This window comes from Sphingobium sp. AS12 (genome assembly GCF_019097845.1).
In the GTDB taxonomy this organism is placed as follows: Bacteria; Pseudomonadota; Alphaproteobacteria; order Sphingomonadales; family Sphingomonadaceae; genus Sphingobium.
Window position 1 is genome coordinate 55684 of sequence record NZ_JAHRGM010000093.1, and the last position, 57671, is coordinate 113354.

Genomic DNA, 57671 nt, shown 5'->3' on the forward strand with positions numbered 1-57671 from the left:
TCGGACGCGCGCTTGGCGGAACCCGACCGTTCATCGCTCCAGCGAAGAACCGGGCCAGTTTTTTTAAGGCCATGACAGCAATCGGCCGGACAGCCCGATGGGGCTGTCCGGCCGATCCCCAAGCCCTGAACCGGCCTGCCGTGGTTCAGCGCGACCCGAACAGGAAGCGCACGTTGATGCCAAATTCACGCGGCGGGGTGACTGTGGCACCGGTATAGGTGCTGGTATAGGTCGCAGCGGCCGTCGTAGTGGCACCGGTGATCATCTGATAGCCGGTGAAGAGCGGGGTCGTGCGCGTCAGCACCTTGGTGGTGTCAAACAGGTTCTTGGCGAACAGGGCGATTTCCCAGCCCCCGTCGGGCGACCGGATACCGGCATAGAGGTTGGCAAGGGCATAGGCGCCGACATCGTCGAAATTATTGCCCGGATCGCCCAGCGACTTGCCATTATAGTTGACCAGTCCACGCACGAACCCATCGACCTTGCCCGACAGGGCAGTGTGATATTCGCTCTGCAAGGTCGCGGTGAAGGGCGGCATGAAGGACGAACGCTGCGACACGGCGCAGGTCGACAGGTTGTTTGCGCCGACGGCCGCCTGCAACTCCGCCAACGATGGAGCGGAACCAACCGCATCGGGGATGCCATCGGCATTCAGATCATTGCACGGGATGTTGCCGCCCTTGATCTTGCCCAGCGAATAGCTGGCGGTCAGGCCGACGTTGAAGCCACGGGCGACATCGACGTTGAGTTCGCTTTCGATGCCGTTCACTTCCACCGGTACAGCGCCGACGAAGTTGAAGGAGCTGACCTGCTGCGCCGTGCCGGTCACTGCGCCGGCAGCGTTGCGGATGGCAACGGTGTTCACATAGTAGACGCCGTTATTGGGCACGCGATACGGGAAATTCTTGAACGTCTGGTGATAGGCGGTCACGTTGAAACGCGCGCGGCCACCCATCAACGTGCTCTTGAAACCAATTTCGTAGGATTTCGATGTTTCCGGCGGCAGGTTGAGGAAGCTATTTTCCAGCGCCGATTTTGCGATATTGAAATCGCCGACAACGTTGATGCCAGGCCGCAGCGAGCTGCCAGTCGCGGCATAGACCAGGAAATCGGGGGAGAAATTATGCTTCACCGATGCGTTGTAAATCAGCTTCTTGAGATCCTGGGCATCGGCGGCGATCGTGTTGCCATTGACCCCCAGGAAATTGCGCGAGCTATATTTGATCTGGCGCAGACCACCGGACACTTCCGTGCTTTCCCCGACATGCGCGGTCAGATTGCCGAAAATGGACTGCTCGTGCGCCCGGCCCGTGCGCGATACATTGGTGGTGACGACCGCAGCGATGGCAGGCGCGGCACCTGGTCTTACGAGACCCACGATCGTCGGCGATGTCAGGGCCGTGGGCGGGTTGAGCTTGCTGTCGAAGAAGCCGACAACATAGTCAAAAATGCCTGCAACACGTTCCTCGTTCTGAAGGCGGATTTCATGCGACGTGCCCTTTGCCACGCTGCTGGTCGTCTGGTTGACGTCACGACCGATGAAGAAATTGCCATCATCGACATTGTCGGTCGAATAGAATTGCTGCTTGCTATACTGACCCTGATAGATCAGCCGCTGGCCCCACTGCGCCAGTTCCGCGCGCCAGTTATAGATGTCGAACCGCTGGTTGATGATCCGCGGCTGTTCCTGGATCGACAAGCGATCCTTGGCCGTGATCAGCACCGGGCTGGCAGCGGCGGCAGGATTGGCTTCGCTGAAGGAAATCGCCTGATCATAGGTCCGCGCGTCGCGGTCCATATATTGATAGGTGCCTTCCAGCTTGATCCAGTCGGCCGGTTCGATCAGCCCAACGACGCGGTAGCTCTTGGTCCGCGAATGGGGGTCTGGCGCGCCGGCGGTGCGCACCAATGGGCGGACGCGATCGGCTTCATTTTCGTCCCACACGCCCGACACGCGGATACCCGCAATGCCTTCGATGATGGGCACGTTGAGCGCGCCCTTGAAGTTGAGCGTGCCGATGTCGTTGCCGGTCCAGTCGGCATAGCCGCCGAACTGGTTGAGATCGGGCTTGCGCGTGGTGATGGTGATCGAGCCGGAGGGCGATGCGCGACCACGCAACGTGCCCTGTGGGCCGCGCTGCACTTCGATCTGGCCGATGTCGTACATCTGCTGGAGGATGACACCCGGCGAAATAGGCGCATCGTTGAAATAGAATTCGACCGTGCCGTTGTTGCCGCTGGCATTGGCATCGAAATTGACGCCGCGCAGCCGCGCATTGCCACCGATGCCATTGGCGTTGGTGGTCAGTTCCAGACCCGGCGCGAGCGATTTGACTTCAGCGAATTCGCGGAAATTGAGGTTGGCGATCGACTGAGCGGTCACCGCGTTGATGACGGCCGGGACGTCCTGCACATCTTCTTCGCGGCGGCGGGCCTGCACGATGATCGTGGGCGCATCGAACGAGGAGTCCTGCGGCGCTTCCTGCGCCATTACCTGCATCGGCAGGGTCGAGGCCGCCATGCTGGCACCCATCAGATAATAGGCTGTCATGCGCTTCATAGAAATGTCCTCCCCAAATAAGCGCCGCGTCGAATCATGATGTCCGGCTGGGCGCGATCGTCGTTGTGCTTTTGTGAGCGTGGTTATGCCCGATAAAGCCCGTTTGCGGAGTCGCTAATGAACAGGGGTGTCTATATATCGCCGTCGCGATTCCACCGCGATTTGCGATCCTTAGGCTATCGCCTGATCAGGCGGGCCGAAACGGAATATGACCAGCTTGTTGCCGTCGAGGTCGCGGAAGTAGGCTCCGTAGAAGCCGTTGGGATCATCGCCGCGGATGCCGGGCTTTCCCTCGCACTGGCCGCCAAGCGCAATCGCTTTGGCGTGGACGGCGTCCACCACGGCCCGGCTGACTGCCGGGATGCCGACCTGATTGCCATTGCCGGGCGATGCTTCGCCAGCAAAGGGCTTGCCGATCAGCAACATGCCGCCATCGCCGGATTTATAGGCAACGACGTCGGGCCGGTCGAAGGCGCGGACCGCGCCCAGCAGGGCGGCGATTGCGTCGTAGAAGCTCTTGGCGCGATCAAGATCGCTTGTGCCGAAGCGGGCCATGCCGATCATGCGGTGCGTCCTCCCATTGCGGCCCAGCGATCCGGGACCATCCATACATATTCGATATAGTGGCCAAGCCATTCGCGGGTATCGAGATAGAGAAACTCCAGCATCCCCGCTGTGCCGCCTTTCAGCACGACGGGAAAAGGCTGCTGGTCGATTCGCGCCATGAAAGCGTCCCAGTCGTCCACCAGATGGCAGACATGGTGGAATTTCAGACTGTCATCGGCGGGCAGAGCATTGCGATAGAGCGACAGGACGTCGCCTTCTATCGGCTGGATCAGTTCAAACTGCATGTCGCCGACCCAGACGAAGGCGAGTTTCTGGACACCTATGCCTTCGCCCTGCGGGGTCCACAGATTGACCGAGACTTGCGTTTCCAGAAGGGTGCGGACGTCGGCGCGCGCCCTGAACTGTGCCACGGCCTTGTCGACATTGCGGGTCACATAGGCGTTTTGATAATGGCGTCCGACGATCATCGTCCTGCCCTCTCCTGATCGATGATTGTGATTATCCCGACAGCGAGTTGGACAATGTTGCGCTGTTTTTCCAAGACAGGTTTATGTCGTTATCCAGACATAGTGACTTCATCAGGCCATAGGCGACAAGCGACGTTGGCGGAACTGGCGCGGGGTGGAGCCGGTGGCGCGGCGGAAGGCGAAGGCAAAGCTGGAGGGGGATGCGAAGCCCAGCGCAAAAGCGATTTCCTTGATGCTTTCGCTGGTCCCCAGATGGCGTTTGGCCATGTCGATGCGGGTCTGGGCGATATGGTCGCCGATCGAATGGCCGCGCGAGGCGCGAAAGCCGCGGGTCAACTGGCGCGGAGACATGTTGCACAGGGTCGCCAGCTCCTCCAGCGCGGGGGGCGGGCCGGGCTGGTGCAGCCGTTCGTCGATGCGGCGCAAGCGCCATGAGGCGAGGCCGCCGCTGATCGGCCCTTCGGCAATCGCCTGGCAATAGCGCGCCACTTCGATCGCCAGTTGCTGGGCGATGAGTTCGGCCAGGATCGCGCCGCCAGCGCCGGGATGGCGCACTTCTTCGGCCAAACGGAACAGGCAGGCGCGCATATGCGGATGGGCGATGTCGAGGCCAGCCGCCAGCCGCCGGTCGGTCCATTCGATGCCGCCATCGTCGAGCCAGCGGTCAATCGCGGCGGCGGGGATTTCGCACACGATCGATGCCTGCCGCCCGCCCGATTCGCTGCGGACATGGATCGCTTCGCCCGGCGGGACGAGGAAGATTTCGCCCAGCGGTTCATAGCGATGCGGTCCCCAGCGTTCGCGATAGCAGCCGCGCGCCATTTCCGGACGGGGTGTGAGGCACAGGTCGAGCCAATAATGGTCGGCGCGGCGGAACAGCCGGTCGGTCGGCTGTTCCAGGCGCAGCCGCATGATCCGCACCTGCGCGGAAGGGACGATCAGTTCCGCCTCGAACATGGATTGGGCATAAGTTTCAGCTGGTGGCATCACCTCTCCCGCCCCGTGTTTGGTCTTGGCCCTATCGGTGGATTATGACCCGATAGCTATAGTCAGGTCAATTGCGGGTCACGCCGCGCTGATCGACAATCGCCCCAGCAGAATGACCGCCAGCGGGCGGCGATATTTCATAGGAGAGCGACAAGTGGCGGGTCTTTTCGACTGTTCGGACAAGGTGACGCTGGTGACCGGCGGCAATGGCGGCATCGGCCTGGGCTTTGCGCGCGGCGTGGCGAAGATGGGCGGCAAGATCGCCATCTGGGCGCGCAATGCGGAAAAGAATGAGGCGGCGAAAGCGGATCTGCTGGCAGCGGGCGCGGGCCGGGTCGAAACCTATCAGGTCGATGTGGCGTCGGAAGAGGCGATCATTGCGGGCTATGCGCAATTGCTGGCCGATTTCGGGCGGGTCGATTGCGTGTTCGCCAATTCGGGCCGCGCGTCGCGCAGCCGGTCGGTGCTGACGCTCGATTCGGCGGAGTGGCATGACCTGATGGCGGTGAACCTGCATGGCGCCTTCTTCACCCTGCGCGAAGGGGCCAGGGCAATGGTCGCGCGCGCTGAGGCTGGCGAGCCGGGCGGGAGCTTGGTCTATTGCGGCAGCCTGTCGATGTTCCACGGCATGCCGGGCATCAACAATTATGCAGCGTCCAAGGGCGGCATGGGTGCAGCTGTGCGTGGCATGGCGGCGGAACTGGGCAAATATGCAATCCGCGCCAACAGCATCGCGCCCGGATACGTCAAAACCGGCATTGGCGGTGACGGCCAGATGAGCGAGGAAATGAAGGCGCGCATGGCGGCGGTGGACGCGCATTTTTCCGCCAAGACACCAATCCATCGGCCCGGCGCCATCGAGGATTTTGAGGGGATCGGCGCCTATCTCAGCTCCGATGCGTCGCGCTTCCATAGCGGCGATACGATCGTGATCGACGGTGGCAGCCTGATCTATCCCCCTTACGCCTTCTGATCGGAGCCGCCCCCATGCGCCTGCTCACCATCCATAACGTCAATGACGTGCGACTGGACCCCTATGAACGGCCCGAAGCAGGGCCGAAGGATGTGGTCGTGAAAATGAAGGCCTGCGGCATTTGCGGCAGTGACCTCAGCTACATCAAGAATGGCGGCATCCCGACGCCGGGCAAGCGGACCGCGCTGGGCCATGAAGGCGCGGGCGAGCTGATGTTCGTGGGTGACGAGGTGGCCGGCGTTTCGGTGGGGCAAAGCGTCATCATCAACCCGATGATGACGCCCAGCTATATCGGCAGCGGCGGGCCGGAGGGGGCTTTTACCGAGGAATTGCTGGTCCGCGACGCGCGGCTGGGCGACAGTCTGCTGCCCATTCCCGACGGCATCCCCTATGATGTCGCGGCGATGTGCGAACCGCTGTCGGTCGCGATGCACGGGGTCAACCGGGCGCAGGCCAAGGCGGGCGACAAGATCGTGATCTTCGGTTGCGGGCCGATCGGACTGGGCATGATCCTTTGGGCGGTGGATCGCGGCTGCGACGTGATCGCGCTCGACCTGGCCGAGGAGCGGCTGGAACGGGCGCGGGCATTGGGCGCACAGACGGTCGATCCGGCGAGCGAGGATTCGATCGCGCGGATCAAGGCGATCCACGGCACGGTCATGGTGTTCGGACGGGAAAAGTCACTGACCGACGCCTATATCGACGCGGCGGGTGCGCCGTCGATCCTGCATGATGTGGTGACGCTGGCCAAGACCCATGCGCGCCATGTCATTACCGCCGCCTATCTGAAACCCATCGAACTGCCCGCCGGGCCGATGCTGACCACCGAAATGACGATCACCACGGCGGTCGGTTATCCCACTGAAATGCCCGACGTGATCGCCGCAATGCCGCGTTTGCGCGACAAGATTGCGGCACTGATCAGCCACAGATTGCCGTTCGACCGGGTGATCGAGGGCTTGGACATCGCCGCGAGGCCGCAATCGGCCAAGGTCATGATCGAATTTGTGGACGGCGCGGCATGACCGACAAGCCGCAGACGCCTTTAGGCGCTTTGGTGATGGCGGGTCAGGGCCAGACGGATGCCGAACGCATCGGCGACGGCATCTTCATGGTGAAGGATATTTCCAATGCCTATCTGGTGACGACGGGCGATGGCGACCTGATGATCAACACCGGCTTTCTGGGCAATGGCGCCCGCAACAAGGGACTGTTTGCGCCGCATCGTAGCGGGCTGCTGCGGCGGATCGTCGTGACCCAGGCCCATGCCGACCATTATGGCGCGCTACCCGACCAGAAGGAGGCGGACACGCAGGTCATTGTCGGGGCGGGCTTTGGCGAGACGGTGGAGTATTTCGAGCGGCTTGGCGAATTTCTCGGTCGCCGGTCGGGCAAGCTATGGGCGTCGATGACCCGGCGCGACGGGCCGCCACCCAAGCCGCCGCTGATCGTGCCGGACGTGGAGATCGCCACCAGCCTTGCCTTCACGCAAGGGGATCGCGCGTTCGAGGTGGTCAAGACGCCGGGCGGCGAGAGCCTGGATTCGGTGTTCGTGTGGATGCCGGATGAAAAGATCGTCTTTACCGGCAATCTGTTTGGCCCCGTCTGGCGGGCGATGCCCAATCTGGTGACGATGCGCGGCGACAAGCCCCGGCTGGTGCGCGCCTGGCTGCGATCGGTCGAGCAGGTCCGGGCATTGGGCGCGGAACTGGTGATTACCGGCCATGGCGACCCAATCCGGGGGGCGGAGATGATCCGCGCGGACCTCGACACGATGCACGCGGCAGTCAGCTATCTGGAGCGCGAGACGATCGCAGGGATGAATGCGGGCCGGAGCGTGCAGGATCTGATGCGTGAAATCGCGCTGCCAGCCGACCTCAGGATCGGCGAATTTCATGGCAAGACCAGCTGGGTCGTGCGCGCCATCTGGGAGGAAAATGGCGGCTGGTTCCATTATGCCGATGGCACGACCGCGCTGTATGGCGTGCCGCGTTCGGCGGTGAATGGCGATCTGGTCGAACTGGCGGGCGGCGCGGGCGCGATCGTGGGCCGCGCCGATGTGCATGCGGCGGCAGGGCGACCGTTGGAGGCGCTGCATCTGATTGACATCGCGCTGGGCGTTGTGCCCGATCATGAGGCGGGATTGAGCGTGCGTAAATCGGCGCTGGAGCAATTGCTGGCCGCGAGCGGCAGCACGAACCTGTCGGAAACCATGTGGCTGAAGGCGGAGATCGCCGAGACGGACAAGCGCCTCGCCAGCCATGCACAAGAGGGAGAAGGATGATGACCACCACCACCGCAGGGCTGGACGCCGATGCGCTGATCGCCGCCGCGCGCGAACAGACGGGCCTCACCAATCTGGGCGATGACGCGATATTGGAGGGGCTGCATGTCCTGATCGACGCGATCAACCGGGAAGCAAAGCTGACGGCGGCTGCGCAAGGTCGCTGGGCGCAGCAGATTACCGCCACGCTGGCGAACCGCTTGCAGGTCGAACATTATCTGGCCAGCCATCCCGCGCTGCTGGACGCGCCGGTCGAAAAACCGCTGTTCGTATTCGGCCTGCCGCGCACCGGCACGACGCTGACGATCAACCTGCTGAACGCCGATCCCGCGCGGCGTTGCTTCCTGCGCTGGGAAGCGTTCAACAGCGTGCCGCCAGCCGCCAAGGGGGCACTGAGCAGCGATCCGCGCTATGTCGCGGAGCAGGCGCGGCTCGACATGATGCTCAAATATGCGCCGCATATTTCGGCTATGCACCATGAGGATGCCGACAGTCCGACCGAGTGCCAATTCTCCATGGCACCGTCCTTCTGCGCACAATATTATGACTCGGTTCTGCATATTCCGAGCTATCAGAAGTGGTTGTTTTCGACCAGCTACCTGCCCGCTTTCCGCTATCAGAAGCGGCTTTTCCAGTTGTTGCAGGAGAATGAGGGCGGGCAGTGGACGCTTAAAAATCCGTGGCATCCTTTGTTCCTGAATGACCTGACCACCATCTATCCCGATGCGCAGTTGGTGATGACCCATCGCGATCCGGCCGATGTCGTCGCGTCGGCGTGCAGCCTGGTCTATCAGGTGCGCAAGATGTTCAGCGACGATGTCGATCCGGTCGAGGTGGGCAAGTCACAACTGCGCACCTTCGACCTGATGATCGAGCGGATGATGGCCTATCGGGAGAAGCATGGCGCGGATTCGATCCACGACATCCCATATGACGCGCAGCTGCGCGATCCGATCGGCGAGATGAAGCGGCTCTATGCGCGGTTCGACACGGAACTGACGGTGGAAGCCGAGACCGCGATGCAGGCTATGCTGGACGCCAATCCGCAGGGCAAGCATGGCAAGCACAGCTATGACCTGGCCGATTACGGGCTGGATCGTGCGGGTGTTCACACGCATTTCAGGGATTATACGGAGCGGTTCGGGATTGCGTGCAGGGCTTGAATGTTCCTCCCCTGTAAGGGGAGGGCTGTCGCATATGGAACCCTGCCCTTGTCCATTGTCATCCTGAACTTGTTTCAGGATCCATTTCTCGTCACGAGCGGCGGCTTTTGGGGGACGATGGATGCTGAAATAAATTCAGCATGACGAAGTAAAATGAGGTGCCGTTCATATATGACAGCCCACCCCTTGCAGGGGAGGATGATTTTACCCCGCCCGCGCCATGGCGAAACAATAGCGCAGATGGTCCATATGCCCGTCCGGCACCGGCGGGAAATGGAGCGCGTCTTCGGTGGCGCGGATGCTGTCGAGATTTTCCGCGACCTGCTCGATGGTCCAGTCGGGGCGGAACATGCCCTTCGTTTCCATGGTATAAGCACGCGCGACGCGACCGGCCATGGCGATCAGCATTTCGCCTGAAATCGCGCAATCTTCATGCGCCAGATAGCCGACCGTGGGCGCGACCAGATCCGGGTCCATCGGCGGATAGGCGCTGGTGTCCAGGCCATCGGCCATGCGGGTGACTGCGCCGGGCAGGATGATGTTGCTCTTGATACCATGCGCCGCCCCCTCGATCGCGGCAACGTTGGACAGGCCGGTCATCGCGGCCTTGGCCATCGAATAATTGACCACGCCGGCATTGCCATAAAGGCCGTTGATCGAGCCGGTCAGGACAATGCGGCCATAATTGGCGGCGGTCATGTGCGGGAAGGCGGCACGCACGACATGGAAAGCACCGCGCATATGGACATCCAGCACCGTCTCGAAATCGGCATAGCTTAAGTCATTGAGCGAACCGCGACGGACGATCCCGGCATTGTGGATGAGGATGTCGATCCGACCATAATGGTGAATGGCAGCGTCGATGATCGCCTGCCCCCCCTCTGGCGTCGCCACGCTGTCGGTCGAGGCGACGGCCTCTCCCCCGGCGGCGCGAATCTCGTCCACCAGTGCCTGGGCGGGCGCGGCATCGGTCCCCTCCCCCTGCATCGACACGCCCGGATCGTTGACGATGATCTTTGCGCCCCGCGCTGCCAGCAGCAGCGCATAGGCGCGGCCAAGCCCCCGGCCAGCGCCGGTGATCGCGGCCACCCGGCCATCAAAGCGCATCTTGTCCATCCTGCGATCCTCTCTTTCACTTGCGCCCGATCCTAACGGCACCGGCCCAACGCAAAAGGGCCGCCGCCGCATATCGCTGCGGCGACGACCCCCTCTCCTACCCCTTCAAGAGATCAGGCTGGCTTGCTGGGCAATTCGGCGATCGAGGTGCCGAAGGCCGAGACTTCACCGCGATGGGTGGTCGCCTGCTGCTGGATCTCGACGAACTTCTTGCCGTTTTCCTCAAACTTGCGGATGACGCTGCCGTCGATGTAGATCGCGTCGCCATCGGGATTGTGGCGGCGGATCTGGCACTTGCTGCGCGTCAGGAAGCCATCGTCACCGATCCAGTTGGTGATGTGGTGGGTCAGCCAGCTGCACCGTTCTGGACCATAGTCATAAGCCCCCGGCGCGCCGACTTCGAGTGCGAAGGCTTCGTCCCAGTGCACGCGCTCAGGGCAATCCGGCACGTTGAAGCGGTTGCGGATGCCGAGGCCCGGATGCGCCTGCTGCATCTGGTTGGCAAGCTTGTTGGCGCGGATGTAGAGGCCACCCCACCCTTGCGCATAGCAGATGAAGCCAGTGACCGTCATCGGTCCCTTCATCATGCGCGGCAGTTCGTCACCAACCTTCACATCTTCCCAATAGCGAGGAACCGAGCCGCGGATTTCTTCTTGGTTGTACAGGCGGGTGAATTCGGCCAGTTCTTCTTCGGTGTACTGCTCCACGCGGCCACGCGCTTCGGTATATTTGGTGCCGCGTTCGCGGGCTTCGTCACGGTCGGTGCGGAATACCCAGCTGTCGCCCTCGGCCACCTTGTCGCCCGACTGGTTGAAAAAGTCGACATGGTAGATCTGCTGGAACGAACGGCCGGCAAACTTGGTCTGATGCTCTACCAGATCCTTGAGATAGGCTTCGGTGCGGATCGTGTCGTTGCGCAGCACCGGCTTGTGCCAGGTCCAGTCGGCACCCGCCCACATGGCGTGAACGCCCGACAGGCCGCCGCAATAGCCCGAAATGATGCGGCTGGTGGTGAAGAGGAAGCTGGGGAGCGCGACGACCGAGCCATATTTGGTCTTTTCGGCATAGGCCGGGTCGCACCACAGCGGGTTATCGTCGCCAATGCCATGGGCATAATGGCGGATCGCGTCGCGGGTCGCTTCATAATTCCACGGCTCGATCGTATTCTCGATCTTGACGCCAATGCGCTTGCGCAGATCGTCGAGACCTTCCTCGGTAATCTTGGGGAATTTATTGGTGGGGGCTTCCGCCAAAGTTGCCATATCTCTTCTCCTAGGGTTCAGATTTGGGGTCCTCCCCTGCAAGGGGAGGGGGACCAGCGAAGCTGGTGGAGGGGTGTCCACCTATCGAGAGGGTGACACCCCTCCGTCTGGCCTGCGGCCAGCCACCTCCCCCGCCGGGGGAGGATTTTGAGACGGATTTTTCATCACGCTGCCTCGACCAACTTGGCAGCCTCAATATCTCTCAGGATTTTGCGGTGGACCTTGCCCGCCGGGGTCTTGGGCAGTTCGGTGACGAATTCCACGACGCGAGGAAATTCATGCTGGGCGAGTTTTTCGCGGGTGAAGGTCTGGAGTTCCTTCACCAGCGCGTCGCTGCCATCGACATTGGCGATGACGAACGCCTTGACCACCTGGCCCCGCTGCGGATCGGGCACGCCGATGACGGCGCATTCGAGCACGGCGGGATGCTTGAGCAGGGTGTTTTCGATCTCGACCGCGCTCATCGTCCAGCCAGCCGAGATGATGACATCGTCGGCGCGGCCGCAATGGTAGAAATAACCGTCGGCGTCGATTTTCGCCCGGTCCTTGGTGGTTTCCCATTTGTCGCGCCGCCACAGCATCAGTTCGCCGATTTCGCCGGGGTCGGATGGCGTGCCGTCGGGGCGCTGCACCTGCAACTTCTGGCCCGGCACCGCCTTGCCCAGCGAACCGGGCTTGACAGTGAAATCGTCTGCGCCCGGATAATTGACGAGCACCACGCCGATTTCGGTCGTGCCATACATGGAGCAGGCGGGAACCTTGAAATAGGTGTCGATAAAGTCGAGCGTCGCCGGGTCGATCGGTTCGCCGGTGTAGGACAGTTTCTTGAAGTGGAAGCTATAGTCCCCCGCCTTCCCGCTATTCTTAATCATGCGATAATGGGTCGCGGCCGCCGACATATTGGTGATGCCATAATCATCGAGCGCCTTCATCAGCCGCACCGGATCGAACCGTCCCGCAAAGGTGCCGGTGGTCACGCCCATACCCAACGGGGCCAGCGTGCCGTGCCACAATCCATGTCCCCATGCGGGCGAGGACGGGCAGAAAAATTCGTCGCCCGGACGGATGCCGGTGCCGTAGAGCGCGGCGAACATCAACGTCACCAGCGCGCGGTGGCTATGCTTCACCGCTTCGGGCAGTTCGCGGGTGGTGCCGGACGTGTACTGGAACACGGCCAAGTCGTTCGCCCTGGTTTTCGGCGTGTAGATCGCGGGATATTTTTCAATCTCGTCGAGCAGGCCATCGTCGGCGACGACGACGCGCGGGCCGTTCATGCTGCGGGCGAGGTCCGCCTTTTCCGCGTTGGTGATCAGGATGGTGGGCTTGCAGTCATCAACCCGCAGGCGCAGCGCATCGGGACCGAACAGGGTGAAGAGCGGCACCGAGATCGCGCCGGTCTGCATCGCCCCGAACAGGCAGACATAGAAAGGCAAAGACGGTTCCAGCATGAAGGCGATGCGTTCGCCGGGTTGAACACCCTCTGCATCGAGCCAATGGGCAAAGCGCGCCGCGCCCGCCGAAATGATGTCGAAGCTCAATATTTCATCGCGGCCATCAGCGTGCGCGATCCGCACGGCGGCGCATCCGGTGCCGTCGGCATGGCGGGTGATGCATTCATGCGCGATGTTGAGATGATCGCGGTCGCCATCGAATAAATCCCATGGCGCGTTGGACGTCGCATGGGCCTGCGCATCGGCATAGCGTGTATAGTCGGTCAGCTTCGCCATATATTCCGTCCATTCACTATGGCGAATGGCAGGAAAGCCGCCTTCGCCATGATGGAACCGGAATGTCATGCCGACTCCCTTGTTGTAAATCATGAACAATGTTCTATATTTTGAATGATCGTCCATCGCCGGGGCGATGGAGATATGCGCCATGGCCGACCCTGTTACCCTGCCCACCCCTTCCCCCGTCCGAAAAGTCGCCCGCGCGGTGAAGGACAGCAAAGCGCCCGCCATCACCCGCGCCGCCGCGATCCTGCGCCTGCTGGGGCGTAGCGAACGGCCGCTGGGGGTGCAGGCGATCGCCAAGGAACTGGGGCTGGTGCCATCCACCTGCCTCTATGTGCTGCGCGCCCTGGCGGAGGAGGAACTGGTGTCGTTCGACCCGGACACCAAGCGCTATGCGCTGGAGGCAGGCGTGCTGACGCTGGCGCGGCACTGGTTGCGGCGCGACCCGTTCAACGATCTGGCACAGCCGCATCTCGATCGGCTGGCGGCGCGTTTTGGCTTGACCATGTTGGGCGTGCAGGCGGTGGGCCTCGATCATATGATCGTCGTCGCCATGGCGCAATCGGGCAGCGGCTTTCAACTCAGCACGCAGGTCGGCAGCCGCTTTCCCGCGCTGATCAGCGCAACGGGGCGCTGTATCGCGGCGTTTGGCGACTATCCGGTGGCAGAATTGAAGGCGCGATTCGACCAGTTGCGCTGGGACAATCCGCCCGCATTCGACGACTGGATGGAGCAGTTGCGCCGGACCCGCGAACAGGGCTTTGCGGTGGATGAAGGGCAGTATATTGCAGGCGCAACCGTGGTGTCCGCGCCGGTGTGGAAAGGCGCGGGCCGGCCGGTCCATGCGCTGGTCGCGATAGGCATAGGCGCGGCGCTGGGCCGGGAGCTTGGCGCATTGCAGGCGGCGCTGGTGGAGGCAGCGGGGGCTTTGTCGGGGCAGTTGGGCGGCGGCGCTTAGCACAAAGTCCGTTCGCTTCGAGCGTAGTCGAGAAGCACCGCGCGCAGGTTTCTCGACTTCGCTCGAAACGAACGGAGGTTTATGTGGCGGGCCGTAGCGCCAGTACGCTGCCTTCGGCGTCGCCCGACAGATAGAGGGTGCCGTCCGGCCCGGCCGTGAGGCCGCAGAAGTTGATCATCGGTCCGGCCATGTCGCCGATCGGCCCCAGATATTTGGGCGCGATGCCGACAGGCGCGCCGACCGGCAGATGGGTGGCAATGACGCCCTGGACGCCGCTGGCCAGGTCGAACGCGATCAGCGATTTGGTCTGGGTGTCCACGGCATAGAGGGTGCCGTTGCTGATCGCGATGCCTTCGGGCCGTCCCAGCCCTTCGGCGATTATTTCCACGGCGCGTCCCTGTTGCAGCCTGACGATGCGCCCCTTGCCCGCTTCGGCGACATAGGCGGTATCGCCATCCACCGCGACGCCCATCGGCTGGTCGAGGCCCGTGGCGATTGCGCGCACCGCGCCATTTTCGGCGACATGCACCTGCCCCGTGCCCTGTTCGGCAAAGACGATCGCGCCGCGGGCATTGGCCGCAACACCCATCAGCCGGTCATGGCCGTGGGAGAGAAACTCGCTGGCCCCCTCCCCCGGCCGATAGCGCGCGAGGCTGCCGGTCCCGGTAGTGACGATCCATTCGCCCGGCGAACCCGGTGCGACGCCGCGCATATAGCCGGGACAGCCGGGGTAGAAGATCATCCCCGCCAATATTGGCGCGCCACCGGGGCGCAGCGTGTAGCCGAAGGTGCCGTCTGCGACGAAAATCGTCCCCTGCCCGTCCACCGCCAGACCAAGCGGCCATTGCAGCGCGCGCGGGACGACGGAGCGGACCTTGCCATCGCCCAGCAACTCGGTGATCTCGCCGGGGATGCTGGACACGAAGATGCGGTCGCCGATGAAGCTGACATTGTCGAGGCCGGGACCAAGATCAGCCAGCACTTCGCGGGTGCCGCTGACCAGGTCGATTCGCAGCACCTGGCCGCTGGCGACCTGGGTGGTGACGATCCGCCCCTTGCTGTCGAACTTGACCGAGTCCGGCACGCCCAGATCACCCGCCACGACTTCGGGTGCGCCGCCGTTGAGGTCCACGCGCCAGATTTCATTCGCACCCATGACGGGGAAATAGAGTTTGCCGTCCGGGCCGACCTGAAAGGCGTTGGCCATCGGCACATTGTCGAGGATGAGGCGCGGTGCGCCGCCATCGAGCGGCAATTCCATGATCCGCGCGCCCATGCGGCACTCGCCCGCGATCAAACGGCCCTGATGCCAGGTGATAGGGTTGGCGACGGGCATGTCGCCATGGATGACGCGCGCCTGCCCGCCGGGCGCCAGCATCGACACCCGACCTTCGGTGATTTCGGTGAGGTAGAGATTGCCTGCCTCATCGAACACCAGATCATCGGGCGCGACGATCGCGCCGCCCATCGGGCTGATGGTCGCAATCGCACCGCTGTCCACGTCGATCGCGCTGACCTGACTGCCGCCGACCTGCGCGACATAGAGGCGGCCATCCGCGCCGGTGGCAAGGCCGTTCGCGCCATAGAGGCGGCTGGGCGGGGTGAGGCGTTCAAGGCTCCACCCCTCCCCCGCCGTCATGCCGCTGGGCGCGATCCGGCCATTCATATCAGGCGTAACCGAGCATCGATTTGACTTCGAGATATTCGTGGAAGCCGAATTCACCCCATTCGCGCCCGTTGCCGCTGCGCTTGTAGCCGCCAAAGGGGGCGTGGAAATCAAAGCCGCCATTCATGCTGACCCAGCCGGTGCGCAGGCAGCGGGCGATGGCGTGGACCAGAGAGGTGTCGAGGCCGTTGACATAGCCCGCGAGGCCAAAGGGGCTGTCATTGGCGATGGCGACCGCATCGTCCACGTCGTCATAAGGGATGATGACCAGCACCGGGCCGAAAATCTCTTCGCGCGCGATGACCATATCATTGTCGCCAAGGAATATGGTCGGGCGCACGAACCAGCCCTTGTCGATGCCGTCGGGGCGACCGGGGCCGCCCGCGATCAGGGTCGCGCCTTCCGCTACGCCCTTGGCGATATAGTCCTGGATGATGTTATACTGTGCCTTGGACACGACCGGACCCATGGCGACATCGCCTGCCGGGTCGCCGACGGTGACGGCGTCGGCTGCTGCCTTGGCCGCGGCGAGCGCTTCGTCGAGGCGGGCGGCGGGAACGAGCAGGCGTGATCCGGCGCTGCATGTCTGGCCGCTATTGCCCATCATGCCTGCGGTTGCGCCGGTGACATTGTCGGCCAGCGCCGCGTCATCCAGCACGATGAACGCGCTCTTGCCGCCCAGTTCCAGGCCCACCCGCTTGACCGTAGTGGCGGCGTCCTTCTGGATCTGGACGCCCACCGGTTCGGAGCCGGTGAAGCTGATCATGTCCACATCTTCATGGGTCGAGAGCGCGGTGCCGATGACGCTGCCCTGCCCTTGCACCATGTTGAACACGCCCGCCGGAACGCCCGCCGCGTCGATGATCTCGGCGAGGATCTGCGCCGAGAAAGGCGCGAGTTGCGGCGGTTTCAGGATCATCGTGCAGCCAGTGGCAAGCGCAGGAAAGACCTTCACGCAGGTCTGGTTCATTGGCCAGTTCCACGGCGTGATGAGGGCGCAGACGCCGATCGGCTCACGGCGGATCAGGGTCGCGCCGCGCAGTTCCTCGAACGCGAAATTCTCCAGCAGTTCGATCGCGGTCTGGAGATGGCCTGCGCCAAGCCCGACATGGAAGCCATTGGCCAGCCCTGACGGCGCGCCCATTTCCTCCCGGATGGCTGCGCCCAGGTCGGGCAGGCGACGCTGATATTCGGCCTGGATCGCGCGCAGCAGGTCGAGGCGCTGGTTGCGCGTCGTTTCCGACCATGCGGGGAAGGCGCGGCGGGCGGCGGCGACGGCCTTGTCGACATCGGCGACGGAACCCAATGCGATGTGGCCTGCGACTTGTTCGGTCGCCGGGTTGATGACTTCGGCGGTTTTGGGTTCGACCGGATCGACCCACTGGCCGTCAATGTAGAAGTGCAGATGGTCGCGCATGGATTGGCCTCCTCTGGAGTAGTCGAGGGGGTGTCTCGCCACCGATAGCGAGACACCCCTCCGTCTGCGCTACGCGCAGCCACCTCCCCTACAAGGGGAGGATTGTTTGCCGTTTATTGCGTGCCTTCGGCGTACCACGTGCGGAATTCGGCATATTTGGGCATTTCTTCCGAATTCGCCTTGGGGTCGATCACGACATGGACGACACCCACCTTGCCGCTGGCATAGGCGCGTTCGATGGCGGGTTTGATGTCCTCCGCCTTCGTCACATATTCGCCGTGACAGCCAAAGCCCTCGCCGATCTTGTCGAAGCGGACGTCCTTGCTCCAGTGCGTGCCGGTTTCCTCGGTCCCCTGGCCGAAGGTGCGTTTGTAGACGCCCACTTCCAGACCCCAGGCATTGTCCACGCCGACGACGCAGACCAGCGGCAGCTTGCACCGCGCGGCCACTTCCAGTTCGCCGATATGGAACAGGAAGCTGCTGTCCGATGTCAGCAGCATGGCCGGGCGCGATACGCCGGTTGCCGCCTTGTCCGCCAGCATCGCGCCGGTGGCGTAGGGGATGCCGGTGCCGATATGACCGAAATTCTGGTTCCAGATCACGTCATGCGGCTTGCACTGCGAATAGGTCCACTGGAAGATCACCCCCGCGCCGCCATCGCGGATCATGATGCCGTCCTTCGGGAAAGCCTCGGTCGCTTCCACCGCCAGACGGGCGGGATGGATTGCCAATTCGCCGGTGCCGTCGCTCTTGGTGCGCGATTCCGCCGCCAGTTCGTCCAGTTCCGCCTGCCCGTCCCGCATGAAGGCTGCCAGCATCGGTGCAGGTGCGCGCGGCGTGTCCTTGAGCGCTGTCACAAGCTGCGGCACGACGCCGCGCAGATCGCCTACCAGCGGTACGTCGATCGGGCGGTTGACACCGATCGCCGAGGCATCCTGCTCGACATAGATCCACTTGCGGATCGCTTCATTCTTTTGCCAGTAGCGCCATTTGCCGAAATGGACCGGCTCGCCCAGCTCGGTGCCCAGCGCCAGCACGAGGTCGGACTCGGTCACTGCCTCGATCGACGCCTTGGAAAATACATATTGGAAAGTGCGATCCTCCAGCCCCTTGATGTAGCTGGTGCCACCCGACGTCTGGATGACGGGGCAGTTCATCAGTTCCGCTAGCTCCCTGACCGCAGCGCCAGTGCGGGAGGTATGGACGCCATGGCCGACCAGCAGGATCGGGTTCTTGGCTTCGCGGATCAGCTTGGCCGCTTCATGGACCCGGTCGATATCCGCACCCTGATTGACCAGGCGATAGCGTTCCGGCACCAGCGGCGCGGGCAGGTCCAGCTCTTCCAGGATGATGTGGCTGGGATATTCGATATAGACCGGGCCGGGCGTGCCGCCCATCGCCTTGCGGATGCCCTCACGGATCACCTCGTCGGTCTGGTCGGCATATTCGATGGATGCGGCATATTTCACCGAATTTTCAAATAGCGGCATCTGCTTCACGAACTGGATGCGGCCACGGCGGACGCGCTGTTCGGTCACGCGGGCGCGCTGGCCCGACAGGAAGATGACGGGCGAATGTTCGACCAGCGCGCACTGGATGGCGGGCGCCATATTGGCGATGCCCGGCCCCAGCGTGCCGACGGCGACGGCGGGCTTGCCGGTGATGCGCGATGCCGCTTCGGCCATGAAGCCGGCGGCCGCTTCATGGTGCGGTGCAACCACAGTCCAGCCGCGCCGTTCCGCTTCCAGGAACATATGGACGAAATTCGGGTCGGGAATGCCGAACAGCGTGTTGATGCCTTCGGCCTCGAACAGGTCGAGGACGCGCTTGTAAACCGGGGTTCCCGACTTGTCCGATGCACTTGCAGCGGCGGCGGGCTTGGGATCGTCATAGCTCATTTCAGGTGCCTCGGTGCGCCCGTACCCATGTACGCGGCTAGGTTGCGGTGAAAATTGGTGATCTTGCGTTCCTGATGCGGATTGGGCAGCGGCCCGCGAAAACCGCGCGACTTCATCCCCTTCTGCACCCATTCCATGTTGGAAAAATCCTGCGCCAGCACGGCGCCCCAGCCTTCGGCATTGGCCGGCGCATTGTCCCATTCGGTCTGCGGTTCCTCGCCTTCGGGAAAACGCTCGATCGCGTAGGATTCAAAAATGCACATATTGGGATCGTCGCCATAGGGCCGCGTGCGATAGCAAAGCGCGAAGGTGATCCCGTGCAACACCGACATATTGGGAAAGACGTTCCAGGCCAGGCCCGCCTCCGACATGATTTCGGGCGGAATTTCCGGCCAGATGACGCCGCGTGCGGCATCGTCGGCCTTGGCCGATTTCAGCCAGTGGGCAATGACGTCGGCAGGCGGCGTGCCTTCGGGCAGTTCGTCCACCAGGCGGCTGGCGGCATTGACCAAAGTTTCGGTGGAGGCCGCATAGTTGAGCGTTTCATAATTTTCGCGGATCAGCTCGTAAGTCGAGCGGCGCGGATCGTCGCCCTTGCCCGCGCGGGTCACGCTGCTGCTCTGGCTCATACTGAAGGCCGGATCGCGCTGGTCGAACCCGCTGACCCCGTGCAGGCCATAGGCGGCGCTGTAGGCGTAATAATCGCCATAGGCGAGCAACTGGCTGTGCGTGCCAGTTACATGATAGGGTTCCATGAACGCTTCCAGCGCGGTCTTCCAGTTCGCCGGATAGACCACCCATTTGCGCCATTTGTAGCGCATCTTGTCCAATTCAAAATGCGACAATATGCGCCCGGCATCGCCGAGAAATTCGTCGAGCGGCTCCGCGTCCATATCCATATGAACCCAAACCCAGCCACCCCATGTAGCGACCTTCACGGCCGACAAATGGGTACAGTCGGGCGTCAGCGCCCCCTGCCAGTCCTGCGGATCGAGGATGTAGCTGTTGTTCCCTTCGGTATCGAAGGTCCAGCCGTGGAAGCCGCAGATGAAATTCTTGCGCCCGCTGCCGCGTACCGAATGGACGTTGTCGGGCGTATTGACCAGCTGGCGGCCGCGATGCGGGCAGACGTTGAAATAGGCTTTCAGCCGGTCGGGCGCGGTGCGCACGATGATGATCGAATCGTCGCAGATATTGTAGGTGAGCCAGTCACCGACATTGGGCAGTTCCTCGACCCGGCACGCCATCTGCCAGACCTTTGGCCACAGCAATTCCTTCTCCGCTGCGGCATAGTCTTTCGACAGGAACGCCTCGGTCGGATAGGTCAGTGGCTTGGTCAGATCCTCGACATTGATGTTGGTCGGGCTGTTCATGCCATTCTCCCGCATCCTGATCCCGCGCGTCCGAATATCGCGACAGGCAGGCTTGCCCCAAGCGAAAGCGGGACGCGGGCCGACATCATCCCCCCGGCGATCATGACCGCAATTCCATGCCCGCCAGATCGCCCTTTTCCCGCCATTCTTCGAGCAATGTCTGGAACGCGGCCCAGCCCGGCCCGTAGCTGCGGAACAGCGCCCAGGGTGCCTTCACCTGGCCTTCATTGGTGAAGTAGCTGGGCGTACATTCGATCTGGAAGGCGGAGGTGTCATATTCCACGTCGTGGAAATGCTGGACATAGGCGTCCTGCGCCGCCGCCGTGGTTTCGACAGAGGTTGCCCCCTTGTCCATCGTCGCGTGGATGATGTGGGCGATATGCTGTGCCTGCCGCCCGAACTGTTCGGTGACGCTGGCGTTGAGGCCGCCCTGGATATAGCCGATGAAGAACTGGTTGGGGAAACCATGGGTCATGGTGCCGTGCAGCGTCACCGGGCCGTTAGCCCAATGATCGTAAATCGACAGGCCGCCCCGCCCCTCTACCACGTCGATGCCCCAGCGACGCTTGAGGTCGCTGGTGACTTCAAAGCCGCTGGCGAAAATCATGGCATCGACTGCATATTCGACACCGTTCGACACGAAGCCTTTTTCCGTCATGCGTTCCAGCCCGCGCGAATCCGCGACGTCGATCAGCTTGACGTTGGGCTGGTTGAAGGCGGCGTAAAAATCGTTGCTGGACAGCGGGCGCTTGCACAGGAAACGATACCAGGGCTTGAGCGAGGCAGCGGTCGCTTCGTCCTTCACCATCTCATCGACGCGCGCGCGCAGCCGTTCCATGACGCGATAATCCACCACTTCGCGCCGGGCCATGAATTCTTCTGGCGAGAGTTGCGGCCAGCCTTCGGCTTCCAGCTCGGCATAGAGGTTGCGGGCGATTTCGGTCCAGATGTCGCAGATCAGATCCTGCTCGCCGGGCAGGAAAAATTCCATCGCGGCGCGGTGGAAATTGGCCTGCCGTTCCGCCTGCCAGCCTGGCTGCAGCGCTTCCGCCCAGTCGGGATCGGTCGGCGGATTGGGCCGCTCGTCCACAGTCGATGGCGTGCGCTGGATGACATAGAGTTGCTGGGCGTAGCGGGCGAGATGCGGCACCGCCTGGATCGCGGTCGCCCCGGTGCCAAGGATGGCGACGCGCTTGTCGGCCAGTTTGCCGAGCACCGGATTTTCGTAGCTGCCGCCGGTATAACCATAGTCCCAGCGCGCGGTATGGAAGATCTTGCCCTTATATTGGTTGATCCCCTCGATCCCCGGCAGTTTGGGCATGTTGAGGACGCCGCAGCCCATGATGACGAAGCGGGCGCGGAATTCATCGCCCCGGCTGGTGGCGACGCGCCAGCGCTGGATGGCCTCATCCCATTTCAGCGAGGTGATGAGCGTATGGAACAGTGCGCGGTCGTGAAAGCCGAATGTCTGCGCGATCTGCTTGATATAGGACTGGATTTCCGCGCCATCGGCGAATTTCTTGGACGGCATGAAGCCGGTTTCTTCCAGCAGCGGCAGATAGCAATAGGCGTCATTATCGCACTGGATGCCGGGATAGCGGTTCCAGTACCATACCCCGCCAAAATCGCCGGCATGGTCGATATTGCGGAAATTGGTGACGCCCTGCTTGGTCAGATGATAGCCCGCCAGCACCCCGGCAAAGCCTGCGCCCAGCACCAGCACGTCCAGTTCCTCGACGATCGGGTCGCGCGGGGTGACCGGTAGATATGGGTCCTCGTCATAGCTGTGGGTCGTATCGTCGGTCGTGGGCTGATATTGCCCCTGCCCGTCGCTGCGCAGACGCTTGTCGCGCTCCTCGCGATATTTTTCGCGCAGCGCCGGGATGTCGAACGTATCGGGCGCTGGCGTCCGCGTGGGATTGCAACTCATATCCACTCCATGGGTCTTATCGTTGCGAGGAGTTAATCAACACTACTGTTCATTTGCAACGGAGCGAGTCCGGTTAGCGCTGTGGCGATCTTTTCTTGTCGGCCCTATTTTGCCCTCCACGCCTCGCGCTAGAACCGCGCCTGACAATGGAATGAGAGGATAGAGCATGGCGCAGCCGCTGATCAGTTTTGAAGGGCGCACGATCATCATCACCGGCGCGGCAGGCGGCGGTATCGGCACTGCGACGACCAAGATGCTGGCGCAGGCGGGGGCGACCGTCATCGCCGCCGGGCGGACGCAGTCCAAGTTCGACGCGCATATCGCGCCGCTGATCGCGCAAGGGCTGGCGATCATACCCGTCATCGCCGATGTCGGCACGGACGACGGTGTGGCAAAGGTGATGGAGGCGGCGTTGGCCGCACCGGGCACCCTCTATGGCCTGGCCAATGTCGCAGGCGGGGCCGCGCCACAGACCTGGATGCGGGCCGAACGGGTGACGCGCGCGGACTGGCGCGCGCTGTTCGAGCAGAATCTGGAAACGATGTTCTTCATGAGCCAGGCGGTGGCGCGGGAATTGCGGGCACGTGGCAATCCGGGTGCGATCGTGGGCGTGTCATCGATCAGCGGGCTGAACAGCGCGCCCTATCATATCGCCTATGGCACGGCGAAGGCCGCGATCGTCGCGGCGACGCGAACGCTGGCAACCGAACTGGCGCTCGACAATATCCGCGTCAACACGGTCGCGCCGGGCACGACGATCACGCCGGGATCGGGTGCCTATATCGACGATGATATTGCCCGCGATCAGGCAGCCATCGCCATGGGCCGCCGCGCCCAGCCGGACGAGCAGGCGGGGGCCATCGCCTTCCTGCTGTCCGACCTGTCAAGCTATATTACCGGGCAGACCATATTGGTCGATGGCGGGCTGAACCTGAAATGGACCCATCTGGGCGCAGACAATACTTCGCTGTTCCTGAAGAATGAGGATTTCCGCGCGGCGATAAAGGCCTGAGCCAGCATCGGCCCACGCTGCGGCTCTACACGCGCCCCGTCACCGGGATCAGCGCGCCGGTGATCGGCATGGCGTCGGCCGACAGCAGGAAGGCCACCACCCCTGCAAGCTGCGCGGGGGATACCCATTTCGCAAAATCCGCGTCGGGCATGTCAGCCCGGTTCGCGGGGGTGTCGAGTATGCTCGGCAGGATCGCGTTCACGCGCACGCCTTCCTCCTTCAACTCCTCGGCCAGCGCTTCGGTCAGGCGCGCGACGCCGGATTTGGAGGCGGCATAGGCACCCATGCCCGCCCCGGCCTTGACCGATGCCGCTGCGCCGATGTTGACGATCGCACCCTGACTGGCGCGCAGCAGCGGCAAGAGCGCACGGCTGGCGATCAGTGCGGTGCGGACATTCATGGCATAGAGCCGGTCCCACGTGGCAACGCTGCCGTCGGCCACGGTTTCCCAAGCGAAACCACCCGCGATATTGACCAGCCCGTCGAGACGCCCCAGCTCGCTTTCGATCTGTGCCGCCGCGGCCGTCACTGCGGCCTCATCGGTCAGGTCCACGCCGCCCAGCGCCAGCGCGACGCCATCGGGGGCCACATCGCCCAGATCGATGCCAACCACGCTCCATCCGGCGGCGGCCAGAATTTCGACCGCCTTGCGTCCCAATGCACCCGCCGCGCCTGTAACCGCTACTATGCCTGCCATCGCCCTGCCCTTCTCCAATCCGCCCTATATGCCTGCCATGCACATATATTTGATCTCGACATAATCCTCGATACCATGGCGCGACCCTTCGCGGCCCATGCCCGATTGCTTAATGCCGCCGAACGGCGCGACCTCGGTGGAGATCAGCCCGGTGTTGATGCCGACCATGCCGACTTCCAGCGCCTCCCCTACCCGCCAGGCCCGCGCCAGATCGCGCGTGTAGAAATAGCCCGCCAGCCCGACCTCTGTATCATTGGCCATGGCGACCACTTCCTCCTCCGTATCGAAAGTGAAGAGCGCGGCGAGCGGGCCGAATGTTTCCTCGCCGGCCAGCGCCATGTCCGGGGTGCAGCCTGCGACGATCGTCGGTTCGTAGAAGCTGTGGCCCAGCGGGTGGCGACGCCCGCCGCTGACCAGTCGTCCGCCCTTGGCGAGGGCATCGGCGACATGTTCCTCTACCTTTTCGACCGCCTTGCCGTCGATCAGCGGCCCCTGAGTTACGCCTGCGTCGGTGCCAGGGCCAACCTTGAGCTTCGCCACGGCAGCGGCGAGCTTCTGCTCAAACATGACGGCGACATCGCGCTGGACGAAGATGCGGTTGACGCACACACAGGTCTGTCCGCTATTGCGATATTTGGAGGCGATCGCGCCCTCGACGGCCGCATCGACATCAGCATCGGCAAAGACGATGAAAGGCGCGTTCCCGCCCAGTTCCATCGACAGCTTCTTCATCGTTGGCGCGCACTGCGCCATCAGCGTGCGGCCAACCTCGGTCGATCCGGTGAAGCTCAATTTGCGCACCAGCGGGTTGGCCGTCAGTTCGCCGCCGATAATTCGTGACGATCCCGTAACGACATTGAACACGCCGGCCGGCACCCCTGCCCGCTCGGCCAGCACCGCCAGCGCCAGTGCGGTCAGCGGCGTCTGCGTTGCGGGTTTCAGCACCATGGTGCAACCGGCCGCCAGCGCGGGGGCAGCCTTGCGCGTGATCATCGCCGCTGGAAAGTTCCAAGGGGTGATCGCGGCGACGACGCCTACCGGTTGCTTGATGACGACGATGCGGCTGTCGGCACGATGGCCTGGGATGATCTCACCATAGACGCGCCGGGCTTCCTCCGCGAACCATTCGACGAAGCTGGCCGCATAGGCGATCTCGCCCTTCGCCTCGGCCAGCGCCTTGCCCTGCTCGCGGGTCAGGATCATCGCCAGATCATCCTGATGCGCGATCAGCAAATCGAACCAGCGGCGCAGGATGCGCGCACGCTCCCCCGCCGTTCTCGCGCGCCATGCAGGGAGCGCTGCGTCGGCTGCGGCGATGGCTGCTCGGGTTTCGCTCACGCCCAAATCGGGGATGGAGGCTATGGTCTCGCCGGTTGCCGGGTCGGCCACAGGGATGGCCGGTGCGCCGGTCCAGACCCCGTCGATCAGGCACTGGTCGCGCAACAGCGATGGATCGGCAAGGGTGATGGTCATAGTGTCAGCTTTCCGGCGGGTGGCGATATGGATGGATGGTGTGGCCAGCACGCGGCTATGCGTCAACGCAGGCAGCGGCAATCAAGCCAAGGATCGACCCAGCGATGGGCGGGATGAAGAGCGCAGGGCCTGCGCTACATGATTGCAATGGTCGTGTAGGAGTTGGCTTGCTATATCGACTTTATCGTTTAATATATGCAAATATCCATCTGTTATTAAATTATTATAATGTATCAGTATTATGGTGGAATTCACCCATATGCTTGCCTCCGCCACCCTGCTGGACGACCGAAACAGGCTGATCCTTGCCTATGCCGAGGCGCATGGTGCGCTGGAACGGCTGGAGGAGAGACGCAGGCTCAGCCCGGTTCGCCGTCCCTGGCGAATTCGCACGCTGATCGCCGAACGGCAAGCGCTGGCACGGATCGACAACAGCCCGATTGACGATCTGGATTTTGCGGTCGACGGGCGCGGCACCGTTACGACTTCCGCGTACGACCTCAGCCATTGGCGACAGGCGATCGGTACGCCAATTACGCTCGATGCGCTCCTGAACGACGGCATGGCACTGCTCCGCTGGCTTGGCGTGGCACCGCCAGCCGGGAGCGATCCGGCATATTCTCTCCGATCAGGGCGCAATGCTGTGGACATCCTGCCAGCGGTCGCCGCGTGGCAGCGCGATGTCGCGGCCCTCCCCTCCTCCCCTCCCCTGCTTCATTGCGCGCGGATCGCCCAGCTGTGGCGACATCACGCGCCGATCGGGCAGGGCGATCTGCTCGCCAGCCTTCTGATTGGTGATCGTTGGGGACCGGGACGGTGGACCGGTTCAGCCGGGGGGTTGATCGCGCTGGGGTTGGAAAGCAATGGCGCGGCATGGAAGCGCGTGATCGATAAACGACTGGACTGGCTCTGGCTGGAAGCAATCAGCACGGGTGCGCGTGCCCATCTCGACCTGGAGACGCGACTGCGTGCCTATGCCTGGCGGGCGGCGCAGCATATCGAGCGTCGGCGGCGACCGGGCCGGTTGAAGGATGTGCTGCGCCTGGCCATGGCGCACCCGCGCATATCCAGCGGCAGTGTGGCAAGGGCGTTGGGGCTGACGTCGGCAGGAGCAATCAAATTGCTGACCATCGCGGCGGGCGAAGGCTTGCTGATCGAGCAGTCGGGGCAGGCCAGCTACCGCAGTTACGCCCTGCCCGTCAGCATGACGCCGCTGGCATCGAAGGGGCAGCATGGGCACCCGGACTCCTTCGCCAGAGATTTTTGGTCCGATGACGCGGAAAATATGGTCTCGCCAGAAGCTCTCTGAGCGCCGATTCGAGGGTTAGGTGACCCGTTATATATCGGCGGCCACAACGCGCCCAGAGAGGCTCTGGATGCCATTTTTGGCGATTTCGCCTTTTGTTCGCATTTCCCAGCCTGCTCACCGTCCGTTGCAATCCCTTCCCCAAAAGTGATTCTGAAAACACGTTCAGCGCGATCTTCAGCTGTCCGGGATCATCAAACAGAGACGGGTGCCTTGTGCCAAATGTCCGCAGGGCTGATTTGATGAGAATGGCGGGATAGCAATCGGACAAGGCGAGATCCGGACTTTTGCCGGTCAACGTGTTTTCAGAATCACCATCATCTTACTCGATCCGATCGGTACAGCCGCGCCTGCTCATCGACGCATGTTGATCAAACCCGCGCTTCCGCGCCATTCCACAGGGGAGGGGCGATGATGACGACCGCGATATGGTTGCAGTTGCACATGCAGCGGGGCATGCGGACTGGTCCAGCTCGTGATTCTAAAAACACGTTGATCCTGCCAGGCGGGCAGAATCCACCTCAGGATCACAGGCGGTATTTGTTGCGCCGATGATGTTCCTTGACGAAGCCATAGAAGCGCTTGGAATAGTTGCGCGGCAATTCCGATGGATTGGCACCCAGAAATGCGTCGAAACGGCGCATCAACTCGTCATAATCCCAACCGGGGAAATCGGCGCGAATGGCGCTGTAAATCTCCGCGTCCAGCATCCGGCTGGCGGTCGTGCGACCAGCGGGGTCGGGGCGCCGCTGGGGTGGCATTCCGATCGGGCGACGCGGCGGAGCATCTGCGCCAACCCGCAATTCCCTCGACAGGCTGGAAATCATACCGAGCGCCAGACGGGGATCGACCATGTCCTGATCCGCCCCATCGTCAGTCGGTAGGGCAGGGGAGGGGAGGGCGGCCTGTCGCCGGGTTCTGGCGCGTTCGCCCAGGTGGCGGCGCATCACCATCTTCATCTTGGGACGGGCGCCATCGCCATCGATCACTTCCAGGCTGATGTCGGGCAGGTCATTGGCGCGCGCCAGATCGAGCAGCTTGCGTTTGAATACGGGGTAGAGACTCTCGCTACCGCTCTTCTGATGCAGCGTCTCGAAGCCGATGGTGAAGCCGTCCGCGCCATTGCCCCCGGCATGTTTGCGCGAGGCGCGGTAGAGCCATTTGCCAAGACCGCTGGTAATCTCAAAATAGAGCGGAGAAATCGATAGCACGTTGCGCTTGTCCATCACCCCGTCGAAGAACCATTTGGACAGGGTGATTTCCATCCCCAGCGACCGCTGGGTGCGTTCATCGACCAGATGGGTATAACTGTCGATCCACGAGAAGGTTGTTTCGCGGCTCTTGGCACTGGCGCGAATATTGGTCTTGATCGTCGTCGCCTGAAGGCGGTCCAGCGCGTTGACCAGCCGCTCATAGGCGCGGCCACTGGTCCCCCAACAGATGCGTTTGAGCAGGTCGCCCGGTTGCAGCCGGATCACTGGCGACAGGTCATTGGCGCCCCGTTCGCGCAGTTCGTTGAGGTGGGACGCGAGGTAGATCATGATGTCGGCATCCCAGATCGTCGCCATCCCATAAGCGGGGTTGGGCGACACATGGACGCTGACGGACTTGTCGGGACTGGTATAATCTATCGGCTTGATGCGTTTGCGCTTCGACAGGCTGAAGAAGGGCCGTTGCATCGTTTCCTGATAGTCGCGCAACGAAATGTCACTGAAATCGGGCAGGGTGAAGAACATCTCGAACTGGACCTTGCGCTCCTTCAGCGCTGTCTTGAGCTCGCCCTCAATCTCCACCCTATCGGTCCCGTCCTGTGTTCCCTCCGGAGGGAAAATAGAAATAACATTATGAAATATAACGATAAAAGCTGATTTTTCAGCTTTTCATCCCTTGCCCCTAACGACGCCGTGCCCGCATGATCTTCGCCTGCTCGATCACCGGCCGCAGCGCTTCCAATATATCGTCGGTCGACAGGTCGGACGGCATTAGCGTCAGCGTCAGCAGCTTCTGCTGGTCCTTGTCGACCTGCCCGACCGTTGCGCCATCCGCGCTCGCAATTGCTGCCTTCTGCACCCGGCCCTTGGCGGTCACCGCCTTCAGCAGGCGGGCCAGCACTTCCGATCCGGCAATGGGCTGTTCATCGCCTGACCGGCGAAAGCTTTGTTCCGATGCAATCTGGTCGGCGGCCGTCTCCAACTTGCCGCGCGCAGTCGGATCGCGCAGCAGGGGCAGGAGCTTTTCGGCATATTTGGCCTGAAGGTCCATCGGCGAATGAAAAGCGCTGACCAGCAGCGGCGGGATTTCGGTGAGCGCAATATAGCGCGACAGCTGTGACTTGGAGATTTTCAGCCGCTCGGCCATGCGCAACTGAACGCCGCCATAGAAGCGATCGACCGCCGCCTTGTAATTGGCGCCGCGTTCAAGATCGGAAATATCCTCCCGCTCACGATTTTCGATGTCGGCGAGGCGGAAGGCTGCCTCGTCATCGAGATCCTCGATGATCGCGATCAATTCGATGTCGGGATAATGATTGGCGTTGAGCCACGCGATCGCCCAGTGCCGCCGCGTGCCGGTGACAAGTTCGTACGGCAGCTCACCCTGCGGCGTCCGGCGCACTACGGCGGGGATGCGATTGCCGCCCTCGGCCAGGATAGAATCGATCAGGCTGCGCAACCGATGTTCGTCCAGCAGCGAATAGTCGCGGGCGTTGCCCGACCAGATCGAACATTCGGATGGCTTCAACCGGATCGTGGGCCGCTTGACGATCCGCGCGGCCTCGCCAAAGGCTTCGAGCCGCTTGTTGGTGAAGTTGGGGCGCGGTGCCGCGGGACTCGCATCGCTCGCCGGGACCGGCGCGGGGGCCGGATCGTTAAGCGAGGCAGCCAGCGCTTCGCTGATGAGGGACCGGCGGCTCATGCCGCGACCCCCACGCTGGCGTCAGCGGTCAGGCTGGTCGATGGCCATTGCTGGCGGATCTGCTGCTCGACCTCGGCAAAGACCGCATCAAGATTGTCACGGCAGCGCGTGTAGGTCTGGTGCGAGGCGGACGGTTTGGATTCATAGATGGAGCGGAACGCCTGGGTCGCATTCTTGATTTCCTCGGACGCCAGGATCGGTTGCCCCAGCAGCAGCCCGGCATAGGTCGCCTGCATGATCCGCCACATATCATTTTCACCCGGTTTGCTGGGCGAGAAGGCGGAACAGACCACGCGGATGAAGCCATAATCGACCGGCGTGCCATTTTCCTCGAGTATCTCGATATTATCGGCGATCGTGTCCATGAAATGGATGGTCGAGAGATAATCGAGCTGGCGCGCGGGCACCGGGATCAGCAGGCCGGTTGCAGCCGCCATGACATTGAGGCCCAGAAAGCCCATGGCTGGCGGCGGATCGAGCAGGATCACGTCGAAATCCTTGGTCACGCTGGCAATGCCGATGCGCAGCGCCTGCAAGCCTTCGCGCACCGCCTGCCCGCCTTCGCGCAGGGTCGCGGTCAAATCCCATTCTGCGTCCTGCAGGCCCAGACTTGACGGCACGATCTTGATCGTGGGCCAGGGCGTATCGCGGATCGTTTGCGAAAAATCGCTGAAGGTGCTGCGCGGAGACAGGAACGCGCCCAGCGTCTGTTCGTCGTCGATCAGCGTTTCGGGCTGGATGTCGAACATCGTCGTGGTCGAAGCCTGGGGATCGCAGTCGATCACCAGCACGCTATAGCCGTGGAGGGCCAGATAGTCGGCCAGATGCTTGGTGATCGTGCTCTTGCCGACCCCGCCCTTGAAATTCTGCACCGCCAGCACGACCGCATCCTCGTCGGGCTGCTTGCCCACCTGTATGCCGAGCGCGGTGCGAATTTGGGTCAGATCCTCCAGCGTATAGTAACGGCGGCCATTGGGCAGTTGCTTGGGCTGGGGCAGGCGGCCCTTGGCTTCGGCTTTGGCCAGCGCTTCGGGCGTCCGGCCGATCAGTTCGGCGGCTACGGTCGGGCCAAAAGTGATGTCGAGTGTCTTGTGATTGTCCGGTCTGAACACGATCGTCTTGATATGATCGCGCATTTGCTGGCAGGCTGTCGTGACGTTACGCAGCGTGTTGACTGTAAACGACATGGTGCCTCGCATTGCCGAATCACGGCGGGTGAATTGGTTGGTGTTTAATGCGCATATTTTGCCATGGAAGTCAAACCGACACGCGAGAACGCCGATAATCCCAACTTGTTGCGCTGCGATATCGTTAAAACATAACCACTGTGTCTGGGGCAAGGGGATGGGCTTGATGCCCCTTGATAGCCCGTCAACCTCAATCCTGGAGGATGTGCTCGGGATGGATGGCAAACCTTGCGCCATTTGCCGCTGCCGTGCCTAACCATCGGCTTAGAGATTTATTCTGGGATTAGCAGGGTTAGAGGTGGGGCCGTGGGGGTGTTTCACGCTGGTTTCCACGAGTCGGGCAATGATGCCTGAAATCGATCCCACGTTCGATCCGGTCTGAAACCACGTTCGCGCGATTCTGAAACCACGTTGGATGCGTGTCGATAACACGCTGTGTTCTGGGCCTATTCGTGGCGCATCGGGGGTATGTGGGCAGGGCGATGATTGACCAGCGGGCGTTGATAGGACGGATCGCTGCTATCACGGGCCGACACGCCATTGGCATTGATGCCCGGCCAGTCGGCAAAGGGCAGGGGGAGGGTAGGGACCAGTCCCGACCATTCGATAACATTGGTGCGCAGCGCGATCTTCCATGCGCCATCGCGCCGTTCCATCCGGTCGAGATAACGCCCTCCCGCGATCCAGTTGGTTGCGTCGCGATTGCGGCCGACGAACAGATAGTAAGTTTCGACATGAGCGGTCTCGCCGTCGTTCTCGATCGTCTGGTTCAGCAGATTATGGTGGGTCGCCTCCTGCCCGGCGTCATGCAGGCCCGCTGCCCAGTCATAGAGCGGCGCAGCTTGGCCGACAAATGGCCCGGCGGCGATGGTCGCATCGGGATGAAAGGCGGACAGGAACAGCGCCCGGTCAAACCGGTCCATCCCGCGGGCAAAGCGGGTGATGCAATCGGCAATATCCTGCCGATCGAGCAGCGCGTCGAGGCGCGCTATACGATCAGCGTCCATGGCCAGCCTCCGCAATCGGGCGCCAGATTGGCGATCCGCGTTCGGCCCGCAGCGATGGGATGGTCTTGCCGTCTATATCGGTGATGCCATAATCCTGCGCGACTTCGGCGGTGATGAAGGTGCCGCCCGACCGGGCCATGATCGCCGGATCGGCGGCCAGCGCGGCGATGACGCGGCCCGGAAATTCGGGCGAACAACCAATCAGCGGATTGGTCACGGTGCGGGTCTTCATGGCCGGGTCGGCCGTCAGGTTGCGGTTGGCCCGCTCGGTAAAGGTCAGCCCCTGCCAGAGCGAGAGCGAGGCGACATTATGCGGCTCCAGCTCGATCGCCATGTCGCGCGCCATCCGGTCGACCGCTGATTTGCAGGTGCCGAACACCGCGCCATAAGTATAGGTGACCCCGACATAGCCCGAAATTGCGACCATCAGCCCGGATCGCTGCGGCGTCATGATCTTTGCCGCGTGCCAGGCGGCGGTGAAATTGGACCGCACCCCCACATCCACCATCTCCCAGTTGGACAGCGGCTTTTCCCAGAAGGGCAGGGGGGTGGTCAGATCCTCCGGCAAAGCGAAGGCATTGTTGACGAGGATATCGAGGCGACCCTGTTCACCGGCGACCCGAGCGAACAGTGCCGCGACCTGCGCATCGTCGCCATGATCGACCGCCACCGCAATGCCGCGCCCCCCGCGTGCATCGCATTGCGCCGCTGTCTCGCCGACCGTGCCGGGCAGCGCATGATCGTCTGGCCGAACCGAGCGGCCCGTCACATAGACGGTCGCGCCCTGATCGGCGAGCGCAAGCGCAATGCCCTTGCCGATCCCCCGGCTCGCCCCGGTGACGACCGCCACCTTGCCTGTCAGCTGTCCCATCCCGTACAACTCCCTTATTGTCTCAATCATGGTCCGCGAAAAAGGCGTTGCTGATATCGCCCCGTGCGCGACCGGTGAAATGCGGCGCACTGAACGCCATGCCCATCAGTCCCTGCGACCAGTCGACCGCCGGGCCATCATCGCGCAACCAGTCATAGACCATCATGCGGCGGGTGATCCGCCAGTCGCCCGCGCGACGTTCCATCGCGTCGAGATAACGACCGCCCAGCCAGACATCGCGTGCGCCATCGCCCGCGTCGATGCGGTGATAGGCGCTGACCTGGGTTTCGACCCGCGCCCGATCACCCTCGATCACGACATGGCTTTGCCCCAATATATGTTGCGTAACGGCGATCGCATCCGATCCCGGCACCACCCAGGCGAGATAGGCGGCGAAATCGCCCGCAAATATGCCATAGTCGGTTGTCGCATCCGGCCAGAAACAGGCGCTGATCAACCCGGCGTCGCGCCGGTCCTCGCCCCGCGCCAGTTGCGCCAGGCAGTCGCTGATCTGCTGACGGTCAGCCAGCGGCCGCCATGCCGGGTCGTCTGGCATTGCCATATTCTCCATCATGTTACCCTCATAACTGGCGCAATATGGACGGGTTCGCCGTCACTCGACAGGCACGCGGCCGGATATCGGCCCGGCGATAAGCAGGCTCGTCATCGCCACGCGGTCTTTCCATCGCCGCGTCAGCGTGCATCATTAAAACGGCCCCTGCTCAAGCGGGGCGGGAATTGAGCAGGAGAGAAACATGACCAGCCCGACGCTCGATTGTTCGGATATCGACCAATATCTGGGCAAGCCGATCCAGCCGGCCCGCATGGTGGAGCCGATCGCCAATAGCGACATTCGTCGCTGGGTGCAGGGGATGCGCTACCCCAACCGGCTCCATTATGACGCAGGCTATGCCGCGCAGAGCCGCTGGGGCGGGCTGGTCGCGCCGCAAAGTTTCGCCGTCACCATGGATTGCGCCCATGGCTCTGCGCCTGCCTGTGTCGGCAGCATCCCCAACAGCCATTTGCTGTTCGGCGGCGACGAATGGTGGTTTTACGGCCCGCGCATGAAAGGCGGCGACCGCATCTGGAACGAGCGCATACCGTTCGACTATACGGTCAAGGACACGAAATTCGCCGGGCCGACCTGTTTCCAGCGCGGTGACAATTTCTACTATAATCATGACGGCGACCTGATAGCCAAGCAGCGGTCCACCACGATCCGCTACAATCAGGCAGCGGGCAAGGACAATGCGCCCACCGATGGTTTTGACGATCCGGTCTGGACCGACGATGAGCTGGAAACGCTAGAATCGCGCAAGATGGAATGGATCCAGATGCTGCACGATCTGGGTCATGACCGGCGCTGGTGGGACGATGTCACCGTTGGCGCGGCATTGCCGCAGCGGGTGATCGGCCCCCATTCGATCGTGTCCTTCACCACCGAATGGCGCGCCTATATGTTCACCCAATGGGGTGGCACCCATCGCCGCACTGATCTCGACATGGAAGCGCTGGGCTTCGTCAAGGAAATGGCGGGGCATGAAAATGATCCGGTGATGGAAGCGATCAATCCCGAATTTACCGACGGCGCCTATATCGGCCCGTCGCGCGGTCATCTGTTCCCACGCTGGGCGCGCTTCATCGGGATGCCACGCGGCTATGGCTATGGCGCGTCGATGGGGGCGTGGATCACCGACTATTTCGCGGGCTGGGCAGGCGAGTGGGGCATGGTCCGCCATTCCGCCTGCAACTATCGCGGCCCGGCGCTAACCGGTGATATCACGGTGACGACCGGTACCATCCTCGACAAGTTCGTGGATGCAGAAGGCCGTCACATGGTGCAGGTGGACTGTCGGCTGATGAACCAGTTTGGCGTCACGCTGGCGACCGCCAAAGGCGAGGTCGAATTGCCGAAAAAGCCCGCTTAATCCGGCAGCGGCAAATATACGCTGGCGCGCAGGCCTCCTTTGGCCTGTGTTGCCAGCGTGACATGGCCGCCATGCGCCTGCGCCGCCGACTGGACGATGGAGAGGCCGAGGCCGACCCCGCCGGTGCGCCGGTTGCGCGAGGGTTCGCCGCGGAAGAACGGCTCGAACGCGCGGTTCAGATGGTCCTGGCTCATGCCGGGGCCATTATCGGCCACCTCGACCACCGCCATCATGCCTTCGGTCCGCACCGTGACGTGCGCGGCGTCGCCATATTTGACGGCATTGTCGATCAGGTTGGTAAACAGCCGGCGCAGCAGGATCATGTCGCCATGGATGGTGATGGGGGAGATGTCGGCGATGGTGACGGCATGGCCCAAATCGGCAAAATCATCGACCAGCCCTTCGACCAGCAGGCCCAGGTCGAGTGGCTCCATCAGGCGCGGGCGGCTTTCATTGTCGACGAAGTCCAAGGTGGTGCTGATCAACTGCTCCATCTGCGCGATTTCCTCCTGCGCTGCCGTTCGGATCGGGTCGGGTGCGGCGGTAAGGTGGAAGTGGAGACGGGACAGCGGGGTACGTAGATCATGCGCGATCGCACCGACCACCGACGTGCGTTCCTGAACGAAGCGGGCGATGCGCGCCTGCATGTCGTTGATGGACCGGGCGGCCATGCGGATTTCGGTCGGTCCCTCGACCGGCACCGGCGCTGCCTCGACCCCGGCGCCCAGCAGCTCGGCGGACGCGGCAAAGCTGCGGATCGGGCGGGTCAGTCGCGCGCTGAACCACATGCTGACCGGAATGATGAACAGCAGGCTGAACAGAAATGTATCCCGCCCGGTCAGGTTCCAGATGGTATCGGGCCTACGCGATTCGCGCGTCACCATGCGCCATCGGCCATCGGGCTGCTTTACCGCCACGGTGAAGGTACCCATGATGAAGGGATCGGCCCTGCCGTCGCGCCCATATAGCGCGACTTCATGGCTTATCTGGTTGAAACGGGCCTGGTCTCCACTGTTCAGATAGATGCGCACATCGGCTTGCGCCACGCCAAGCCGCTGCGCCAGCATGGCCGCGACCAGCTTTTCCGTCCGGTCGGTCATTGCGCGCGGCGCCGTTTGTTGGACGCGGGTTTGCAGGATCGGCTTGTCGCGCAGCACGGGCTGCCCCCGCACGATCCGGGCGATTTCATAGACGGACAGCGGGATGCGCGCGGGCGGATGGATCAGGAAGAGGGTCGAAAGGCTGAACAGCGTCAGCGTCGCCATCACGCCAAACGCCATCGCCAGCATATGGGCGTGAATCGAGTTGGCCCATAGCCGGAACCGCGTCATCATGTCCGTGTCACCGCAGGCAGGAAAATATAGCCTTCGCTGCGTATCGTGCGGATGATCTCGCCATGGGTGCGGGTGCCCAGTTTGCGCCGCAACCGGCTGACCTGCGTGTCGATCGCCCGGTCGAAGGCATCGCTATCCTCTCCCCGCGCCAGTTCCAGCAGCAGGTCGCGGTTCAATATCTGCTGCGGCTTTTCGATGAAGGTCAGCAGCAGGCCGAATTCCCCCTCCGACAGGCCGATGATGACCCCGCCCGGATCGCGCAAGACCCGCCGCACCGGGTCCAGCCGCCAGCCGTCAAACTGGTAATGGGCGGTCACGTTGGCGCTTTCGCCCGCAACCGGCCGTCGCCGCCGTTCCAGCGCGCGGATGCGGGCGAGCAATTCGCGCGGCGATACGGGCTTGGGCAGATAGTCGTCGGCCCCGCCCTCAAGGCCCGCGATCCGGTCCGTCTCGGTCCCCAGCGCTGATACCATGATAATCCCGACATCGGCGCTGTCCGATAGCGTCCGCGCCAGCGACAGCCCGTCCTCGCCCGGCATCATCACGTCGAGGATGACAATATCGGCGGCCTGCCGCGCCAGCGCGGCGCGCATCGAGGGACCATCTTCCGCTTCATCCACATCATAGTCCTGCGCGATCAGGAAATTGCGGATCAGTGTACGGAGCGCCGGATCATCATCGACGATCAGCAGCCGGGGGCGGGCAGGGACTTCGACGTCCGGCATGATGGCGCTCCTCTCTTGGCTGCTCTTGTCCGTCTTTTCCGGCGCTGTTTCAATTGCGGTGTCCCAGCCATCGCAGGGACAATGGTGTCCGCCTTTTGCCGCTCTGTGTCAGCGCAGACAAATTAGTCGGCGTGTCGTCTGCTAAAGCCATGCGCACAGAGGCCGCTCGACCGGCCCGGTAAAGGAGTCAGGGTTATGCCGGATAACGAAGGGGTGCTGACGCGCCGGGCCATATTGGGGCTGGTCGCTATTGCACCGTTGGTTTTGGCCGCGCAGGCAACTGCATCTTCCTGCGCCGATCCCGCCACCCTCTCCGCCGCGCAAAAGAGTATGCGCAAGTCGCTCGGCTTCAAATCCCCCGCGCCCGATCCCGCCAAAGCGTGTGGCACATGCGCCTTCTTCACCGGCAAGGGCGCAGATTGCGGCGCGTGCGCGCTGCTGAGCGGCGGCGTGGTCCCGGCCAATGGCGTATGCGACAGTTGGGCGAAGAAGGGCTGATCGCGATGACGCGCACACCCCGCCAGTTCGTTTGGGACTTGCCCGTCCGTCTGTTTCACTGGGCGCTGGTCCTGCTGATCGGCTTTTCCTGGTGGAGCGCGGAAAATTATCACATGGACTGGCACCGCCTGTCTGGACAGGCTGTATTGTTCCTGATCGCCTTCCGCCTGATCTGGGGGGTGGTCGGTTCCGATACCGCGCGCTTTGCCCATTTCCTTAAAGGCCCGCGCGCCATCCGCGCCTATCTCGCGGATCGTAATGCGCCTGCCCCTGTCGGTCACAATCCGCTGGGCGGCTGGAGCGTGGTCGCCATGCTGGCGGTTTTGGTTATGCAGGTCGTCAGCGGCCTGTTCGCGGTCGATATAGACGGCATCGAATCCGGGCCGCTGTCGCATCTCGTCGATTTCGATCAGGGACGGCTGGCCTCGGCGATCCACGGCGTCGTTTTTGCCGGGCTGCAAGCGCTGATCGCGCTGCATGTGCTGGCGGTGCTGTTTTATCTCGCGGTGCGGCGGCGCAATCTGGTTGGCCCGATGGTCACCGGGAGCGCTGCTGCGCCAGCCCCCATTTCCGTGCGCCGCGCCGGGCCGCTGGTGCTGGTCGTCGCGCTGTTGTTGTCGGCGGCGCTGGCCTGGTGGCTTTTTGCGCAGTCCGCGCCCTGAACCCTTGAAAGGATATGCCATGCGCACCTTGCTGATCGCGGCCGGACTTGCGGTGCTGCTGACATCGCCGCTGATCGCGGCACCCGGCGACATCGTCGCCACCCGGATCGCGGGCTTCCGCGAAGTCGGCGCGGCGTTCAAGAATATCAATGACGAGTTGAAATCGGGCCGTCCGCAGCTTTATGTGGTGCAGATTTCGGCGCGCCAGATCCGCGACTATGCGCGCCAGCATATGGGCTGGTTCCCGGCGGGCAGCGGTCCACGCCCCGGCGTCAAGACGGCGGCCAAGCCGGAAATCTGGACCCAGGCACCCGCCTTCAAAAAAGCGCAGGACGGTTTTACCACGCAGGCCAATGCCTTTGCCGGGGTCGCGGGCAGCGGCGACGTGGCGAAAATGCGCGTCGCGGCCAAGGCGCTGGGCGGCAGTTGCGCGACCTGTCACCGCAGCTTCCGGGTCGAGGACAAACGCTGATGCGCCGCGCACTGCTCCTGCTGGCTTTCTCCCCTGCGCCGCTCTGGGCGCAGGCGGCCGACCTCGACATACCGGTCGCAGCGGCCGATCATTTTCCGCACGGCATCTCCGTCAAGGGGCGCGTCTATACCGACCGGCGCGGCCTGACCCTTTATGGCATGGACATGCGTGCCGCCACTGGCCGTACCGGCCAGCCCGCTATCTATTGCAGCGGTGATTGCCTGGCCCGATGGGAGCCTTTGCTGGCCCCGCGTGGTGCGCCTGTCTCCCCGGTCCCGCGCGCCTTTGGCGGGCTACGCACAGAAGCGGCGGCGGTAAAGCCCGCGTCCGTCAATCCCGACTGGACGGTAATGGAAGGACCGGCCGGGCCGCAATGGGTCTATAAGAAGGTCCATCTGGTGTTCACGCGGAAGGACGCCCGCCCCGGATCGACCGAACATGATGGTGCGGACGCCTATCTGTGGAACAGCCTGAAATATCTGCCACCGCCACCCAAGCTGGTCGCGCCGCCCGATGTCGCTGCGCGGCTGGTCGATGGAGCCTATGTGCTGGCCGATGCGCAGGGCAACTGGCTGTTCAGCCCGAAGGACAGTGATTGCGCCGATCCCTGTGCCTGGCGTCCGCTGGCTACCGGCATGGCGCGGCGGGCCGTGGGGCAATGGAGCGTCCGCCATACCGCTGATCAGGCCCAATGGCTCTATCGCGGCAAGCCCGTTTATCGCGCCGACCCGCGCCAGCCCGTGCCCGCCGACGGCGTGGCGTTGACCCCCTGATCAAGGAGAGCATCATGCTATCGCACAAAATTGCTGCCTTATGCGCTGCCGCCCTTTTCGTTCCGATCGTCCCGGCGCAGACGGCAACCTTGCCCGCGCCGCCCGCCAATGGCGAGATGGGCTTCGTCTTTGCTCATTTCGCGCCTGCCATTCATCAGGGCGATCAGGATTGCCCGGATGGTCCTGTCGCGACGCTGCGCGACAATTATCTCCAGACCCAGGCGCCCGCCGAACGGCTGCGACTGCTGGAAAAGCCCAATGAGGCGGAACTGACCAGGCGCTGGACCGGCTATGCCTTTGGTCCGCAAGGCACCAACATATGCACCCATCCCGACAAGTTCGACCGTCCGCCTCAGCGCATCGTGCAGGGCAAGGTCGCGCAGGGGCTGGATCTGGACGGAGGCGCGGATGCGGAAGGCTGCGACCATGATCCCTTTACCAGCCCCACGGGGCAGGCGGGCGTCGACAACCAGATGTGGCGCGCGATGGGATGCGTGCGGACGTGGCGCGGGGTCGATGGCACGGGCGGCGACATCGTGCGCGGGCTGACCCAGTTTTTGATCAGCGGCGAACATACGCAGGTGTTGCTGCTGACCGGCGTGGACAGCCTGTCGGACGATCCCGACGTGACCGTCATCTACGCCAATAGCGAAGATCGCGCCGTCGTGGATGCCAAACAGAATTTCATGCCTGACGCCAGCTACACCGTCGTTGCCAATGCGCAGCATCGCAATGTGCTGAAAGGCCGGATCGTCGGGGGCGTGCTGATGACCGACCCGGCGCATATCCGCCTGCGTCAGAGCTGGGGGCAGGGATCCGAACGCGACATTCGCGGCAAGCGCACCGAATATGACATGACCAAGGCGCGCCTGCGCCTGACCTTCCAGCCGGACGGGTCGTTGAAAGGGCTGGTCGGCGGCTATCAGCCGATCTGGAACATCATGGCCAGTGCGTCGATCGGCGGGGAAGGGGCGGCCACGACGGCGGGCTATGACTGCGCTGCCATGTATGCGGCGCTGAAAAAACTTGCCGATGGGGACCGCGATCCGGCGACCGGCCAGTGCCGCCGCATCTCCAGCGCGATGGAGGTGTTGGCCGTTCCGGCTTTCGTCAATGATACGCTGCCCGCAACCAGGGTGGCGCAACAATGATCCGCGCGCTCTACTTCCTCGCCGCGCTGGGCCTGACCGCCTGTTCGGCGGAAAAAGCGCCGCAAAGTGTGTCCGCTGAGCCTTCCTTCGCACCGCTCAAGGCGCCGCTGGGCCAGATCGTGGCAATGCGCCGCCTGACCGAAGCGCAATATCGCAACAGTATCGCCGACATATTCGGCCCCGACATCCGCGTCGCCGGCCGGTTCGAGCCGATCGTGCGACCGGTGCATGAGTTGATCGCGACCGGCGCAGCATCCTCCACCATTTCACCGGCAGGCCTTGAGCAATTCGATGCCATGGCCCGCGCCATCGCCGCGCAACTATTCGATGCCGATCATCGCGCCCAGTTCATGGCCTGCGCTCCGCGCGATGTGGCGGCCCCCGATCCCGATTGCGCCGCGCGCGTTCTGGTGCCCGTGGGCCGCTATCTCTTCCGCCGTCCCATGACGCAGGAAGAAGTTGCCGCCTATGTCATGATGGCGGGCAAGGCGACGGCGTCCAGCGGTGATTTCCACAAGGGACTGGAACTGGCGCTGGCCGCGATGCTGGTATCGCCGCACTTCCTCTATGTCGTGGAAAGCGCGGAAGCTGATCCCGAAAGCCCCGGCGACCTGCGGCTCGACAATCTGGCCCGTGCGTCCCGGCTCAGCTTCCTGCTGTGGAACACGACGCCCAATGAGACGCTGCTCAAGGCGGCGGAACAGGGGCAGCTGACCGACCCGTCCCAACTGGCTGCCATTGCCGGGCGCATGGTCCGCTCCCCCCGGCTGGAGGATGGCGTGCGCGCTTTCTTTGCCGACATGCTGTTGTTCGAGAAATTCGACGAAATGGCCAAGGACCAGATCGTCTATCCCCGTTTCAACCCCGATGTCGCGTCGGCGCTGTCCGAACAGATGCTGCGGATGATCGTCGATCAGCTGGTGACGCAAAAGGGCGACTATCGCGACCTGTTCACCACCCGACGGACTTTCATCAACCGCGCGCTGGGACCGCTCTATCAGGCCAAGGTTACTTCGACGCAGGGCTGGGTGCCGTATGAGTTTGCGCCGGGCGATGATCGTGCGGGCCTGCTGGGGCAGGCCGGATTCCTGGCGCTCTACGCCCATTCGGGACGCAGTTCACCAACCCTGCGCGGCCGGGCGATCCGTGAATTGCTGCTCTGCCAACCCGTCCCCAATCCGCCCGGCAACGTCAATTTCACCGCGGTGCAGGACGTGACCAGCACTGCCATGCCAACCGCGAAAATGCGCCTCAACGCGCATAATAGCGACCCGGTCTGCGCCGCCTGTCACAAGATCACCGATCCGCTGGGCCTGCCGCTCGAAAAATTCGATGGCATCGGTGCGTTCCGTCGCCAAGAAAATGGCGCGCCGATTGACACGGCGGGCCTGTTCGAGGGCGTCTCGTTCCAGGGCAATATCGGCCTGGGCAAGGCACTCGCCGCCAGCAAGTCCACCACCGAATGTGTTGCTGGCCGCGCCTTTCAATATGCCACCGGCCGCGTGCCAGCGGATGACGGCGCATTGGCGGGCGGGATCGAGCAGGATTTTGCGAAGGACGGCTATCGCATCGCGTCCCTCTTCCTGCGCGTCGCCACCATGCCACAGGCCTATCGCATCGCCGCCCCGCCATTGGCTGCACCCGAAATCGCCATGACCACCAGCAAGGGAGTCCATCCATGAGCTTTACCCTGAACCGCCGCACCGCCTTGCGCGGCATGGTCAACGGCATGGCGGTCGCCGTCGGCCTGCCGCTGCTTGACGCATTTCTGGACGGCAATGGCACGGCGATGGCGGCGACCGGTGCGCCGGTGCCGGTGCGCTTTGGCACATGGTTCTGGGGTCTGGGGGTCAATCCGCCCCGTTGGTATCCTAGCAAGATCGGTGCCGACTATGATCTGAAAGAAGAATTGGCCGCGATTGCGCCGCTTAAGCACAAGGTCAACATATTGGGCGATTTCAGCCTTCCGCTGGATGGCAAGCCCAACCTGCCGCATATTAGCGGCGGCATCGGCATTCGCACCGGCATGGCGATCGCATCCGACCGGGGCTTGCCCGCTCCCTCCTTCGACGTGGCGATCGGCGACATGATCGGCACCCGCACCCGATTCCGCTCGCTTGAACTCTCGGCCACGGGCGACCCGCGCAATTCGCTGTCGGGGCGCGGTAATGGCAATCTCAATCCCGCCGAAGTCTCCCCCGCTGCGCTCTATACCCGCATTTTTGGCCCCGACTTTCGCGATCCCAACAGCGCGACCTTCACCCCCGATCCCGCGCTGCTAGCCAGGCGCAGCGTGTTGTCGGGCGTGGCGGATCAGCGCCAGGCGCTTCACGCGCGACTGGGTGCGGCGGACCGGCAGAAGCTCGACCAATATTTCACATCCGTGCGCCAGCTGGAAAAGCAGCTCGACGTGCAGCTGACCAGGCCCGAACCGATGCAAAGCTGCGTCGTGCCGAAATCTGTTGCCGACCGGCCGGTCAATGCGGAAATCGAAAATGTCATGGCCAATCATCAGGTGATGACCGACCTGCTGGTGATGGCGCTGGCATGCGACAATGTCCGCGTGTTCAACATGAATTTCAACAATGGCGCATCGTCGCTGACGCGGATCGGCAGCACCATCACCCATCATCAACTGACCCACGAAGAGGTGATGGACAATCGCCTGGGCTACCAGCCGGAGGTCACCTTCTACGTCAACAAATGCATGGAAGCCTGGACCTATTTCATCAGGGCGCTGGACGCGGTGCAGGAAGGGGAGCGGACCCTGCTGGATAACACGCTCGTCTTTGCCCATAGCGAAACCGAATTCGCCAAATTCCACACCATCGACAATATCCCGATGATGACCGCCGGGTCGGCGGGCGGGCGGGTGAAAACCGGGCTGCATATCACCGGCGAAGGTACGCCCGTCAGCCGCGTCGGCCTGACGCTGCAACAGTTGATGGGCGTGCCGGTGGATAAATGGGGGACCGACAGTATGGAAACCAACAAGCCGGTATCCGCGCTCATCGCCTGATTGTCAGGGGAGGGGCAGCGCCACCCGCCGTCCCTCCCGCGCCGAAATCTGCGCCGCCTCGATCACTTCCTGTACCGCCACGGCCTGCTCCAGCGTTACGGGCAGGGGCGCGCCGGACAGGATTGCGGTCGCAACCTGTGCATAATAGTCCTGTTGGCACCCCGGCAACGCCTGGCGCAGCGTCACGCGACCCTGCCCATCATGATAGACGACCGGATCGTCATCGGCACCCCAGCCCAGATCGCCGGGGCGCAATCCGGCCACCAACTGCGCTTCCTGCTGGTCGAGGCGCTTCTTGACCAGCGTGCCGTTCATGCCATGCACCATGAAGCGCGGGCTGCCTCCATCCTCGCCGCCCGGCGCGCTCATGCTGGCGTGCAGCACGACGCGCATGTCAGGATAGAGCAGCACGACATGCGCCCAATCGTCCGATGCCGATCCTTCGCGCAGGGCCGCAATGTCCGCGTTCACGCTCTGCGGTCGCCCGAACATCGCCAGCGCCTGATCGACCAGATGCGGCCCCAGGTCGAACCATACGCCCGACCCCGGTGATCCATCCTCGCGCCATCGGTCACGCACATCCGGCCGGAACCGGTCAAAATGCGATTCAAAATGGGTGATCCGCCCGACCAGACCATCCTCGATCCCCGCGCGGATGCTCAGAAAATCGCTGTCGAACCGCCGGTTGTGAAATACCGCCAATTGCCTGCCACATTGGGCCGCCAGCGCCGCCAGATCCTTCGCTTCGGCCAGTGACAGGGCGAACGGCTTGTCCACCACGACATGCTTGCCCGCGCGCAGCGCGTCGGCGGCGAGCGGCGCATGGGTGGCGCTGGGCGTCGCAATCACCACCAGGTCGATCGCGGGATCGGAAAAAATATCCGCCGCTGACCCGGCACAACGGATGGTGGGGTCGAGCGCTGCCACTTCATTGGCTTTGCTGGTGCTGATGACCGTCAGCGCCATCGCCGGAACCGCCCGCAGCAGTGGCGCGTGGAATATGCGGCCAGCCGCGCCATAGCCGACCAACCCGACCCGGATCGCATCAACCACGCAAGGCCTCCGCAACCATCGGTGCCAGCTTGCCCACGATCACCGCAACGCCCTTGTCATTGGGATGAATACCATCGGGCAGTTGCAGCGCCCGATCGCCGATCACCCCATCCAGCATGAAAGGGTAGAGCGCCGCATCATATTTCTTCGCCAGCGCCGGAAAGATCGGGTTGAAGGCGGCGGCATAGTCCGGCCCCATATTGGGCGACGCCAGCATCCCCGTCAGCAGTACGGGAATGTCCCGCTTTTTCAGCTCGGCGAGGATCGCGTCCAGATTGTCCCGCGTCGCGTCAGGACTCAAGCCGCGCAGCATGTCGTTGCCACCCAGCCCCACCAGTATCAGGTCCGGCTTGCGCGCCAGCCCGTCCAGCGTGAAGGCCAGCCGCGCCAGCCCCGCCGCACTGGTATCGCCCGACACGCCGGCATTGACGACCTGCGCCTTCATCCCGCGCGCGGCCAAAGCCTGCTCCAGCACCGGGGCCAGCCCCTTGTCCTGATCCAGATTATAGCCGGCATACAGACTGTCGCCGAATGTCACGACCAGCTTGCCATCGGCCACCGGCGCGGCGGCAGGGGTGGCCTGCGCACTGTTGGCGACCGGGGGTGGGGGCGGTGCCTTGTCCGAACATGCGCCTGCCAGTTGGACAAACAGCGCCAGTGCCCCATATTGCCAATATCTGCCCGCCAAGGAGCGCTCCTTCTTCATGCATATGCCTATCGATCCAGCCACTATCGCGATCCGCGCGCATAATGTCACCCTCTCGCTTGGCACCCGCGACGCGCCAGTCCAGATATTGAAGGGCGTCGATCTCACCCTGTTGCGCGGCGAAAGCATCGCTATCCTGGGCGCATCGGGATCGGGCAAAAGCTCGCTGATGGCGGTATTGTGCGGGCTGGAACGCGCCAGCGGCGGGGACGTGCATATCGGCGGGGTCGATTTCGGCGCGCTGGATGAGGATGCGCTGGCCCGCGCCCGGCGGGGCCGCATCGGCATCGTGTTGCAAAGTTTCCACTTGCTTCCCACCATGACCGCTCAGGAAAATGTCGCCGTGCCGCTGGAACTGGCGGGGGAAGCGGACGCCTTCGCCCGTGCCGCCGATGAATTGCGCGCGGTCGGGCTAGGCCACCGGCTGGACCATTATCCCGCCCAATTGTCAGGCGGGGAGCAACAGCGCGTCGCCATCGCCCGCGCCGTCGCGCCACGCCCGACCATCCTGTTCGCCGACGAACCGACCGGCAATCTCGACGCGACCACCGGGGTCACCATCATGGACCTGCTGTTCGATCGCCAGCGGGCGGCGGGTGCAACATTGGTCATCATCACCCATGATCCGGCATTGGCCGAACGCTGCGGCCGGATCGTGGAAATGCGCGACGGCCAGATCGTTTCGGACCGCGCTGCATGAGCGCGCTCAATTGGGCGACAAGCTGGCGCATCGCCCGGCGTGATCTGCTTGGCCGGTTCCGGGGATTGCGGCTGTTGTTCCTCTGCCTGTTCCTGGGCGTCGCCACGCTGGCCGCGATCGGCAGCCTGACCTCTGCCATCACGCAGGAACTGAGCCAGCGCGGGCAGGGATTGCTGGGCGGCGACGTGGAAATCGCGATGACCCAGCGCGAAGCAGGGGAGGGCGAGAAAGCCGCGTTCCGCCGTTTCGGCACATTGAGCGAGACAATCCGCCTGCGCGCCATGGCGCGGGGTGAGCGGCCCGATGCGCCCGCCGTGCTGACCGAACTCAAGGGCGTGGACAGCGCCTATCCGCTTTATGGCACATTGACCCTGCAAGGCGGAACTTATCGCGCGCCACTGGCGCCCGACCATATCCTGATCGGTCCCGCACTCGCTGACCGGCTGACTGTCAAACCCGGCGACCGGCTGATCTATGGCACCGCGACCTTCACCATCGCCGCGATCATCGCCGACGAACCCGATCGGCTGGGCGAGGGCTTCACGCTTGGCCCGGTCGCCATCATCTCGCTCGACGGATTGCGTCGCACCGGCCTGATCCAGCCTGGCAGCCTCTATAACAGCAAATATCGCCTGCGCCTGCCCGCCGGGACCGATGCAAAGGCGGTTCGGGACGATCTGGAAAAACAATATCCGTCGGCCGGTTGGGAATATAAGGACCGTGATGACGCCGCGCCGGGGGCCAGCCGCTTCATCATCCGCATGGGGCAGTTTCTCTCGCTCATCGGCCTTGCCGCGCTGGTGATCGCGGGCATCGGCGTCAGCAACGGCGTCGCCTCCTATCTCGCATTGAAACGCCCCGGCATTGCGACGTTCAAAGTGCTGGGCGCGACGTCCAGCGACATTGCGCGCATCTACCTGCTCCAGATTGGCTGTATCGCGCTGCTCGGCATCGCCTGCGGGCTTTTCGTCGGGGCGCTTCTACCCCCTGCGATCGTCGCGCTGGCCGGTGATGTGCTGCCGGTCAGCCCCGGCTTCCGGCTTCACCCGCTGCCGCTCGTCACCAGCGCCGCCTATGGCCTGCTGATCGCCTTCCTCTTCACCCTGCCGCCGCTCGCCCGCGCTCGGACCCAGCCTGCCGCCTTGATCTTTCGCGGCGTGGTCGATCCGCGCCACGGCATCGACCGGCGCAGCATCCTTGCCATGACGGCGGCGGGCGCGTTGCTCGTGGCACTGGCGCTCGGCACGGCGCGGGAACCGCTCTTCTCCGCCGCGGTGCTGGGTGCGACTGCTGCGGTCCTGCTGCTCCTGCTCGGCATTGGCTGGGGCGTGCGCCAGATCGCCCAGCGCGCGCCGCGCCCGCGTCGGCCCCTGCTGCGCCTGGCGCTGGCCAATCTCCACCGTCCCGGCGCGCAGACCGCCGCGCTGATCGTCGCGCTCGGCCTGGCGCTGACCTTGTTCGTGACGCTGGCGGGCATCCAGACCAGCCTCGACAGTGAAATCCGCAATGTCGTGCCCAAGACCGCCCCGGCGCAGTTCGTGCTGGATATCCCGTCGGCACAGGCCGACCGCTTCCAGGCCGTCGTGCGCAAACAAGCCCCGGACGCGCAGTTCAACATCGTTCCTTCCCTGCGTGGCACGATAGTCGCTTATGGCAATCAGCGCGTTGCCGACCTGGCCGAACTGCCCGAAGGTGCCTGGTTCCTTCGCGGCGAGCGTGGCGTCACCTACAGCGCGACCCTGCCGCAGGGCAGCGATCTGGTCGCGGGGGAATGGTGGGCACCCGATTATGCCGGACCACCGCTCGTCTCCTTTGATGCAGAGGCCGCCAAGCTGCTGGGTATTGGCGTTGGCGATACATTGACCGTCAGCCTGCTGGGGCGCGAAATCACCGCACGCATCGCCTCCCTGCGCAAGATCAACTGGGATACGATGGGCTTCAACTATATCCTCGTCTTTTCCCCCGGCATCGTTTCCGCCGCGCCGCACAGCCTGGCCGCGACCATCACCATGGATACGCGCCACGACAGCGCGGTCACCCGCGACCTGCTCACCGCCTTTCCCGGCGTGTCGGTGATCGCGGTCGGTGAAGTCATTGCACAGGTCGGCGCGATCATGACGCAAATGTCCGCCGCCATCGTTGCCGCCGCCTCGGTCGCGATTCTGGCGGGCATAGCCGTGCTGGTCGGTGCCATCGCCGCGTCGCGTCAGGCGCGCAGCTATGACAGTGTGATCCTGAAAACGCTGGGCGCGACCCGCGCGCAATTATTGGGCGGGCAGGCGCTCGAATATGGCCTGCTCGCCACGATGCTGGCGCTCGTCGCGCTGGCGCTGGGGTCCGGCGCGGCCTGGTTCGTGATCGTCCAGATCTTCGAGTTCCACTGGTCACCCGACTGGCTGGTCGTGCTGGCAACGCTGGGTGGCGGCGCATTGCTGACGCTGGGCATTGGCCTTGCCGGATCGATCCCGCTGCTCTCGGTGCGTCCCGCGACCGCGCTGCGCCAGTTGTAACATGCTGGCGACAATGACAAATGGCGTTAGCTAGACCCTGACAGGCTTTGTCACGTGCCTTCCGCGTGTCCGAACATCTATTTCGCCCCTCGATCCAATCGTTACGCTGTGGGGGTGAAACATGAAGAAGCAGATTTTGGGTGTCGGCATGATGGTCGCGATCGGTGCGGCCGCCGCGCCCGCGCTGGCGCAAAGTGCGGGCGTAACCGGGCATGAGGCGATACCAGCCCTGCCCACACCCAATATCGGCGCGGCTTTTCGCGACCTGTCGGGCGACGGCACGACCATTGCAGGCGTGGTCCGCCGGGATGCGACCAACCACGAAGCCTATCGTATTACGGCCAGCGGCTATGAACGGCTCAGCGGCCTGTCGGGGCACGCCTATGTCCTGGCCAACGGGGTGTCTGACGATGGTCGCGTGATCGTGGGCGTGTCGCAGACCGGGTCGGCCACACGCGGCAGCGCGATCATATGGGAAGGGACGGTGCTGACCGAACTGGGCCATTTGGCGACCAGCGCCTCGGTCCAGAACAGCGTGGCCTTTGGGGTATCGGGCAATGGCCAGGTCGCGGTGGGCAGCAGCACGATCGATAATGGTACAACCCATGCCGTGCGCTGGATCGACAAGGGCGTGGCGCAGGATCTGCACGGTGGATCCTTTGCCTATTCCATCGCCCAGCGCGCCAGCCGCGATGGCGGCGTCATCATCGGCTATGGCGGCACTTCGGCCCGCACCAACGAAGCCTTTGCCTGGACCGCCAGCGGGGGGATGCAGGGATTGGGCGTCCTTGCCTCGCAATCTGCCGATGCAGGTGCCTATAGCCGCGCAACCGATGTGTCGGCCGATGGCGGCACCATTGTCGGCTTTTCGGCGGGCAGCAATGACCGGGCACAGGCATTCCGCTGGAACAACAGCAGCGGCGGCATGGTGTCGCTGGGCCTGCTGGAAGGCGGGACGGACAGTCGCGCCTATGCGGTCAATGCCGATGGCAGCGTGATCGTGGGTTCGGCCACCCGTCCATCGACCGTGGTGCCCTCCATTCAGGATACGCTGGCGATGCGCTGGACATCGACCACTGGCATCCAGACGGTTGTCGCCTGGCTCACCAGCGCGGGCGTTTCGGTCGGTTCCGACAGCTTCACCGACGCGGTCGCGATCAGCGACGATGGCCGGACCATCATCGGCACCGGCCAGATCAACGGCAAGACGCAGGAATATATTGCCCGCGTCGCGGCGGCCACACCTGCGCCAACCCCAACCCCAACCCCAACCCCAACCCCAACGCCTACGCCCACGCCCACGCCTACGCCAACTCCTACGCCGACCCCCGGCACCGGCGTTATCGGTCTGGTCGATTTCCTCGCCACCGTGTCGGACGGCGGTGTCGGTCTCAACACCATCCTCAACGCGGCCAGCCTGACCTTGTTCGGTGCCCATCACCGCCCGTTGACGGATTTTACCCGGACCGGGCGCGGTTGCGTCTGGGCCACCGGGGACTTCGCCCATGGGCGGCAGGATCGCAACGCCTGGCTGGGCGAGGTCGGCCTGTGCCATGATCTGGGTGATGCCGTGCGGATCGGCCTTGGTGGCGGGCTGGGTGGCGCGGATCAGGATTTGTCATCGGGTGGCCGGTTTAAGGGCGATGGCTATCATCTGGTCGGTGAAATTGACGCGCGCATCCCCGATACGCCCGTCCTTCTCAGCCTGACCGGCTATTATGCCGACTGGAACCTGCGCATCGACCGCGCCTATCGCAATGGCACTGCGACCGACCAGTCGCGGGGCGAAACCGACGCGCGCAGCTGGGCAGTGCGCGGGCGGATCGACTGGCGCGACATGGCAAAATTCGGCGTGGTCAGCCTGTCCTCCTATGCCGCCTATACCCATGGCCGGGTCAGCATCGACGGCTATACCGAAACCGGCGGCGGCTTCCCGGTCCAGCTCAACCGGTCGGAAGCGGGCTTTGACGAAGTCCGGCTTGGCGCGGTGACGGCGATGCCGATCGGGACGAGCATGTCGCTCCAGGCGTCGGGTGAATGGGTTCACCGGCTCGATCAGGATCGAGCTGCCCTGACCGGCACGATCATTGGCGCAGGCGGTTTTGTGCTGGCTTCGCCGGCGGTTGATCGCAACTGGGGTCGTGTCGGGTTGGATCTCGACATCGGGCTGGGTGGATCGGCGCTGCTCAGCCTTTCCAGCCATGCCCGGATCGGCGGGGGCGAGGACGCACAGCTGAGCGGCAGCATTGGCCTGCGCTTCGGCTTCTGAACGGCAGGCGCTGCGGTCGGCCGATCCCTCGTCGGCCGATCCTGTCGCGCCATGCGGGGTAAGCCATGGTCTTCATTGACAGGTGGAGGCAGGCATGACGAGTGTGGCAACAATGGCGCAGGGGGTGACGCGCTCCTTTGTCGATCTGCGCGCCTGGGCGGCGGGCGTGACGGTGGCGGCGGGGGAGGGCGACGCCTTCCTGTCCGCCCGCGCGTTGCTGCCCCAGCCCGAAGGTCCGGTGACGATCGGGTTGATCGCCCTGCCGCAGGGCAGCGGATCGGTCGCGGTCCTGCCCGCCGACGAATTTGTCATCGTCGAATCCGGCAGCGTCCAGATTGACCAGCGCACGCTGAACGAAGGCGACAGCATTGTCCTGTGCGAAGGCGCAGGCTTCGACTGGATAGCGGCAGCCGACAGCCGCCTTCTCTTCGTGCGCCGCACCGGCGGCTCCGTAGCCGATGGCGCGATCATCCCGATCGACACCAAGGCTCCGCTCGAACCGTCGGGCGCGCCGCTTGCCGAACTGCTGGTCGGGCCGACCCCGTCCTGCCGTAACTTCACCGACTATCGCTCGGCCGATGGTGAATTTGTCTGCGGCACCTGGGATTCAACCCCCTATCACCGCCGTTCGATGGCCTATCGCCATTATGAGCTGATGTATCTGCTCGATGGCAGCGTCACCTTCGTCGATGGCGCGGGGGCGCAAGGGACGTTCGGCAAGGGCGATATCTTCCTGGTCGAACAGGGCGCATCATGCAGCTGGGACAGCCAGGTCCACGTCAAGAAGGTGTATGCCATCTACCGTCCGGCGTGATGGCTCAGGCGAGGGGATCCAGCGTCCCCAGCCCGGCCACCAGCACCAAAATGCCGATCGCCGCGCCCGTCTCAAGCAATAGTGAGAGACGCAGCGCGGCGATCGCGCCTTCAGCACCCCGCTCCAGCGCCGGGGTCAGCCGCCAGCGATTGAGCGCCGCCAGCCCCAGCATCGCGCCGAACACAGCCAGCTTCGCGCCCAGCAGCCAGCCATAGCGGCTGCCCACCAGCGCAGGCAGGTCGGCCACGCCCACGATCATCAGGCTGTTGACCACCCCGGTCATGACCAGAGTGGCTACGAACAGGGTTCCCAGCAGCGAAAACTTCGCCAGCATCACCGCGACCCGATCAATATTGGGGCGGCGCGCCGTTACCGCGTGCAGCAATGCGGCCAGCGCTCCGATCCACCCCGAAGCTGCCCAGATATGCGCGACATCGGCGGCGCGGTGAACAGACCCGGCGACGTCTTCGGTTGCCCCCGCATGGCCGGTCCAGGCGATCGTTGCAGCGGCGACGGCGGCCGGGATCAATACCCAGCGATCCTGCCCGGCAACAGCCAGCACAAGAGCCGCCAGCAAGGCCACGCCCCGCACCACCAGCACCGGGCCGATCGGCGTCATCGTCAGCAAAATCTCTGCCGTCGCCCAGTCGGGCGGCAGTAACGGGGTGCCGGTCATGCTCGCCGCGCTGGCCAGCAGCCACAGCGCCGACAGCGCCATGCCTCCCAACGCCAGCGCGACCAGCAATGCGCGCTGCCCCGCCATGCCCATCGCCCACCAGAATAATGGCAGGCCCATGAGCAGGGCCAGGTCGGCCATCAGGCCAAAGCGCGCCAGTAGCAGCATCCCCGCATCCATGACGGCTTACTTGACCTTGAAGCTGTAGCCGCCTTCCATCTTGTGCTGGTCGGCGCCGACAATATGCCATTTCAGGTCATAGCTGCCAGCAGGGAGCGCGCGGGGCAGGGTGACGATCATCGTCTTGCCATCAGGCGCGACCACGGTTTTGAACCCCTTGATCGGCATCGGCGCATGATCGCTCATGCCCGGCATCCCGGTCATGACCAGATCGATGCCCGAAAGCGGCCCCAGGAATTTCTCGGAAAAAGTGAGAGTCAGCTTGGTCGGCTTGGCCACGGTCGCATTGGCGGCGGGGCTGGACGACAGGAGTTTGCTATGGGCCAGCGCCGTACCGGGCAGGATGGCGATCGACAGGGCGATGGCGGCGGTCAGGAAACGGGACATGCGGACTTCTCCATGATGGTGGTTAGGGGATATTACGCATGGACTTGCCCGACCCCTCATCGCAGGTGCATGATTTTTTGTCCTCGCCGGATGAGGGATCGGCGCGCGCCGCGCGTATGCCGCGATGAGGATGGAGCATGTGCAAATGAGTGATCTTGATCAGTTGCTGGGGCAGATACGCGCGATGCCGGCCGACGCCCGGCTGGAGCAGATGGACGGCGCGGTCATGCAGGCTGTTGTCTGCCGCCGCGAACAGGGCATGGCACGGCGCAGCCTGATGCTCGCCGGATTGCTGGCGCTCGGCATCGGCTGGGCGGGCAGCATCGTGCCGTCGGCGCCCGCGCAGGCCGCCTCCACGCCGATCGGCATGTCGGATTACGCGCCGTCGCGTCTGCTCGGCCAATGAGCCTGAAGCGCTACCTGCTCGTCGCGCTGGTCGCCTTCGCCGCTGCACTGGCGGCGGTGCTGTGCGCGCGGTTGTGGATCGCGCCGCCGCCGCGCGTGGAAAGCGAAGTCCATGCCCTGCTGCATGAGAAGCTGACGCTCGATGCGGCCCAGGAACAGCGCATCCACGCGCTCGAAGCCGCCTTCGCCATTCGCCGCGAAGCGCTGGAGGCGGAAATGCGCGCCGACAATGCCCGGCTGGCGCAGGCGATTGCGGCGGAACATGGCTATGGCCCGCAGGTCGGCCAAGCCGTGGACCGCACCCATCATGTCATGGGCGCGCTGCAAAAGGAGACGCTCCAGCATATTTTCGCGATGCGCGCGGTGCTGCGCCCCGATCAGGCGGCCCAGTTTGACGCGGCCGTCGTCAAGGCACTGACCCAGCCCGCCCCCCGGTGAGTGCAGCCGAACCCGATGACAGGGCGCTGGCCACGCTGGCGCTGGCCGGGCATCAGGATGCTTATGCCGCGTTGATGCGACGGCACCGCGATGCCGTGTGGCGATTGGCGCGCGGCCATGTCGGCGATGGCGACGAAGCGCTCGACATCACGCAGGAGGTATTTGTTGCCGCCTTTGCCGCGTTGGGCCGTTATGATGGCGCGCGCCCGTTTCGCACATGGATCGCGCGGATCACGCTCAACAAATGCCGCGACTGGGGCCGCCGCCGCGCGGTACGGCGCTTCTTCGCCTTTGCTCGCCCCATCGACGAAGCCGGCGATATCGCCGACGCCGCGTCAGACCCGGAACAGGCGCTGCAATCGCAGCGCGAACTCGCCCGCATCAACGCCGCCATCGCCGCGCTGCCCACGACGCTGAAGGATGTGCTGCTGCTCCGCACGATCGAGGCGATGAGCCAGGCGGATACCGCCGCCGCGCTGGGCCTGACCGAAAAGGCGGTCGAAACCCGCCTCTATCGCGCGCGCGCAAAATTGTCGGAAAGTTTGAGGGATGACGCCTTGCCCCGCGTATGAAGGGGCATGACCAACCTGACCCTCGACCGCCGCACCCTGTTCAAAAGCGCCGCTGCCCTTGGCCTCGCCAACGCTTTCCCCGCCTGGGCGCAAAGCGGCACGCACGGCCTGCACCCCGCACCGGGCGTCCTGTCGGGCGAAACCATAGCACTGACCGTGGCCGACAGTCATTTCGCCACCGGTGGACGATCTGCCCACGCGATCACCATCAACGGCACCGTCCCCGCGCCGCTGATCCGGTTGCGCGAAGGGCAGAATGTCCGTCTGTCCGTCACCAATCGTCTGAAAGAGGACACATCGATCCACTGGCACGGCCTGATCGTCCCCTTCCAGATGGACGGCGTGCCGGGCGTCAGTTTCCCCGGCATCGCGCCGGGCGAAACCTTCCATTATGAATTCCCCATCCGCCAGTCGGGTACCTACTGGTATCACAGCCATTCGGGGATGCAGGAGGCGATGGGCCATTATGGCCCGATCGTCATCGATCCCGCTGGCGTCGATCCGGTGCAGGCGACGCGCGAGCATGTGATCGTCCTGTCCGACTGGTCGCCGGTCCACCCCCATGTGCAGCTCAAGCGCCTGAAGCAATCGGGCGGCTATTATAATATGCAGCGCCAGACTCTGGCCGGATTGCTCAAGGGCAAGGACCAGCCCCTCAAGGACCGGATCGACTGGGGCAAGATGCGGATGGACCCGACCGATATTTCGGACGTCACCGGCTCCACCTACAGCTTTCTGGTCAATGGCCATGGTATAGCGGAAAACTGGACCGGGCTGTTCACGCCGGGCGAGCGGGTCCGCCTGCGCATCATCAATGCATCGGCCATGACCAATTTCAACGTGCGCCTTCCCGGCCTGCCCATGACCGTGGTGCAATGCGACGGCCAGCATGTCCAGCCGGTCGAGACCGACGAATTCCAGATCGGCATCGCCGAAACCTATGACGTGATCGTCCAGCCGACCGACGCCACCGCCTATGCCCTGATCGCCGAAGCCATCGACCGCTCCGGCCTGGTCCGCGCGACACTCGCGCCGCAGATCGGCATGGTCGCGGCCATCCCGCCGCTGCGCGCCCGGCCTCTCCTCACCATGAAGGATATGGGAATGGACATGGCCGGCATGGACATGGGGCAGGGAGGTGTGATCGACCTCAGCCAACCCGCAAATGAGAGCATGGCGGGGCATAGTATGAAGATGCTCGACCCCTCGGTCGCGCCCAATGTGCCGATGGGACCGGGGGTGGCTACGCTCTCCTCCATGCCCGCCGACCGCACGGCGGACCGGCCTACGGGGCTGGAGGATGTCGACCATCGCGTCCTTACCTATGCCGACCTGCGATCGCTGGAACCCAACGAAGATGCGCGCTCCCCGACCCGGTCGATCGACATTCACCTGACCGCCAATATGGAACGCTATATGTGGTCCTTCGACGGGGTGAAGCTGTCGGACGGCGCAGACCCCATCGCTTTCCGCCATATGGAGCGGGTGCGCGTCACCCTGATCAACGACACGATGATGCCGCACCCCATCCATATCCACGGCCATTTCTTCCAGCTGATCACTGGCGAGGATGCGGCCCACAACCCGCGCAAGCATACGGTCAACGTCCTGCCCGGCGGCAAGATCAGTTTCGACCTGACCGCCGATGCGCTGGGCGACTGGGCGTTCCACTGTCACATGCTGATGCACATGCATACGGGGATGATGCGCGTCGTGACTGTCCGCCACGCGGAGGACGCGGCATGAAGCGCCTGATCGCCGCCCTGCTGCTGGCCAGCACCGCCACACCCGCACTGGCACAAATGGACCATAGCCAGATGGACCATGGCGTACACCAGACGTCGCCTGCGCCGGAAGCCACGCCTGCCGATCCCCATGCCGGTCACACCATGCCGGCGACCGACGACAGCGTGCCGCAGGGTGATGCCCCGCCGATCCCGACCGACCATGCCGCCGAAGCCTTCTACCCCGCCGCCACCATGGCCCGCGCCCGCGCCGCCATGATCAAGGAAAGCGGCGGCATGAGTTTCTCGCAGCTGATGCTCGACCGCCTCGAATATCGCGCGCACAAGGGCGCGAACGGTTACGCATGGGAGGGCGAGGGCTGGATCGGCGGCGACATCAACCGTTTCGCGTTCAAGACCGAAGGCGAGGGCGAAGTCGGCGGCGCGCTTGAAAGCGCGGAACTACAGGCGCTCTACAGCCGGGCGCTCAACCCCTGGTTCAATGTCGAGGCGGGTGTGCGGCAGGATTTCCGCCCGCAACCCCAACGCACTTACGCCGTGGTCGGTATCGAAGGCCTCGCTCCTTACTGGTTCGAGGTCGGTGCGCAGGCGTTCCTGTCCACGAAGGGCGACGCCCATCTCCGGCTGGAGGGCAGCTACGACCAGCGCATCACCCAGCGCCTGATCCTGCAACCCGCCGCCGAAATGAATATCGCCGCGCAGGACGTGCCGGAATTGGGCATCGGGTCGGGTATCTCCGACATCGAACTGGGCCTGCGCCTGCGCTACGAATTCGCCCGCGAATTTGCGCCCTATGTCGGCGTCCACTGGGAACGCAAGCTGGGCGACACCGCCCGCTATGCGCGCGCGGCGGGGGAGGGCGCGTCAGCCACCAGTCTGGTGATGGGCGTGCGTTTCTGGTTTTGACCTGAACTACCCCCCTCCGTTCGTTTCTCGACTTCGCTCGAAACGAACGGAGGTTTGTGCTTACCCCAAATGCCGCTCGACCAGCGCGACATGCAGCCGGATACCCAGCCCCAGCACATCGTCGTTGAAATCATAATGCGGGTTGTGCAGCGGTGCCCCGCCGTCCGGTTTTGCCTGACCCAGCCAGATATAGGCGCCCTTGCACGCTTGCAGCATGAAGGCGAAATCCTCTGACGTGAAGGCGGGATCGGGCGCCAGTTGCGCTATGCCAACGGTCGCGGCGGCGTCCAGCGCCTCCTGCGCCGCTTCGGCATCGTTGATCGTCGCCGGATAGTAACGCTGATAATCGACTGTCGCGCTCAAGCCATTGGCCAGTGCCACACCGGCCGCGATCTCGCGGATCGACGCTTCGATCTTGTCCTGTACCGCTGGATCGAACGTCCGCACCGTCCCGCCGATGCGAACCTCGGCGGGGATCACATTATGCGTATGCCCGCCATGGATTTGCGTGATCGACAGCACCGCCGATGCGGTCGGCGCGATCCGGCGCGCTATGATCGCGTTCATCTGCGTCACAAGGCTGGCCGCCGCCAGGATGGCGTCGGGCGTATCCTGCGGAATCGCGGCATGGCCACCGCGCCCTTCCAGCACGATCTCAAACTTGTCCGCCGCACCCATGATCGGGCCGGGCCGGGTCGCGATGGTGCCGGCGGGCAGATCGGGCCAGTTATGCAGTCCGAACACCCGGTCGCACGGGAAGCGCTCGAACAGCCCTTCCTGCACCATCTCGCGCGCGCCGCCCTGCCCCTCTTCGGCGGGCTGGAAGAAGAAATTGACTGTCCCGTCGAAATTGCGGCTGCGCGTCAGTTGCTGCGCCGCGCCCAGCAGCATCGCGACATGGCCGTCATGGCCGCAGCCGTGGAAGGTG

The 57671-nt window shown here is 63.7% G+C and carries 51 protein-coding genes (1 of these 51 running past the window's edge); 24 read left to right on the forward strand and 27 right to left on the reverse strand.

The genetic code is table 11. The annotated features are described in order from the left end of the window. Positions 1–145 precede the first annotated feature (145 nt). From KRZ98_RS23405 to KRZ98_RS23420, 4 genes are all read right to left on the reverse strand, one after another. Entirely contained in the window at positions 146–2560 is a 2415-nt protein-coding gene (locus KRZ98_RS23405) for a TonB-dependent receptor (RefSeq protein ID WP_217675566.1), read from the reverse strand. 171 nt (positions 2561–2731) lie between these two features. Next, complete coding sequence (locus KRZ98_RS23410; RefSeq protein WP_006963824.1) at positions 2732–3124, reverse strand: VOC family protein; 393 nt, start codon at positions 3122–3124, stop codon at positions 2732–2734. Next, positions 3121–3594, reverse strand: coding sequence for a VOC family protein (locus KRZ98_RS23415; RefSeq protein WP_217675567.1), 474 nt, complete (start codon positions 3592–3594; stop codon positions 3121–3123). The genes KRZ98_RS23410 and KRZ98_RS23415 overlap by 4 nt, the downstream gene beginning before the upstream one ends. Positions 3595–3705: 111 nt before the next feature. Next, entirely contained in the window at positions 3706–4581 is an 876-nt protein-coding gene (locus tag KRZ98_RS23420) for a helix-turn-helix transcriptional regulator (protein ID WP_217675568.1), read from the reverse strand. A gap of 112 nt (positions 4582–4693) precedes the next feature. On the opposite strand from KRZ98_RS23420, the gene KRZ98_RS23425 reads away from it, so the two are divergent. From KRZ98_RS23425 to KRZ98_RS23440, 4 genes are read left to right on the forward strand one after another with little or no spacing between them, the layout of a single operon-like run. Beyond that, complete coding sequence (locus KRZ98_RS23425) at positions 4694–5554, forward strand: SDR family NAD(P)-dependent oxidoreductase (protein ID WP_217675642.1); 861 nt, start codon at positions 4694–4696, stop codon at positions 5552–5554. A gap of 14 nt (positions 5555–5568) precedes the next feature. Then, complete coding sequence (locus tag KRZ98_RS23430; RefSeq protein WP_217675569.1) at positions 5569–6579, forward strand: zinc-binding dehydrogenase; 1011 nt, start codon at positions 5569–5571, stop codon at positions 6577–6579. Next, positions 6576–7838: an MBL fold metallo-hydrolase gene (locus tag KRZ98_RS23435; RefSeq protein ID WP_217675570.1), complete on the forward strand. Its 1263-nt coding sequence runs from the start codon at positions 6576–6578 to the stop codon at positions 7836–7838. Before KRZ98_RS23430 ends, KRZ98_RS23435 begins: the two co-directional genes overlap by 4 nt. Then, positions 7838–9001, forward strand: a complete 1164-nt coding sequence (locus KRZ98_RS23440; protein ID WP_217675643.1) for a sulfotransferase — start codon at positions 7838–7840, stop codon at positions 8999–9001. The genes KRZ98_RS23435 and KRZ98_RS23440 overlap by 1 nt, the downstream gene beginning before the upstream one ends. Positions 9002–9205: 204 nt before the next feature. Here the strand turns inward: KRZ98_RS23440 and KRZ98_RS23445 are convergent, their stop codons facing one another. The 3 genes from KRZ98_RS23445 to KRZ98_RS23455 all read right to left on the reverse strand — a co-directional run bounded on the left by KRZ98_RS23445 (position 9206) and on the right by KRZ98_RS23455 (position 13106). Further along, positions 9206–10117, reverse strand: coding sequence for an SDR family NAD(P)-dependent oxidoreductase (locus KRZ98_RS23445; protein WP_217675571.1), 912 nt, complete (start codon positions 10115–10117; stop codon positions 9206–9208). Positions 10118–10230: 113 nt separating this feature from the next. Beyond that, on the reverse strand, positions 10231–11379 hold the full coding sequence (locus KRZ98_RS23450; protein WP_217675572.1) for a MaoC family dehydratase N-terminal domain-containing protein: 1149 nt from the start codon (positions 11377–11379) through the stop codon (positions 10231–10233). Between the two features lie 164 nt (positions 11380–11543). Next, positions 11544–13106, reverse strand: coding sequence for an acyl-CoA synthetase (locus KRZ98_RS23455; protein ID WP_217675644.1), 1563 nt, complete (start codon positions 13104–13106; stop codon positions 11544–11546). 151 nt (positions 13107–13257) lie between these two features. Here KRZ98_RS23455 and KRZ98_RS23460 point away from each other — a divergent pair, with 151 nt between their 5' ends. Then, entirely contained in the window at positions 13258–14070 is an 813-nt protein-coding gene (locus KRZ98_RS23460; protein ID WP_217675573.1) for an IclR family transcriptional regulator, read from the forward strand. Between the two features lie 79 nt (positions 14071–14149). On the opposite strand, the gene KRZ98_RS23465 is transcribed toward KRZ98_RS23460, so the two are convergent. From KRZ98_RS23465 to KRZ98_RS23485, 5 genes are all read right to left on the reverse strand, one after another. Further along, entirely contained in the window at positions 14150–15736 is a 1587-nt protein-coding gene (locus KRZ98_RS23465) for an SMP-30/gluconolactonase/LRE family protein (protein ID WP_217675574.1), read from the reverse strand. A gap of 1 nt (position 15737) precedes the next feature. Then, positions 15738–17153, reverse strand: coding sequence for an aldehyde dehydrogenase family protein (locus tag KRZ98_RS23470; protein ID WP_217675575.1), 1416 nt, complete (start codon positions 17151–17153; stop codon positions 15738–15740). 113 nt (positions 17154–17266) lie between these two features. Beyond that, positions 17267–19051, reverse strand: a complete 1785-nt coding sequence (locus tag KRZ98_RS23475; protein ID WP_217675576.1) for a thiamine pyrophosphate-binding protein — start codon at positions 19049–19051, stop codon at positions 17267–17269. Further along, positions 19048–20424 (reverse strand): SRPBCC family protein, encoded by a 1377-nt coding sequence (locus KRZ98_RS23480; protein ID WP_217675577.1) that lies wholly within the window; start codon positions 20422–20424, stop codon positions 19048–19050. Before KRZ98_RS23480 ends, KRZ98_RS23475 begins: the two co-directional genes overlap by 4 nt. 100 nt (positions 20425–20524) lie before the next feature. Beyond that, complete coding sequence (locus KRZ98_RS23485; RefSeq protein WP_217675578.1) at positions 20525–22354, reverse strand: NAD(P)/FAD-dependent oxidoreductase; 1830 nt, start codon at positions 22352–22354, stop codon at positions 20525–20527. Between the two features lie 166 nt (positions 22355–22520). Between KRZ98_RS23485 and KRZ98_RS23490 the strand changes: the two genes are divergently transcribed. After that, positions 22521–23366 (forward strand): SDR family NAD(P)-dependent oxidoreductase, encoded by an 846-nt coding sequence (locus tag KRZ98_RS23490; RefSeq protein WP_217675579.1) that lies wholly within the window; start codon positions 22521–22523, stop codon positions 23364–23366. Between the two features lie 25 nt (positions 23367–23391). On the opposite strand, the gene KRZ98_RS23495 is transcribed toward KRZ98_RS23490, so the two are convergent. Then, on the reverse strand, positions 23392–24063 hold the full coding sequence (locus KRZ98_RS23495) for an SDR family NAD(P)-dependent oxidoreductase (protein WP_217675580.1): 672 nt from the start codon (positions 24061–24063) through the stop codon (positions 23392–23394). Between the two features lie 24 nt (positions 24064–24087). Further along, the gene (locus KRZ98_RS23500) at positions 24088–25536 is read right to left on the reverse strand and encodes an NAD-dependent succinate-semialdehyde dehydrogenase (RefSeq protein WP_254798816.1); all 1449 of its coding nucleotides are present in this window, start codon (positions 25534–25536) and stop codon (positions 24088–24090) included. 259 nt (positions 25537–25795) lie between these two features. Here KRZ98_RS23500 and KRZ98_RS23505 point away from each other — a divergent pair, with 259 nt between their 5' ends. After that, entirely contained in the window at positions 25796–26845 is a 1050-nt protein-coding gene (locus tag KRZ98_RS23505; RefSeq protein WP_217675581.1) for a hypothetical protein, read from the forward strand. A gap of 524 nt (positions 26846–27369) precedes the next feature. Here the strand turns inward: KRZ98_RS23505 and KRZ98_RS23510 are convergent. The 6 genes from KRZ98_RS23510 to KRZ98_RS23535 all read right to left on the reverse strand — a co-directional run bounded on the left by KRZ98_RS23510 (position 27370) and on the right by KRZ98_RS23535 (position 33382). After that, the gene (locus KRZ98_RS23510) at positions 27370–28635 is read right to left on the reverse strand and encodes a replication initiator protein A (protein WP_217675582.1); all 1266 of its coding nucleotides are present in this window, start codon (positions 28633–28635) and stop codon (positions 27370–27372) included. Positions 28636–28735: 100 nt separating this feature from the next. Next, positions 28736–29755: a ParB/RepB/Spo0J family partition protein gene (locus KRZ98_RS23515; protein WP_217675583.1), complete on the reverse strand. Its 1020-nt coding sequence runs from the start codon at positions 29753–29755 to the stop codon at positions 28736–28738. Continuing rightward, the gene (locus KRZ98_RS23520) at positions 29752–30942 is read right to left on the reverse strand and encodes an AAA family ATPase (RefSeq protein WP_119746810.1); all 1191 of its coding nucleotides are present in this window, start codon (positions 30940–30942) and stop codon (positions 29752–29754) included. Before KRZ98_RS23520 ends, KRZ98_RS23515 begins: the two co-directional genes overlap by 4 nt. Positions 30943–31388: 446 nt before the next feature. Further along, complete coding sequence (locus KRZ98_RS23525; protein ID WP_217675584.1) at positions 31389–31949, reverse strand: nuclear transport factor 2 family protein; 561 nt, start codon at positions 31947–31949, stop codon at positions 31389–31391. Further along, complete coding sequence (locus KRZ98_RS23530) at positions 31939–32820, reverse strand: SDR family NAD(P)-dependent oxidoreductase (RefSeq protein WP_217675585.1); 882 nt, start codon at positions 32818–32820, stop codon at positions 31939–31941. The genes KRZ98_RS23525 and KRZ98_RS23530 overlap by 11 nt, the downstream gene beginning before the upstream one ends. Before the next feature lie 22 nt (positions 32821–32842). Then, positions 32843–33382 carry a nuclear transport factor 2 family protein gene (locus KRZ98_RS23535; protein ID WP_254798817.1) on the reverse strand — a complete coding sequence of 180 codons (540 nt, stop codon included), beginning with the start codon at positions 33380–33382 and terminating at the stop codon, positions 32843–32845. Positions 33383–33575: 193 nt separating this feature from the next. Here KRZ98_RS23535 and KRZ98_RS23540 point away from each other — a divergent pair, with 193 nt between their 5' ends. Beyond that, the gene (locus tag KRZ98_RS23540) at positions 33576–34748 is read left to right on the forward strand and encodes a MaoC family dehydratase N-terminal domain-containing protein (RefSeq protein WP_217675587.1); all 1173 of its coding nucleotides are present in this window, start codon (positions 33576–33578) and stop codon (positions 34746–34748) included. Here KRZ98_RS23540 and KRZ98_RS23545 read toward each other — a convergent pair. Together KRZ98_RS23545 and KRZ98_RS23550 are read right to left on the reverse strand one after the other, a co-directional pair. Next, positions 34745–36082 carry a cell wall metabolism sensor histidine kinase WalK gene (locus KRZ98_RS23545; protein ID WP_254798818.1) on the reverse strand — a complete coding sequence of 446 codons (1338 nt, stop codon included), beginning with the start codon at positions 36080–36082 and terminating at the stop codon, positions 34745–34747. The two genes, KRZ98_RS23540 and KRZ98_RS23545, sit on opposite strands and share 4 nt — an antisense overlap. Next, the gene (locus KRZ98_RS23550; protein WP_217675588.1) at positions 36079–36807 is read right to left on the reverse strand and encodes a response regulator; all 729 of its coding nucleotides are present in this window, start codon (positions 36805–36807) and stop codon (positions 36079–36081) included. Before KRZ98_RS23550 ends, KRZ98_RS23545 begins: the two co-directional genes overlap by 4 nt. Before the next feature lie 195 nt (positions 36808–37002). Between KRZ98_RS23550 and KRZ98_RS23555 the strand changes: the two genes are divergently transcribed. The 7 genes from KRZ98_RS23555 to KRZ98_RS23585 are packed head-to-tail and all read left to right on the forward strand — an operon-like array spanning position 37003 to position 43382. Then, complete coding sequence (locus tag KRZ98_RS23555; protein ID WP_217675589.1) at positions 37003–37305, forward strand: high-potential iron-sulfur protein; 303 nt, start codon at positions 37003–37005, stop codon at positions 37303–37305. Further along, entirely contained in the window at positions 37278–37967 is a 690-nt protein-coding gene (locus tag KRZ98_RS23560; protein ID WP_254798819.1) for a cytochrome b/b6 domain-containing protein, read from the forward strand. The genes KRZ98_RS23555 and KRZ98_RS23560 overlap by 28 nt, the downstream gene beginning before the upstream one ends. A gap of 19 nt (positions 37968–37986) precedes the next feature. Beyond that, positions 37987–38439, forward strand: a complete 453-nt coding sequence (locus tag KRZ98_RS23565) for a cytochrome c (protein WP_217675590.1) — start codon at positions 37987–37989, stop codon at positions 38437–38439. Next, positions 38439–39212: a hypothetical protein gene (locus KRZ98_RS23570; RefSeq protein WP_254798820.1), complete on the forward strand. Its 774-nt coding sequence runs from the start codon at positions 38439–38441 to the stop codon at positions 39210–39212. The genes KRZ98_RS23565 and KRZ98_RS23570 overlap by 1 nt, the downstream gene beginning before the upstream one ends. Before the next feature lie 14 nt (positions 39213–39226). Then, positions 39227–40363: a hypothetical protein gene (locus tag KRZ98_RS23575; protein ID WP_217675591.1), complete on the forward strand. Its 1137-nt coding sequence runs from the start codon at positions 39227–39229 to the stop codon at positions 40361–40363. Next, the gene (locus KRZ98_RS23580; RefSeq protein WP_217675592.1) at positions 40360–42045 is read left to right on the forward strand and encodes a DUF1592 domain-containing protein; all 1686 of its coding nucleotides are present in this window, start codon (positions 40360–40362) and stop codon (positions 42043–42045) included. Before KRZ98_RS23575 ends, KRZ98_RS23580 begins: the two co-directional genes overlap by 4 nt. After that, positions 42042–43382: a DUF1552 domain-containing protein gene (locus KRZ98_RS23585; RefSeq protein ID WP_217675593.1), complete on the forward strand. Its 1341-nt coding sequence runs from the start codon at positions 42042–42044 to the stop codon at positions 43380–43382. The genes KRZ98_RS23580 and KRZ98_RS23585 overlap by 4 nt, the downstream gene beginning before the upstream one ends. Positions 43383–43385: 3 nt before the next feature. Here the strand turns inward: KRZ98_RS23585 and KRZ98_RS23590 are convergent, their stop codons facing one another. Further along, complete coding sequence (locus KRZ98_RS23590) at positions 43386–44435, reverse strand: oxidoreductase (RefSeq protein WP_217675594.1); 1050 nt, start codon at positions 44433–44435, stop codon at positions 43386–43388. Then, positions 44428–45141: an arylesterase gene (locus KRZ98_RS23595; protein WP_037490140.1), complete on the reverse strand. Its 714-nt coding sequence runs from the start codon at positions 45139–45141 to the stop codon at positions 44428–44430. Before KRZ98_RS23595 ends, KRZ98_RS23590 begins: the two co-directional genes overlap by 8 nt. Between KRZ98_RS23595 and KRZ98_RS23600 the strand changes: the two genes are divergently transcribed. The 4 genes from KRZ98_RS23600 (at position 45140) to KRZ98_RS23615 (ending at position 51434) form a co-directional block, all read left to right on the forward strand. Then, a complete protein-coding gene (locus KRZ98_RS23600) occupies positions 45140–45841 on the forward strand; it encodes an ABC transporter ATP-binding protein (protein ID WP_006956636.1) in 702 nt (233 codons plus the stop codon). The two genes, KRZ98_RS23595 and KRZ98_RS23600, sit on opposite strands and share 2 nt — an antisense overlap. After that, a complete protein-coding gene (locus KRZ98_RS23605; RefSeq protein WP_217675595.1) occupies positions 45838–48351 on the forward strand; it encodes an ABC transporter permease in 2514 nt (837 codons plus the stop codon). The genes KRZ98_RS23600 and KRZ98_RS23605 overlap by 4 nt, the downstream gene beginning before the upstream one ends. Positions 48352–48472: 121 nt before the next feature. Further along, the gene (locus tag KRZ98_RS23610; protein ID WP_217675596.1) at positions 48473–50620 is read left to right on the forward strand and encodes an autotransporter domain-containing protein; all 2148 of its coding nucleotides are present in this window, start codon (positions 48473–48475) and stop codon (positions 50618–50620) included. Between the two features lie 94 nt (positions 50621–50714). Continuing rightward, entirely contained in the window at positions 50715–51434 is a 720-nt protein-coding gene (locus KRZ98_RS23615) for a cupin domain-containing protein (RefSeq protein WP_217675598.1), read from the forward strand. A 4-nt stretch (positions 51435–51438) separates the two neighbouring features. Here the strand turns inward: KRZ98_RS23615 and copD are convergent, their stop codons facing one another. Further along, positions 51439–52290 carry a copper homeostasis membrane protein CopD gene (gene copD / locus KRZ98_RS23620; protein WP_254798821.1) on the reverse strand — a complete coding sequence of 284 codons (852 nt, stop codon included), beginning with the start codon at positions 52288–52290 and terminating at the stop codon, positions 51439–51441. A 6-nt stretch (positions 52291–52296) separates the two neighbouring features. Then, positions 52297–52677 carry a copper homeostasis periplasmic binding protein CopC gene (gene copC, locus KRZ98_RS23625; RefSeq protein WP_006956629.1) on the reverse strand — a complete coding sequence of 127 codons (381 nt, stop codon included), beginning with the start codon at positions 52675–52677 and terminating at the stop codon, positions 52297–52299. A 145-nt stretch (positions 52678–52822) separates the two neighbouring features. On the opposite strand from copC, the gene KRZ98_RS23630 reads away from it, so the two are divergent. The 5 genes from KRZ98_RS23630 to KRZ98_RS23650 are packed head-to-tail and all read left to right on the forward strand — an operon-like array spanning position 52823 to position 56743. Further along, entirely contained in the window at positions 52823–53083 is a 261-nt protein-coding gene (locus KRZ98_RS23630; RefSeq protein ID WP_217675599.1) for a hypothetical protein, read from the forward strand. Further along, positions 53080–53520: a periplasmic heavy metal sensor gene (locus KRZ98_RS23635; protein ID WP_006956626.1), complete on the forward strand. Its 441-nt coding sequence runs from the start codon at positions 53080–53082 to the stop codon at positions 53518–53520. Before KRZ98_RS23630 ends, KRZ98_RS23635 begins: the two co-directional genes overlap by 4 nt. Continuing rightward, positions 53517–54092 carry a sigma-70 family RNA polymerase sigma factor gene (locus tag KRZ98_RS23640; protein WP_217675600.1) on the forward strand — a complete coding sequence of 192 codons (576 nt, stop codon included), beginning with the start codon at positions 53517–53519 and terminating at the stop codon, positions 54090–54092. Before KRZ98_RS23635 ends, KRZ98_RS23640 begins: the two co-directional genes overlap by 4 nt. A gap of 6 nt (positions 54093–54098) precedes the next feature. Beyond that, complete coding sequence (locus KRZ98_RS23645) at positions 54099–55838, forward strand: copper resistance system multicopper oxidase (protein ID WP_217675601.1); 1740 nt, start codon at positions 54099–54101, stop codon at positions 55836–55838. Beyond that, positions 55835–56743, forward strand: coding sequence for a copper resistance protein B (locus KRZ98_RS23650; protein ID WP_217675602.1), 909 nt, complete (start codon positions 55835–55837; stop codon positions 56741–56743). Before KRZ98_RS23645 ends, KRZ98_RS23650 begins: the two co-directional genes overlap by 4 nt. A 60-nt stretch (positions 56744–56803) precedes the next feature. Here the strand turns inward: KRZ98_RS23650 and KRZ98_RS23655 are convergent, their stop codons facing one another. Then, on the reverse strand, positions 56804–57671 hold the 3' portion of the coding sequence (locus KRZ98_RS23655; RefSeq protein WP_217675603.1) for a M20 aminoacylase family protein. The gene runs 278 nt beyond the window's last position; 868 of the gene's 1146 nt are visible here — the last part of the coding sequence; the start codon falls outside the window, past its right edge; the stop codon is at positions 56804–56806.

Coding starts and splice junctions, on each gene's coding strand:
- KRZ98_RS23405 (WP_217675566.1), bottom strand. CDS start 2,560: ATGAAGCGCATGACAGCCTATTATCTGATGGGTGCCAGCATGGCGGCC.
- KRZ98_RS23410 (WP_006963824.1), bottom strand. CDS start 3,124: ATGATCGGCATGGCCCGCTTCGGCACAAGCGATCTTGATCGCGCCAAG.
- KRZ98_RS23415 (WP_217675567.1), bottom strand. CDS start 3,594: ATGATCGTCGGACGCCATTATCAAAACGCCTATGTGACCCGCAATGTC.
- KRZ98_RS23420 (WP_217675568.1), bottom strand. CDS start 4,581: ATGCCACCAGCTGAAACTTATGCCCAATCCATGTTCGAGGCGGAACTG.
- KRZ98_RS23425 (WP_217675642.1), top strand. CDS start 4,694: ATGACCGCCAGCGGGCGGCGATATTTCATAGGAGAGCGACAAGTGGCG.
- KRZ98_RS23430 (WP_217675569.1), top strand. CDS start 5,569: ATGCGCCTGCTCACCATCCATAACGTCAATGACGTGCGACTGGACCCC.
- KRZ98_RS23435 (WP_217675570.1), top strand. CDS start 6,576: ATGACCGACAAGCCGCAGACGCCTTTAGGCGCTTTGGTGATGGCGGGT.
- KRZ98_RS23440 (WP_217675643.1), top strand. CDS start 7,838: ATGACCACCACCACCGCAGGGCTGGACGCCGATGCGCTGATCGCCGCC.
- KRZ98_RS23445 (WP_217675571.1), bottom strand. CDS start 10,117: ATGGACAAGATGCGCTTTGATGGCCGGGTGGCCGCGATCACCGGCGCT.
- KRZ98_RS23450 (WP_217675572.1), bottom strand. CDS start 11,379: ATGGCAACTTTGGCGGAAGCCCCCACCAATAAATTCCCCAAGATTACC.
- KRZ98_RS23455 (WP_217675644.1), bottom strand. CDS start 13,106: ATGGCGAAGCTGACCGACTATACACGCTATGCCGATGCGCAGGCCCAT.
- KRZ98_RS23460 (WP_217675573.1), top strand. CDS start 13,258: ATGGCCGACCCTGTTACCCTGCCCACCCCTTCCCCCGTCCGAAAAGTC.
- KRZ98_RS23465 (WP_217675574.1), bottom strand. CDS start 15,736: ATGAATGGCCGGATCGCGCCCAGCGGCATGACGGCGGGGGAGGGGTGG.
- KRZ98_RS23470 (WP_217675575.1), bottom strand. CDS start 17,153: ATGCGCGACCATCTGCACTTCTACATTGACGGCCAGTGGGTCGATCCG.
- KRZ98_RS23475 (WP_217675576.1), bottom strand. CDS start 19,051: ATGAGCTATGACGATCCCAAGCCCGCCGCCGCTGCAAGTGCATCGGAC.
- KRZ98_RS23480 (WP_217675577.1), bottom strand. CDS start 20,424: ATGAACAGCCCGACCAACATCAATGTCGAGGATCTGACCAAGCCACTG.
- KRZ98_RS23485 (WP_217675578.1), bottom strand. CDS start 22,354: ATGAGTTGCAATCCCACGCGGACGCCAGCGCCCGATACGTTCGACATC.
- KRZ98_RS23490 (WP_217675579.1), top strand. CDS start 22,521: ATGGCGCAGCCGCTGATCAGTTTTGAAGGGCGCACGATCATCATCACC.
- KRZ98_RS23495 (WP_217675580.1), bottom strand. CDS start 24,063: ATGGCAGGCATAGTAGCGGTTACAGGCGCGGCGGGTGCATTGGGACGC.
- KRZ98_RS23500 (WP_254798816.1), bottom strand. CDS start 25,536: ATGACCATCACCCTTGCCGATCCATCGCTGTTGCGCGACCAGTGCCTG.
- KRZ98_RS23505 (WP_217675581.1), top strand. CDS start 25,796: ATGCTTGCCTCCGCCACCCTGCTGGACGACCGAAACAGGCTGATCCTT.
- KRZ98_RS23515 (WP_217675583.1), bottom strand. CDS start 29,755: ATGAGCCGCCGGTCCCTCATCAGCGAAGCGCTGGCTGCCTCGCTTAAC.
- KRZ98_RS23520 (WP_119746810.1), bottom strand. CDS start 30,942: ATGTCGTTTACAGTCAACACGCTGCGTAACGTCACGACAGCCTGCCAG.
- KRZ98_RS23525 (WP_217675584.1), bottom strand. CDS start 31,949: ATGGACGCTGATCGTATAGCGCGCCTCGACGCGCTGCTCGATCGGCAG.
- KRZ98_RS23530 (WP_217675585.1), bottom strand. CDS start 32,820: ATGGGACAGCTGACAGGCAAGGTGGCGGTCGTCACCGGGGCGAGCCGG.
- KRZ98_RS23535 (WP_254798817.1), bottom strand. CDS start 33,382: ATGGCAATGCCAGACGACCCGGCATGGCGGCCGCTGGCTGACCGTCAG.
- KRZ98_RS23540 (WP_217675587.1), top strand. CDS start 33,576: ATGACCAGCCCGACGCTCGATTGTTCGGATATCGACCAATATCTGGGC.
- KRZ98_RS23545 (WP_254798818.1), bottom strand. CDS start 36,082: ATGATGACGCGGTTCCGGCTATGGGCCAACTCGATTCACGCCCATATG.
- KRZ98_RS23550 (WP_217675588.1), bottom strand. CDS start 36,807: ATGCCGGACGTCGAAGTCCCTGCCCGCCCCCGGCTGCTGATCGTCGAT.
- KRZ98_RS23555 (WP_217675589.1), top strand. CDS start 37,003: ATGCCGGATAACGAAGGGGTGCTGACGCGCCGGGCCATATTGGGGCTG.
- KRZ98_RS23560 (WP_254798819.1), top strand. CDS start 37,278: ATGCGACAGTTGGGCGAAGAAGGGCTGATCGCGATGACGCGCACACCC.
- KRZ98_RS23565 (WP_217675590.1), top strand. CDS start 37,987: ATGCGCACCTTGCTGATCGCGGCCGGACTTGCGGTGCTGCTGACATCG.
- KRZ98_RS23570 (WP_254798820.1), top strand. CDS start 38,439: ATGCGCCGCGCACTGCTCCTGCTGGCTTTCTCCCCTGCGCCGCTCTGG.
- KRZ98_RS23575 (WP_217675591.1), top strand. CDS start 39,227: ATGCTATCGCACAAAATTGCTGCCTTATGCGCTGCCGCCCTTTTCGTT.
- KRZ98_RS23580 (WP_217675592.1), top strand. CDS start 40,360: ATGATCCGCGCGCTCTACTTCCTCGCCGCGCTGGGCCTGACCGCCTGT.
- KRZ98_RS23585 (WP_217675593.1), top strand. CDS start 42,042: ATGAGCTTTACCCTGAACCGCCGCACCGCCTTGCGCGGCATGGTCAAC.
- KRZ98_RS23600 (WP_006956636.1), top strand. CDS start 45,140: ATGCATATGCCTATCGATCCAGCCACTATCGCGATCCGCGCGCATAAT.
- KRZ98_RS23595 (WP_037490140.1), bottom strand. CDS start 45,141: ATGAAGAAGGAGCGCTCCTTGGCGGGCAGATATTGGCAATATGGGGCA.
- KRZ98_RS23605 (WP_217675595.1), top strand. CDS start 45,838: ATGAGCGCGCTCAATTGGGCGACAAGCTGGCGCATCGCCCGGCGTGAT.
- KRZ98_RS23610 (WP_217675596.1), top strand. CDS start 48,473: ATGAAGAAGCAGATTTTGGGTGTCGGCATGATGGTCGCGATCGGTGCG.
- KRZ98_RS23615 (WP_217675598.1), top strand. CDS start 50,715: ATGACGAGTGTGGCAACAATGGCGCAGGGGGTGACGCGCTCCTTTGTC.
- copD (WP_254798821.1), bottom strand. CDS start 52,290: ATGGATGCGGGGATGCTGCTACTGGCGCGCTTTGGCCTGATGGCCGAC.
- copC (WP_006956629.1), bottom strand. CDS start 52,677: ATGTCCCGTTTCCTGACCGCCGCCATCGCCCTGTCGATCGCCATCCTG.
- KRZ98_RS23630 (WP_217675599.1), top strand. CDS start 52,823: ATGAGTGATCTTGATCAGTTGCTGGGGCAGATACGCGCGATGCCGGCC.
- KRZ98_RS23635 (WP_006956626.1), top strand. CDS start 53,080: ATGAGCCTGAAGCGCTACCTGCTCGTCGCGCTGGTCGCCTTCGCCGCT.
- KRZ98_RS23645 (WP_217675601.1), top strand. CDS start 54,099: ATGACCAACCTGACCCTCGACCGCCGCACCCTGTTCAAAAGCGCCGCT.
- KRZ98_RS23650 (WP_217675602.1), top strand. CDS start 55,835: ATGAAGCGCCTGATCGCCGCCCTGCTGCTGGCCAGCACCGCCACACCC.